Source organism: Bacteroides sp. MSK.20.82 (assembly GCF_019052485.1).
GTDB lineage: Bacteria > Bacteroidota > Bacteroidia > Bacteroidales > Bacteroidaceae > Bacteroides > Bacteroides thetaiotaomicron.
This window is the reverse complement of the sequence record NZ_JAHQUN010000008.1, coordinates 1-57,671: the sequence shown is the minus strand read 5'-3', so window position 1 is coordinate 57,671 and position 57,671 is coordinate 1. Positions and strand designations below refer to the sequence as shown.

Genomic DNA, 57,671 nt, shown 5'->3' with positions numbered 1-57,671 from the left:
ACAAAAGGTAAAAAAGTCGCTGTCCATCCGCTGGCCAAACCTGCCATTCAAAACGGAATTGCCACGGATGAAAAATCTGAGATAGATGGCAACTTCTTTACTGCACAAGATGAGAATACGATCTGGACAATGTTGCCGAAAGTCATAGAAGCATTGAAATAATGCCGGAAAGTATAGAAAGGAATAAATCCACACACAAAAAGAATTATTCATACAATTGAATAATAAACTCATTCGTTCCTTTAAAACCAACGGCCCGTTCCTCGGTGTGCAACGGGTCCTTCCTTTAAAACCAACGAGCCGTTGGTTTTAAAGGAAAAACAGTCACCCATACAACATTCATAATCAACAATTTACGCATTCTGCTTTTAACAAGCAAATATTGCAGCTTCATTCATCAATAAAAACAGACAACAATAGGCTAATTATTGATAAAAACAAGTGCATCCTTTTTCGTACACCTACATATTTTTGGTTTACACATCCGCATAAGGTCGGATTCGAAATTCCTTGAACAATACATCTACTTTATTATTTTTTAATTGGATGCCATCGTTTTTCAGATTGTTTTTAGTACTTTTGCCCGTATCAAATCAATAAATAATATATCGAACACAAACATCATACTCTCATGAATATGAAAAAATATGTGCTAGCATTTTTTCTATGTTTCATATCTATTACTCCTATTTTAGCACAAAGAGACCACATAGATATTTCAAACTATATTTTATGCATCAATTCCTATGCAGAATCTTCTCCTTGGAGTAACAGGATGATTTCAACCGTATCGGAGTACGTTCAAAAGAACCCAAAACTGGCATTATATGCGGAACATATGAATACTTTAATGATCGATAACGATACGATTTTAGGAGAATTCAAGAATATGATCTCTCAGAAATACGAGCATCATCGCCCACGGCTGCTAATATTATTGGGAAACCCTTCTCTATTACTACGTGATGAATATAGAGAGCTTTGGGGAGACATTCCTATTGTACTCTGTTCGGAAGAAAAGTTTATAGGTCCTAAAGACACCTACATCTACAAACAACCAGTTACACAAGCGGAGCGTGTTCCGATCTCCCAACTTGCCGATCCCTACAATCTGGTACTTTTATATTCAAACCTTTATTTACGGGAAAATATCCAACTGATTTCTCACATAATCCCTGATATGAAGAAATTCATATTTATCGGTGACGAGCGAGAAGTCAATCAGACCAATAATCAGGAAATACAGACAAAGTTAAAAACCATAAATCCTAATATTGAATACCAGTACATCACGCCACAAAAAATGACAACGAACCAATTATTGGATTCATTGTATCATGTTGATCCGAATACAACCGGAATTTTATTTGCTTCCTGGTTCTACAAAACGACATTTGCAGGTAATACTTCATTGGTTACCAATGCTCACAAACTTATCGTAACAACTACAGCTCCAATTTTCACCCTTAATATGGCTGATATAACAGAAGAAAACGGTGGCATGATAGGTGGTTATACTTATGACCAAAAACACTATAACCAGCAATTAATTCATACCATTTCAGAAATACTTACAGGAAAGCCGGCTAGAGAAATTCCCTTTTATATGCCATCAGATGGCGCACCTATTATCAACTATACGATATTACTCCGTAAAGGATTCTCTCCTTCCATGTGTCCTCCAAACACACATTTTCTGAATAAACCGCTTGGATTCTGGAAACAGAACAAATATTTCATTATGGGTACCTTGTCTTTTATGATATTACTGGCAATCGTATTCTTTTATCGTATCCATAGCCTGAATAGCATCAAAAAAGCACAGCAAAAAGAAATTGACGCAATGACAAATTATAAGAATCTGGTTAATAACATGCCCATTCTCTATATGCAGGAAGAAGTGCTTGCTGATAAAAATGGCATTCCCGTAGAACTGATTTACCGCAATGTGAATGCGCATTTTGAGAAAAACTTTTTCCGCAAAGAAGAAGTTGTCGGGAAAAAAGCGAGTGAAATATTTCCAGAATCAATGCCGGACTTCCTGCACTTCACTCAAATAGCCTTATCAGAAAATAAAGTAATAACATTCCCCTACTATTTCAAAAAAATAGATACCTTCTACGATATAGTACTTAAAGCAAACCGGCAAAATAATATGATTGATGTATTTTGCCTGAACAGCACAGAGCTCCATAAGGCACAACAAAAGCTAAGCACTATCAACAACAAACTCGCCATGTCACTTGACGTAGCTAATATCGTGCCATGGAAATGGGATTTGCGAAGTAAAACAATTTTATGCGACATCAACAAACCGATAGAACTTAGCACACAAGGAAAAGACGTTGCCGAAGAACAACTGGCAGTACCCGACTATCACTATTTTTCCAAGATATTTAAGGAAGACCGGAAACGGGTAGAACAAGCTTATCAGAACTTAATAGACGGTCATTCGGAAAAAGTAAAAGAAGAATATCGCGTAGTCAGCACACAAAAAGGATTTCATAGGATAGAATGGGTGGAAGCCCAAGCAGCCGTTGAAACGCGGGACGAAAATGGCAACCCATTGACTCTTGTTGGCTCCTCACTCGTTATCACTGAACGAAAAAAAATGGAGATGGAACTGATTAATGCCAAAAACCGTGCCGAAGAGTCCAATCGGCTGAAGTCTGCTTTCCTTGCCAACATGAGTCATGAAATTCGTACTCCTCTAAATGCTATCGTCGGTTTCTCCGGTATATTGGCATCCACCGAAGAAGAAGAGGAAAAACAAGAATATGTCAGTATCATTGAAAACAATAATACGTTATTATTGCAGCTCATCAGTGATATCCTTGATTTATCAAAAATAGAAGCAGGAACATTGGACCTGCACTATTCCAATGTTGAAATCAATGATTTAATGAAAGACCTGGAAAACATGTGTCAACTGAAACTTAAGTCGGATGCTGTCAAACTGGAATTCGTAGCTCCTGAAGAACCATGTTTCGCACATATAGAAAAGAACAGGTTATCTCAGTTAATTATTAACCTGGTGACGAATGCCATAAAATTCACCATTCAAGGTAGTATCCGATTTGGATACAAACGTCAGAACAATGAATTATATTTCTATGTGGCTGATACAGGTTGCGGCATTCCTCAAGATAAGCAAAAAAGTATTTTTGGACGTTTCGTCAAATTAAATTCATTTGCACAAGGTACGGGTTTAGGACTCTCAATCTGCCAGACACTTGTCGAACACATGGGAGGTAAAATCGGGGTAGAATCAGAAGAAGGAAACGGCTCTACATTCTGGTTCACTTTGCCTTACAAGCAAGCAGAGACTGTTAAGAAGAGCCTTCCAAAGGACATACAACCTATTGCCATAGAAAAGGATAAGCTGGTAATTTTGATTGCTGAAGATAATGAAAGCAATTATAAGTTGTTCGAATCTATTCTAAAATATGATTATCATCTGCTTCATGCCTGGGATGGTCAGGAAGCTGTAAACATGTTCAAGGAGCATAATCCACAAATTATATTAATGGATATCAATATGCCTGTCCTGGATGGATATGAAGCAACCAAAGAAATCCGCAAGTACTCTGCCAAAGTACCGATTATCGCCATTACGGCTTTTGCATATGCTTCAGACGAGCAACGGGTGATGGAAAGTGGTTTTGACGGGTATATGCCGAAACCTATCAATGCCCGTCAGTTGAAGGCGCAACTGACAGATATCATGCAAAAACGTATTGTATTGCTATAGGGGAAATCAATTCCCTTTTGGAAGATAACAAAACAGCTAATAATTCAGCCACATTCTGAATGAAGCCATCTTGTCTTTACTTATCATTATCTTATCTTTGAAAGGTGGTTGTACATGAACGATTGCCTTTCCTAAGAAATAGGATTCAATACGCTGAATGGCATCAATACAGACTAATGTCTGACGATTCGTCCGGAAAAAGTGATCCGGATCGAGTTGTTCACTCAATCGGTCTAGTGCCAGATCAATGAGATACTCACGATTCTTATGGGTTACGGCAAAGGTGAGCTTATTTTCCGAATAAAAGTAAGCGATATCACTCACCTGTAAGGTGAATAGTTTCTCGCCACTAGAAATAAGGAAACGAGTACGATACTTTTTCTGCACAGAGACAGAGGTCTCCTGCGCAGCAGAAAGTTGCTGCAATATTTCCAGCATCCGGCTTTCCTGATTGAAATCATGGATGTAGTTCTTTGTCAATCCTTCAAAACGTTGAATGGTCTGCATCAGGCGGTCTTCATGAATCGGCTTCAAAAGATAGTCAATGCTATTCACTGAGAAAGCACGCACAGCATATTCGTCATAAGCAGTAGTAAATACAATCATACTCTCCGGATGCGCCTGTTCTATAAAAAGAAAAGAATTGCCATCCGTTAGCTGAATATCCAGAAACAGGATATCCGGATGAGGATGCTGCCCGAACCACTCTACTGCCTCTTCAATATTACCGGGCAATAACTGTACCTCCCAATCGGGACGAAGAGACAATAACGTATCCCTCAGCAGACGGGCTGCCGGAATTTCATCTTCTATGATGGCTGCTTTTATCTTATTCATAGAGCAAAGGTATTTTTACGGTAAACTCTTTCCGGTCATTTTCTACCACAATGTCACGGTTGCACAACAACATATATCGGGCAGAAAGGTTCTTAAGTCCCATTCCGGAAGTTACCACTGTTTTTTTAGTTTGTATCCGGTTTCTGACGATCAGTTCCCGTTCCTTTTCCATATAAAGAAGTTCGATAGTCATCGGTTTTCCCGTATGAATGACATTATGTTTGATTACATTCTCCGCTAACAATTGAATAGTAAGCGGAGGCAACTGAGCCTCCATACAAGTCTTCGGAATACGGTTGTCAATATGAATGCAATCGCCCAAACGAACCCTATGCAGAAAAATATAAGAGTTCAGAAAATCCATTTCCTCTCGCAGTGTTGTCAGCCTTTGATTCTGACACTGAAGAATATAGCGATACACATCCGAAAGATGCTGGGTGAACAATTCCGCATTAGCCGGATTGTAGCGAATCTCAGAAATCAAGGTATTCAGACTGTTAAACAAGAAATGAGGATTCAACTGATTCTGTAGAGCTGTATAGCGTGCCGTATTATTCTCTTTTTGCAAGGCAGCCGCTTTCTGTTGTAATCTTAACGTATTACGCATGGAACGATTGGCCAGCAACAATCCAAGGATGACGAGCTCTACCAGCCATACAGTTATAAGAATCCGCCAGCCTCCGTTGGGAAACGTAAACGGATAAGAAGCTCCTGCCAACAACTTGGCAGTTACCATTAAACCGTAGTTCAGCAAAAGAAACATCCCCATTACGATAATATAGACTGAAACCAGCTTCCAACGCCGATGCAAATTCAACGCATACTGATTATCAATCCATGAACTCAGCCTGATGGTAGTATATCCCAGCACATTAAAAGCCAGTATGAAGAACCCCAGTGTACTGACTGAATGTAGCATATCGGCAACCCGATCAGAGAAGGTTGCATAATTTATCAGTAACAGGAAAGAGAATATACCCAATCCTGAAAACAGCGCTATATACAATAAGGTGTTCAACTTTACATTCATACAGTTGGCTCTTTTCATACAAAGTTAGTGCTTTTTATCGACAATCATATCCGTGGAGCGCTTTTATTAACTCCGAATAGTGTCCTTGTGCCGCAGCTTTGGCTTGTACATAATTCACCTGCGATGTCTGCCGATAGGTTTGCGCGTCAATCACTTCCACCACTGACACTTTTCCTTCATTATAACGTTCTATTGCTTTCGCTTCATTCTCTTCTGCCTTCGCCAGTGAATTTTCGCTCAAACGAACCCGTTCCATTGCTTGTGACAGCGCTTTACGTGCCACTCCTATTTCCAGTTCAACCTGATCCATCACTTTATTCAGATTATCCTCTGCCATACCTACCCGAAAGGAGGAAGCACGCTTCTCACTTTTACGCTTCCCCACTCAAAAATAGGTACTGAGACTTTTGCATAAACAGCATAATTGGGATCCAGATCTTTCTTGAAATTATATCCGGGAGAAGAGTAACTCCCGTCTATTCCCACATAAAACTGAGGTTTGAACTGCGAATCATTCAACTTTTTCGTACTCTCGGCCATACGAATCCGGTCATAAGCCATCTGAATTTCAGGACGTGCCATACCGGTAGACAACCATGTAGAATCATCGACAACCACCACCGGTATCTGTGAATCCAGTTCCGTATGATGTTCCAGCCGGACACCAATCATAGAATTCAATGCCATCCGCCCTGTTTCAAAATTACTTTGTGCCTGGAGCAACTGGTACTCCGCTTCGTTCAGTTTTACTTCCGCCATCAGTAAATCCTGCGGATCAACCAGCCCCACCTCTACCCTTTCTTTAATTGTTTTAACCAAAGCGGCTATTGAGTTACGAAAATCTTCGGCAACAGTCACAATCTCCTGCCGGGCTACGGCACTCCAGTATTGAATATCCGTTTGATAGCAAACAGCATCATTCAATGCCTTTGCCTGATTGGCAGCAAATGATTGCTGATGTTGTGCCATACGGATGGATTCCAGTACTCGTCCGCCTGTATAGACCGGTTGCAGAATGGAAAGAGAACCACCATAGTTCAGTTGTTTCCCTTCCACTGTTCTTGATAATCCTAAAGAAGGGACATCCAGAGTCAATTCCAACGGATTCTCCGTATACTGAAAGTTAGCTGTTCCGGAAAGTTTCGGTTTCAAATCTGCCCGTGCCGATTTTTCCACTTCCATACTGGCAGCTATATTCTTCTCAGCCGCTTTCAAGTCGTGATTGTAATCCAATGCCATAGTCCGGTACTTTTCAAGAAGAGGACTTTGCTGGGCTAAAGCAGACAAAGACCCTAAAGCAAAACCACATAACAACAAGCTATATATCCTTATTTTCATCTTTATTTTCCTTTTACTTTATAAAACATTGAATATAATGCAGGCGTGACAAACAAGGTCAATCCCGTGGCAAACGTCAGTCCGAAAATAATAGTCGCAGCCATTCCGCCGAAAGCGACATCAAACAATAGAGGGACCATACCGAAGATGGTAGTGGTTGCCGCCATCAATACCGGACGGGTTCGGGAAACCGTAGCCTCAACAATAGAGGTATACAGATCAATTCCACTACGATGCTGCACATTGATTTCATCAATCAGTACAATCACATTCTTGATTATCATTCCAAGCAACCCCAGCCAACCGGCTATCGGAAAGAAACCGAAGTCAAAACCGGTCAAGAGCATCCCCACCGCAATACCTATCAAAGACAAAGGCAAGACACAAAGAATAATAATCGGTTCACGGAAATTACCGAACAGCCCTACCAGGATAACCACTAATGCAAGGAATGCCAATGGGAAATATTTAGCAATGGCCTGCATCGCCTCACCCTGATCTTTATACTGGGCATCCCAAAAGAAAGTATATCCTTCAGGAAGCTGGATGTTCTCTATTTCTTTCCGGATTTCTCCATGTACTTCCGCCATCGTATGCCCCGGTTTCACGCCACACATTGCAGCCATTGACAGCTGACGGTTATAAGTTCTCACCTGGGGAAACTCCCAGGTTGTCTCTATCCGTTCTGTTACCTGCGAAAGCGGAGCCGACCTTTCTCCATTCCATATCGAAAAGTCTCCCAAAGAATGGGTGTCCGCTATATCCACATTACCCGATTTCAAAAGAACAGGAACTTTTTTCTCATTATCCCGATAGACACCGACAGGCAAACCATCATTAATTGATTTTACCGATTCCATCATCGAAGCTTTTGTAATTCCTAATGCTCCGGCCTTCACCGGATCATATACCGGACGGATAACCATCGACATATTCCCCCATTCGTTCCGGGCATCCGCAACTTTAGGATTTTGTCGCATAATCTCAATGGCCTGCCCTACCAAAGAATCAAGTACAGCAGGGTCCGGTCCGAGGAAACGAGCCTCGATCACCGCTTCCGTTAACGGACTTAGCTCGAATTTATTTACTTTAATCAACGGTTCGGGAAACTTCAACGAAACAGAGTCCTGCAAACGGGCATGCAGCTGACGGGAAAGTTTCGAAGTCTTGCATTTCACCAAAATTTGTGCATAGTTGGATTGAGGTCCAAAGGAAACGTTTGACAAGTAATAACGCGGCGGAGTCCGTCCTACATAAGTAGATACCATTTCCGTTTCTTCCTGTCCGCGGATATACTCTGCCATATCCATCACCATCTTATCTGTTTCTTCAATCCGTGTCCCTTCGGGCAGCCACATATCCAATGTAAAATACTGCTTATCCAATGCGGGGACAAAGACCTTCGGAATGAACTTGAAACTCCATGCCGACAATACCAGCATAATGACCATACACCCAATCGTTGCATACCGGTGACGAATCACCCATCTCAATGCAGAACGAAATTTATCATAATACTTGCCTGCAAAAAGAGCCGCCTTAAGTTCGTTGGGTCTTGGCCGACGGACAAACTCCTGAATAAAGAAAGGAGTCTGCGTCAGCGCAAAGACCCAACTGAACATCAGCGAAACGCCGATAACTACAACTAAGGATGACAATAACTCGCCGGTAATATGCGGCGAATAATATATAGGTAAAAAAGTTAGAATCGCAATGACTGTCGCCGCCAATAAGGGCAACGAAGTTGAAGAACAAGCCCGCAATATGGCTACCCGTTTCCGCATTCCCCGCTGCATATTGACCAATGCCGAATCGGAGACCACAATGGCATTATCTACCAACATTCCCATAGCTATGATAATGGCAGCAAGTGACATACGTTGCAAGGCAATTCCCTGTGAAAGCATCACAATCAAAGTCGCAAAGATGGAAAACACCAATCCGCTGCCAATCAGAATACCATTCTTGAATCCTATAAAAAACAACAGAATAGCTACTACCGTTACAACAGATATAATCAGGTTCAGAATAAATCCCTGATTGCCCACTGCCGATTCATAACCCTGATCATAAATCGTCTGCAGCTCAAAACCTTCGGGCATGGTCTCTGCAAAATGGTCAATCTCCTGTTTTACCGCCTCTGCCATATCGACAACATTTCCTGTGAGTATCGTAGAAATAGCAATACCTACCGCAGGTTTCCCGTCAATCCGCATTTTGTTACTTGGAGGCGTCTGATAACTCTCTTCAATCTCTGCAATATCAGCCAGCCGGAAATGCTCTCCTGTACGTGATACGATAGTCATATTCCGAATATCATCCAGAGAATAAAAATTACCGGTAGATTCAATCCGTATTCTGTTTACGCCGGCATCAATTCCTCCGGCATCCACTACCCTGTTCTGTGCATCGAAGGCACGTGAAATATCCGTAGTCGTGATTCCACTCCGTGCCATAACGGAAGGATTAAGAATGACGTCAATCGTTGGAGACTGTACACCATAAATCTCCACTTTTGCCACATCCTTCACCCTGAGCAGTACATTCTTGATAAGCTTCGCCTGATTTTCCAGTTCCCGATATGAATATCCTTCACCCGTCAGACCATAGAAAACACCCAGCACATCACCGAAATCATCATTCACCACTGAAGGACCGGCTCCTGCAGGAAGTTTCGACTGTACATCATTGACCTTCCGACGAAGTTTATCCCACAACTGCTGCATCTCATCCGCCCGGATTTCTTTCTTTACATACACCGTGATCTTGGATAAGCCTGCCCGATTTTCAGTTTTCAGATAATATAATTCGCCTAATGACTGTATCGATTCCTCCAATACATCCGTCACCTGAGATTGTACTTCGGAAGGGGAAGCACCCGGATATGGAGTCATCACCAATGCTTGCTTAATAGTAAACGGAGCATCTTCCAGTTTTCCCATCTTGACATAAGAAAACAATCCTCCTCCCAGCACTAATATCAACAGCAGAATAGTCACCGACTTCTTCTGCAAGAAATATTTTACCAACTTCATATTCTTCTACTTACTTTTGAGCGGTAACCGCCCTTTTTTCTTTCTGAGAAATGATATCTACAGGCATTCCGTCCGAAAGAAAACGTAATTTGCTCACCGCGACTTTATCTCCTGCCTGCAATCCGCCTTTCACTTCTACTTTTCCATTGGAAAGCAATTCGCCTAAAACGACTTTTCTCTTCACGACTTGTCCTGTCGTTTGATCCACCATCCATACATAGTCTCCTTCAGTGGGACGATGATTAAGGGCCGTTTGCGGAACAGTCACCATAGGAACAGATGATGTAGCAGGAAGGTCCAACAACATTTTTCCTGAGATACCGGCTGGCCATTCTCCTTGTTTGTTGGGCAGCAATGCCGTCATCAGGAAAGAAAGATTATTGCGCGTCGTACTCTTTGAAACCTCTATCACTTTAGCCGGATATACTGCTTCGGGACGAACATCAAAACGAATACCCACTTCCTTGATTTCCTTCGCTTGAAATGCGATCTCCTGAGTAACATACGCTTCTATCTTCAACTGAGTGATATCGATAAAAGAGACGACAGACTGAGTCGCTTTCACATCCTGATATTTTTCAATGTAGACTTCCCCTATATATCCGTCAAAAGGAGCAATAAGTTTCGTATCTTCAAGTTCATTTACAGCTGTTTCATAAGCAGTTTTGGCAGAAGTATAGTCTGCACGTGCTTTTTCATAGGCACTGGCGGACAGGTTGTTTTTCTCATACAACACTTTGATTCGCTCAAATTCTGCTTTTGCCTGATGATAAACAGCTTCCGCACGTTCCTTACGAATACGAAAATCACGGGAATCGATTTCAGCTATGATATCTCCCCGATGATAGTAATTACCCGCATACACTTCGAAACGGTCAATCGGTCCGCCCACCCGAAAAGAGAGTTCGGTCTCCTTGAATGGTTTGGCAATAAACGAAAATTCACGCTCGGCAGAAGGAACCAGTATTTCCACTTCCGCCACTTTTACCCGTACAAGCTCGTTTGTTTTCTTCTCACCCTTACTACACGATGTGAGCAGGCAAAGACAAAAAATACACAATGAAAAATTAGTCGTTGTCATTCTATTCTACATTAGTTACGTTGTCAACGGCACGAAAGTAGCGGAAAGAAGAAAAAAGAACGGGAATTTAATTTCCGAAGCGGAAAAAGAAAAGATGAAACGGAAAAAGAAAAGATGAAAATCTGAGCCTTTTATCGTACTTATGTGTTTCCTTACTATCTTTGCAGTTCGAATATATACCACAATATCAATTTATGACTGAAGAAAAAATACATAAAGAACGTCATGGCAGCTGGTGGGCACTGAGTCCGTTACTCGTCTTTCTCTGCCTTTATCTGGTAACTTCCATTCTTGTTAATGACTTTTATAAAGTACCCATCACTGTGGCTTTCCTCGTGTCTTCCTGTTACGCAATTGCCATTACGCGAGGATTGAAGCTCGACCAGCGTATCTACCAGTTCTCCGTAGGAGCCGCCAACAAGAATATCCTTCTGATGATATGGATATTCATCCTTGCCGGAGCTTTCGCACAAAGCGCCAGGCAGATGGGAGCTATTGATGCAACCGTCAATCTGACACTGCATATCCTCCCTGATAATCTGCTATTGGCCGGGATATTCATTGCCGCCTGTTTTATCTCATTATCCATCGGAACCAGCGTAGGGACAATTGTAGCCCTTACTCCCGTTGCTGTCAGCCTGGCCGAAAAGACAGAAATCGCCCTTCCGTTTATGGTAGCAGTCGTTGTCGGAGGTTCTTTCTTTGGAGATAACCTGTCGTTTATATCCGATACGACCATTGCCTCAACCAAAACTCAGGAATGCGTGATGCGTGATAAGTTTCGGGTAAATTCTATGATTGTGGTTCCGGCAGCGATTATCGTACTGGGAATCTACATTTTTCAAGGACTATCCATCACTGCGCCCGCACAAGTACAGACTATTGAATGGATAAAAGTCATACCTTATATAATAGTACTGGGAACAGCCATTGCCGGAATGAACGTGATGCTGGTATTAATAATTGGTATCCTGACCAGCGGTATCATCGGCATAGCTACCGGAAGTTTTGGCGTATTCGATTGGTTTGGGGCAATGGGTACGGGTATCACAGGCATGGGTGAATTGATCATTATCACATTACTGGCAGGCGGTATGCTCGAAACAATCCGTTATAACGGAGGTATCAATTTCATCATCAAAAAACTGACCCGTCATGTCAACAGCAAGCGTGGTGCGGAACTGAGCATCGCCGCTCTGGTAAGTATCGCCAACCTATGCACTGCCAACAATACGATTGCCATCATCACCACAGGACCTATTGCAAAGGATATTGCAAAGAGATTCCATCTCGACCGGAGAAAAACAGCCAGTATTCTGGATACATTCTCCTGTCTGATACAAGGTATCATACCCTATGGAGCACAAATGCTGATTGCTGCAGGGTTAGCCAACATCTCTCCTATCAGTATCATCGGCAATCTCTATTATCCGTTTACGATGGGGATCTGTGCCCTGCTCGCTATCCTGTTCCGATATCCGAGGAGGTATTCATAAGAAAAAGAAAGGAAATATTTGTCAATCAAAAGAAAAGCTGTATCTTTGCGCCCGCTATTACGAGTTAGTAGCATAATTCAAATCATTAATTAAAAACAATTATTAAAAATGGCAACTAGAATCAGATTGCAAAGACACGGACGTAAAAGTTACGCGTTTTATTCAATTGTAATTGCAGACAGCAGAGCACCACGTGATGGTAAATTTATTGAGAAGATTGGTACTTACAACCCGAACACCAATCCTGCTACAGTAGATTTGAATTTCGACGCTGCATTGGCATGGGTACTGAAAGGTGCACAACCAAGTGACACTGTACGTAATATCCTTTCTCGTGAAGGTGTTTACATGAAGAAACATCTTCTTGGCGGTGTTGCAAAAGGCGCATTCGGAGAAGCAGAAGCAGAAGCTAAATTCGAAGCTTGGAAGAACAACAAACAGTCAGGTCTGGCTGCTTTGAAAGCTAAACAAGACGAAGAAAAGAAAGCTGAAGCTAAAGCACGTCTGGAAGCAGAAAAGAAGATCAACGAAGTGAAAGCAAAAGCACTCGCTGAAAAGAAAGCTGCTGAAGCTGCTGAAAAAGCTGCTGCTGAAGCACCTGCAGAAGAAGCAACTGAAGCTCCGGCTGAAGAAGCTGCTGCAACAGAAGCTGCTGCTGAATAAATTTCGGCAGGTTCCTAACAAGACATTTGGAAAAAGCTATAAATCCTCTTCGGTTCGCCGAAGGGGATTTTTTTTATTTCCTGCTATAGAACATATTAAAACAGTTCTCTACTTCTGAATAAATTTCTTTTCTTTGCAACAGCATAGCTCAGCACAGTCATTTATCTTATAACAGTATGAGACGAACTGATAAAAAGAAAACATTCGGTCAACAGTCCAGCAAAGTTACGCAATTAGCGGATACATTAAGCCAGGCGATTTCCATGAAAAAATTTCGTGAAGGAGATTCTTTGCCTTCCATCAATCAGTTAAGTGCAGAATATGGAGTATCACGCGATACCGTTTTCAAGGCCTTTCTTGATTTGCGCGAACGGGGACTGATCGATTCCACTCCGGGAAAAGGATATTATGTAACCAGTCAGGTGACCAATGTCCTGCTCCTGCTCGACCAGTACACTCCTTTTAAAGAAGCCCTTTACAATAGTTTCGTCAAACATCTGCCTATTAATTACAAAGTAGACTTGCTGTTTCATCAATATAATGAACGGCTTTTCAATACCATTATCCGCGAATCTGTCGGAAAATATAATAAATACATAGTGATGAATTTCGATAATGAGAAATTCAGTATGGTTCTCAATAAGATTCATCCAACAAAATTATTGCTTCTTGACTTCGGTAAATTCGAGAAAGAAAAGTATTCTTATATCTGTCAGGATTTTGATGAAGCTTTCTATCAGGCATTACTCATGCTGAAGGAGAAACTACGGCACTACCCACAACTTGTTCTGTTATTCTCTAAAAATCTGAAGCATCCCCAAAGCAGTAAAGAGTATTTTACCCGTTTTTGTGAGGAACAAGGATTTTTATGCGAAATTCAGGAAGATATCGAGAATCTGACCGTACGCAAAGGAGTAGTCTACATAGCCATCAAGCAACAAGATGTAGTGAAGGTTGTGAAACAAGGAAGACTGGAAGGACTGAAATGCGGAAAAGATTTCGGTCTGTTGGCATACAATGATATTCCTTCCTACGAAGTGATCGACGAAGGAATTACTTCATTGAGTATTGATTGGGAGATGATGGGAAATGAAGCGGCAAACTTTGTCCTGAACAATGTCCCGATACAAAAGTACCTGCCTACCGAAGTAAGACTCCGAAAGTCCCTGTGATTTTTTTTGCTGTATTTACAGCACAGTTCAGCACAGATATTAACCACTAAATAACAAAAAAATTAAGAAACCATGAAAAAGTATCCGAAAATCGGGATTCGTCCCACTATCGACGGTCGCCAGGGCGGTGTTCGTGAAAGCCTTGAAGAAAAGACAATGAACCTTGCCAAAGCAGTAGCTGAGTTAATCAGCAATAATCTGAAGAACGGTGACGGAAGTCCTGTAGAATGTATTATTGCAGACAATACTATCGGACGTGTAGCCGAAAGCGCTGCTTGCGCAGAGAAATTCGAAAGAGAAGGCGTTGGGTCTACTATCACTGTTACCTCCTGCTGGTGCTATGGTGCGGAGACAATGGATATGAATCCTCATTACCCGAAAGCTGTCTGGGGCTTCAACGGAACCGAGCGTCCGGGAGCAGTATACCTTGCAGCCGTATTGGCAGGACACGCACAAAAAGGACTCCCTGCATTCGGTATTTACGGACGCGATGTGCAAGACCTCGACGATAATACAATTCCTGAAGACGTAGCGGAAAAAATTCTTCGTTTTGCACGTGCCGCACAGGCAGTAGCAACGATGAGAGGCAAATCTTATCTGTCAATGGGTAGTGTATCAATGGGTATCGCCGGCTCTATTGTCAACCCCGACTTCTTCCAGGAATATCTGGGAATGCGCAATGAGTCAATTGACCTGACGGAAATCATCCGCCGCATGGAAGAAGGTATCTATGACCACGAAGAATATGCCAAAGCAATGGCATGGACTGAAAAATACTGCAAAGTAAATGAAGGAGAAGACTTCAAGAACCGCCCGGAGAAACGCAAAAAGCGCGAACAAAAAGATGCTGACTGGGAATTTGTCGTGAAGATGATGATCATCATGCGTGACCTGATGACCGGAAACCCGAAACTGAAAGAAATGGGATTCAAGGAAGAAGCTTTGGGACACAATGCTATCGCTGCCGGCTTCCAGGGACAACGCCAATGGACAGACTTTTATCCTAACGGTGACTATCCGGAAGCATTGCTCAACACTTCTTTCGACTGGAACGGTATTCGTGAAGCATTCGTAGTGGCTACCGAAAACGATGCTTGTAACGGTGTAGCAATGCTGTTCGGACACTTGCTGACCAATCGTGCACAAATATTCTCTGATGTACGTACGTACTGGAGCCCTGAAGCCGTGAAACGTGTAACCGGTAAAGAACTGACCGGCTTGGCAGCCAACGGTATCATCCACCTGATCAACTCTGGTGCAACAACACTCGACGGTTCCGGCCAGTCATTAGACGCAGAAGGAAATCCTGTCATGAAAGAACCATGGAATCTGACTGATGCAGACGTGGAAAACTGCCTCAAAGCAACGACCTGGTATCCGGCAGACCGCGATTACTTCCGTGGCGGCGGCTTCTCGTCCAACTTTCTTTCAAAAGGTGGAATGCCTGTTACTATGATGCGTCTGAACCTGATCAAAGGCTTGGGCCCTGTCCTGCAAATCGCAGAAGGATGGACCGTTGAGATTGATCCGGAAATCCATCAGAAACTGAATATGCGTACCGACCCGACATGGCCGACTACGTGGTTCGTTCCTCGTCTGTGTGATAAATCCGCTTTCAAGGATGTATATTCTGTAATGAACAACTGGGGCGCTAACCACGGAGCCATCAGCTACGGTCACATCGGACAAGACCTGATTACGCTTGCCTCTATGCTTCGTATCCCTGTTTGCATGCACAATGTAGATGAAAACGAAATTTTCCGTCCGGCTGCATGGAACGCATTCGGTATGGACAAAGAAGGAGCAGATTACAGAGCTTGTACAACTTACGGTCCTATCTATAAATAAACAAGAATCTTTCGTCCTATTTGATTTAATAATTTAACTTTGCCGTATCATAGTGGAAGCAGTCTTCAAACACAAGCTTCCACTATATGACGGCTTAAATAAAAACACTATGATAACTGACGAACACATCGAACTGTTTCTGGCACAGGCACACCGCTACGGAGACGCAAAATTAATGCTTTGCAGCAGCGGTAATCTTTCCTGGAGAATCGGAGAAGAAGCACTGATTTCGGGTACAGGTTCATGGGTCCCTACCCTTGCCAAAGAAAAAGTTTCTATCTGTAATATAGCCAGCGGTACACCGACGAATGGCGTAAAACCATCTATGGAAAGCACATTCCATCTTGGCGTTCTCCGCGAACGGCCGGATGTAAATGTAGTACTCCATTTCCAGTCGGAATATGCCACTGCCATCTCTTGCATGAAAAACAAACCGACAAATTTCAACGTAACGGCAGAAATACCTTGTCATGTCGGGTCGGAAATTCCCGTGATTCCTTACTACCGGCCGGGATCTCCCGAATTAGCCAAAGCAGTAGTAGAAGCAATGCTGAAACATAATTCCGTCTTACTGACCAATCACGGACAAGTAGTATGCGGAAAAGACTTCGACCAAGTTTACGAACGGGCTACCTTCTTCGAAATGGCTTGCCGCATCATAGTTCAGTCCGGCGGTGATTACTCCGTACTGACATCGGAAGAAATAGAAGACCTGGAAATATACGTATTAGGAAAGAAAACCAAATAAGTATCCGGGAATACCATGAAAGATACCACAAGAAACACATATTTAGCAGTAGACTTTGGAGGAGGAAGCGGTCGGGTCATCGCCGGCTCCCTTCTCCAGGGAAAGCTGGAATTAGAAGAAATACACCGCTTTACCAACCGGCAGGTTAAACTCGGGAATCATGTTTACTGGGACTTTCCCGCCCTGTTCGAAGATATGAAAACCGGACTGAAACTTGCTGCACAAAAGGGATATCATGTCAAAGGAATCGGCATAGATACCTGGGGAGTAGACTTCGGCCTGATTGACAAAAAAGGAAATTTACTGGGCAACCCTGTCTGCTATCGGGATGCCCGAACAGACGGAATGCCGGACAAGGTATTTCAAATACTGGATGCACAAAAGCATTACGCCTGCACAGGCATACAAGTAATGCCTATCAATACGCTGTTTCAGCTTTACAGCATGCAACAGAATCAGGATGTACTGCTAGAAGTTGCACAGCGGCTTCTCTTTATGCCCGACCTCTTCAGCTATTACCTGACGGGAGTAGCCAATAATGAATATTGCATAGCTTCCACCTCCGAACTGCTCGATGCACACCAACGAAACTGGTCGATGGATACCATCCGTACTTTGGGACTCCCCGAACACTTATTCGGAGAAATTATTCTGCCGGGAACTGTCAGAGGAACACTTAAAGAAGAGATAGGCTGTGAAACAGGATTAGGCACCGTCGACATTATCGCTGTCGGCTCGCATGACACAGCCAGTGCCGTTGCTGCCGTTCCGGCAACTGAAGGTCAAGTAGCCTTTCTCAGTTCCGGCACCTGGTCATTGTTGGGAGTCGAAGTGGATGAACCCATATTGACGGAAGAAGCGAGACTGGCTCAATTTACCAATGAAGGAGGCGTAGGCGGTCACATCCGATTCTTGCAAAACATTACCGGACTGTGGATTCTGCAACGCTTGATGAGCGAATGGAAGCTACGTGGCGAAGAACAAAGTTATGATATGATTCTTCCGCAAGCTGCGGACGCAGAAATTGACACGATTATTCCCGTGGACGATGCAGAGTTCATGAACCCCGAAAATATGGAAACAGCCCTTCTGAACTACTGCCGGAATCATTCACTTAAAGTTCCCGGAAACAAGGCAGAAATGGTCAAATGCGTACTACAGTCACTGGCCTCCAAATATCGTGAGGCGGTAGCACAGCTCAATCGTTGTCTCCCCTCTCCGATTCACCGGCTAAACATTATCGGAGGAGGCTCACAAAATAAACTGCTCAACCAACTTACTGCCAACGCACTCGGCATCCCTGTTTATGCCGGACCGGTAGAAGCCACAGCAATGGGGAATATCCTGACTCAGGCAATGGCGAAAGGAGAAATATCCAGCCTCCGGGAAATCAGAGAAATAGTAAGCCGCAGTGTTACACCACAAGTATATTACCCTGAAAAATAAGAAAGATATGGAAACACCTCAAACTGGCTATCAAGTAAAAACCTACAACGTCCCTGTCAAGCGATATTGCCAGACTCTTGATCTACGGGATTCACCGGAGTTAATAGCTGAATATCGGAAAAGACACAGCCAGGCAGAAGTTTGGCCCGAAATCCTTGCAGGAATCCATGAAGTTGGTATCCTTGAGATGGAAATTTACATTCTCGGCACCCGTTTGTTCATGATCGTCGAAGCACCCGTCGACTTTGACTGGGACACAGCCATGGCACGTCTGAACACTCTCCCCCGGCAACAAGAATGGGAAGAATACATGTCCATCCTCCAGCAGGCCGCTCCGGGAATGAGTTCCGCTGAGAAATGGAGACCCATGGAGAGAATGTTCCATTTATATAATACCTAAAATAACAAGAAATTACCATGAAACACACTAAGCAGTCTATTATCTCAAAGGATGGCGTCAGCTATCTTATTCCATTCATACTTATTACCTCCTGCTTTGCACTGTGGGGATTTGCGAACGATATTACCAACCCGATGGTAAAGGCATTCTCCAAAATTTTCCGGATGAGCGCTACCGACGGGGCACTGGTTCAGGTAGCCTTTTACGGTGGATATTTTGCCATGGCTTTCCCTGCCGCCATGTTCATCCGCAAATTCTCTTATAAAGCCGGAGTATTGTTAGGACTCGGCCTGTATGCTTTCGGAGCCTTCTTATTCTTTCCCGCCAAGATGACAGGAGAGTATTACCCGTTTCTGATCGCTTACTTTATTCTGACCTGCGGACTCTCCTTTCTGGAAACCAGTTGCAACCCCTATATACTTTCTATGGGAACGGAAGAGACAGCTACAAGACGTCTGAACCTCGCCCAGTCTTTCAATCCAATGGGATCGCTGCTCGGAATGTACGTGGCGATGCAATTTATTCAGGCTAAACTGCACCCGATGGGCACTGATGAACGCGCTTTACTGAACGACAGTGAGTTTCAGGCCATCAAGGAAAGCGATCTTGCCGTATTGATAGCTCCTTATCTCACTATCGGACTCGTTATTCTGGCGATGCTGCTTCTGATACGATTTGTAAAAATGCCCAAGAATGGAGATCAGAATCACAAAATAGATTTCTTTCCTACGCTAAAACGTATTTTCACCCAGACACGCTATCGGGAAGGTGTAATAGCACAATTCTTCTATGTGGGTGTTCAGATTATGTGCTGGACCTTTATCATTCAGTATGGTACACGCCTGTTTATGTCACCAGAATATGGCATGGATGAAAAAAGTGCGGAAGTTCTGTCCCAGCAATACAATATCGTAGCGATGGTTATTTTCTGTATCAGCCGCTTTATCTGTACTTTCATTCTGCGCTATCTCAATGCAGGGAAGTTGCTCATGATCCTTGCCATCTTCGGAGGCATTTTCACATTAGGAACGATCTTCCTTCAGAATATCTTCGGACTGTATTGTCTGGTAGCAGTTTCCGCCTGTATGTCTTTGATGTTCCCTACCATTTACGGAATTGCATTGAAAGGTATGGGAGACGATGCCAAGTTCGGGGCAGCCGGTCTGATTATGGCCATTTTGGGAGGTTCCATACTTCCTCCCTTGCAAGCAAGCATTATTGACATGAAAGAGATAGCTTCCATGCCGGCTGTCAATGTATCATTCATTTTGCCATTCATTTGTTTCCTGGTAATCATCGGTTATGGCTACCGTACAGTGAAAAGGAACTGGTAAAAACTAACTTTAAGATAGTGACACTATCCTGTTGCGATAGTGTCAGCATCCCACTCATATAGTGACACTATCCGGACCGGATAGTGTCACTATCTTTTTTCTTTTTTATAAACTATTCCTTTTTTCTTCGTATCTTAATTTAATTTGTTTACATTTGTCTTTCGATTTCAATAATCTGTTAACCCGATGACCCCAGATCAAGACGAAAGACTTTTAGCGCAACAATTCGAAACAATATTCACGAAGTATTATTCAGTAGTGAAATATTTCGCCCTAATGCTGCTTAAATCCGAAGAAGACGCGAAGGATATTACCCAAGATGTTTTCACTAAACTATGGACTAAGCCTGAATTATGGGCAGAAGTTCCTAATCCGACTCCTTATATCTATACTCTTACTAAAAGTACAACTCTCAATTTTATCAAACACAAAAAAGTAGAATTGGCTTATCAGGAGAAAATTATAGAAAAAACTCTCATCGACGAACTTTTCCAATCAGAAGATACACTCAACCCCATCTATTATAAAGAGGCGCAACTAATCATCAAATTAGTTCTCGAACGTCTCCCGGAACAACGCAGAATGATTTTCGAAATGAGTCGTTTCAAGCATATGAGCAATCTTGAAATAGCCGAAAAACTAAATATTTCGAGACGAACAGTGGAACATCATATCTACTTAACTCTGCTTGAAATGAAAAAAATCATCTTTTTTGCATTTTTTCTGCTACTCCCTTAAGTAAGCTGCCTTAGTTAATTGAAGTATTAATATAACAGTTATAACATTAATACCTCAATATGAAGAATTACTTTCAGAAAATAATAACATTATTCACCGGAAATGACTATCCGGAATCTACCCAGCAAGATTTCTACAAGTGGCTGGTAGATGAAGAGCATACTTCCGAAAAAGACGAAGCATTACAAAAATTATGGGATGAGGCTCATAAACAGAGAACTGCAACCGACATGCAGGAGGCTTATGAACTTTTGAAAAAGAATGCCGGAATACCTCCCATACAACGAAAAAGAACAATCCGACCGATTCATATATGGCAGGCTGCCGCTGCGGTTTTCTTTTTAGTAGCGGCTTCTTCTGTTTACCTTTCTACCATCGGCAAAGAAATACAAGAAACTCTTATTCAGCAATACATTCCAACTGCTGAAATAAGGACTCTCACTTTACCCGATGGAACTCAGGTACAGCTGAACTCACAAAGTACACTTTTATATCCACAAAACTTTACCGGGAAAGATCGTAGTGTCTTTTTGATCGGTGAAGCTAACTTTAAAGTTAAACCGGATAAGAAACATCCGTTCATCGTCAAGTCCAATGATTTTCAGGTGACGGCGTTGGGTACGGAGTTCAACATTTCGGCTTATCCGGAAAATTCGGTGTTGGCAGCCACATTGATTTCAGGAAGCGTATTGGTAGAATACAATGATTTAAAATCGCAGGTGATTCTAAAACCGAATGAGCAGCTGGCTTATAACAAAAATACTCATTACCATAGCCTGGACCATCCGGATATGAAAGAAGTTACCGCCTGGCAACGTGGAGAACTTGTGTTCAGAGAAATGTCCGTCAAAGATATCATCACAATCCTTGAACGTAAATATCCTTATACATTCGAGTATCAGCTCAAAACTCTGAAAGACGACAGATATAGTTTCCGGTTTAAAGACCAGGCACCACTATCTGAGGTAATGGATGTGATAGTAAATGTAGTAGGTCAAATGGACTATAAGATACAAGGAGACCGCTGTTACTTAATCCCCAAGTAACGGGTATCATCCCAAAAGAAAAACAGTAAAAAAAACAACAATATAATAACCTTTTTAACCACTAAAGACTCATGCAAAAAAGTATCCGGAACGGAGCCCTAACTCTATCCCGGATATGAAATCAAGATTCTCAATATTAGAGTTTTACTCTATTCAATTACCGTGAAATAATTTAGTTAATAACCTAATACTAAGAAAATGCTACAAATTTATGAATTTATAGTAGATCAAACCGCAAAGGGAAGAAGTTTTTTACTTTTTTTCTGTTTGTTGATGATGCAAACACCCTCCTTTGCACAAAATAGTGCCAAAATCACGATTCAGAAGAAAAATATATCTGTTATCGAGGCACTTAAGGAAATAGAAAAACAATCCGATTATTCTGTCGGATACAATGATTCGCAACTGAAAAACAAGCCTGTTTTAAATCTTGACCTAAAAGCAGCGACACTTGAATATGCCCTTTCGCAAATCCTTCGGGGAAGTGGATTTACTTATCAGTTCAAAGATAAGTATATCATGATTATTCCCGACAAGAAACTTAAAGAAACTCCTACAAAAAAAGTAAGTGGAATAGTAATCGATGAAAATAATGAGCCACTGATCGGAGTGAATATTAAAGTAGAAGGAAGCTCTGAAGGTGCAATCACCGACATTGATGGTAATTTCAATATAATGGCTCCTCAAGGTAGCACATTAAGCTTCACTTACGTGGGATATACACCTCAAACTGTAAAAATAACAGATAAGAATATCTATGAAATAAGATTGGCAAGTGATACTAAACAGCTGAACGAAGTAGTAGTCACAGCTCTAGGTATCAAACGCGAACAAAAAGCGTTAAGTTACAATGTACAACAAGTCAAGAGCGATCAATTGACTACAATCAAAGACGCCAACTTCGTCAACAGCTTGAGTGGCAAGGTAGCGGGTGTCATTATCAATAGCAGTTCTTCCGGTGTCGGCGGTGCCAGCAAAGTAGTGATGCGCGGTACAAAATCCATCGAAAAGAGTAATAATGCACTTTATGTAATCGACGGTATACCTATGTATAACTTCGGAGGTGGTGGCAGCACAGAATTTGGTTCAAAAGGAGAGACGGAAAGTATTGCCGACCTCAATCCGGATGACATCGAAAGTCTGTCCGTTCTTACGGGAGCAGCCGCAGCCGCCCTTTATGGTAGCAATGCTGCAAATGGAGCTATTATTGTCACTACAAAAAAAGGGAAAATAGGGAAATTACAGGCCAGTGTTTCTACCGGCATCGACTGGTTGAAACCATTCGTAATGCCTAAGTTTCAAAACCGTTACGGGACAGGAAGTAACGGTAAATCTGACGGTTCCACCGTATGGAGCTGGGGACCGAAAATGGGAAACAGTCCTGGCTACGCCCCCAACGACTTTCTAAAAACAGGAGCTGTTTACAACAATTCAGTCACTTTATCCACCGGTACGGAAAAGAACCAGACTTTCTTCTCTGCCGCTGCGCTGAACTCCGACGGAATGATTCCCAACAATAGGTATAACAGATATAATTTTACTTTCCGCAACACTACAAGTTTCCTCAATGACAAGATGAAGCTAGACGTAGGAGCCAGCTACATCCTGCAAAACGACCGTAATATGACTAATCAGGGACAGTATTCCAATCCTTTAGTTCCTGCTTACCTTTACCCGCGTGGTGATAATTTCTCTACAGTCAAGGTCTTTGAACGCTACAACGAAGCTCGCAAAATCAACGAACAGTTCTGGCCATCGGGCGAAGGTGACCTCCGCATGCAGAATCCTTATTGGATAGCCTATCGTAATCTACGTGAAAACAGTAAAAAACGTTATATGCTCTCTGCAGGATTAACTTACGACGTACTCGACTGGCTAAGTTTATCAGGACGCATCCGCATAGATAATTCAAACAACACGTATGAGCAAAAATACTATGCAAGTACCATCACTACACTTACCGAAGGTAGCGAACAAGGATACTACGGCATAGAAAAGAGTGGAAACAGCCAGACGTACGCTGACTTTCTTGTAAATATTAACAAGAGAGTGGGCGACTTCACTATCGTAGCCAATATTGGTACATCATTAAGCGACAACAGCTATGATATGCTAGGCTACAACGGTCCGATACAGGAAAAAGGAATACCTAATGTATTCAACGTATTCGACCTTGATAACACAAAGAAACGCGCCACACAAGAAGGATGGGAAGAAATGACCCAATCCATATTTGCAAGTGCGGAAGTGGGATGGAAGAGTATGCTCTATCTTACTTTAACAGGACGTAACGACTGGGCTTCACAATTACTGGGTTCGTCACAAACCTCTTTCTTCTATCCCTCCGTCGGACTTTCCGGCGTGATCAGCGAAATGTTCAAGCTCCCCGAATGGATTGATTATTTGAAAGTACGCGGATCATTCAGTTCCGTAGGTATGCCCTACCCCCGATTCCTGACTATCCCAACTTATAAATATGATACCACGATATTAGGATGGCTACCCAAAACACATTATCCTATCGGTAAGCTTTATCCAGAACGTACGGATTCATGGGAAGTCGGCTTAGACGCAACTTTCTTCAAAGACCTTCGCCTAAGTGCTTCATTCTACTATGCCAATACTTATAACCAAACCTTCGACCCCAAAATATCCGCTTCCTTCGGATACTCCAAATTCTACGTACAGACAGGTTATGTACGTAATATGGGTATGGAAGGAATGTTAAGTTATGGACACCGCTGGAATGAATTTGGCTGGAATAGCAACTTTACTTTCTCATGGAATAAAAACAAGATCATAGAACTGGTAAAAGATTTTCACCATCCCGAAACTGGTAAAATCCTCAATATACCCGAACTTGAGATGAACGGTCTGGGCTATTCACGTTTCATCTTGAAAGAAGGCGGAACTTTGGGCGACCTCTACTCTAAAGCCGACCTTGTACGTAATGACAAAGGTTATATTGAGATGGACGCCAATGGTGCTTTGGCCAAAGATGCCAACGTAGAACCGATCAAATTGGGAAGCGTGTTACCTAAAGCCAACTTTGCTTTCAGTAATGAGTTCACATACAAAGGTGTTTCTGCCGGCTTCCTGCTTTCCTGCCGGTTGGGAGGTATCGTTTATTCTGCTACGCAAGCAGCTCTCGACCAATACGGAGTATCTGAAGCCAGTGCAAAAGCCCGCGACGCAGGCGGTGTAGTTATCAACGGACGCACTATGATCAATGCCCAGCAATGGTACGAAACAATTGGCAGTTCCAGCGGACTCCCGCAATACTATACTTACAGCGCAACTAATATTCGCCTGCAAGAAGCACATATCGGATATACTATTCCCCGCCGTTGGTTGAAAAACATATGTGATATCAACGTGTCTTTGGTAGGGCGTAATCTCTGGATGATTTATTGCAAAGCACCTTTCGATCCCGAATCAGTCGCTACTACCAGCAACTATTATCAAGGGATAGATTACTTCATGATGCCGAGCACCCGCAACATCGGGTTTAATGTTAAGTTTAACTTCTAAAACCATGAAATTTATGAAAAACCTGCGATATATGCTGATAGCAGTATATTCAGCCTTCCTGCTTCTGCCTTTGGGAAGTTGCATGGATACGGACATGAACCGTAATAAATACGAAGTGGACAGCGAAGAAATCGGCCGTGAAAACTACGACCTCGGCTCCACTATCAGAGGCCTGCAAGGCTTAGTAATACCTGCACAAGAGCATCTTTACCAATTCATGGAAGCCATGTGTGGTGGTTCTTATGCAGGATATTTCGGTGAAACACGTACCGGATGGCTGGAGAAATACTCTACCTATAATCCTAAAACCGACTGGTTGAAGGCACCATTTACAGATGTTATATCAGAAACATATCCTAAATATTATGCCGTTTTACAACATGAAGATGCCCCTGTAGCCCTTGCATTAGCCAAACTGCTACGAGTAACTATCATGCAACGCGTGACGGACATTTACGGCCCTATCCCCTATAGCAAAGTGTTAGTATCCGGAGAAGGTTCTGAAAGCGATGGACTGAATGCGGCTTACGATTCACAGAAAGATGTCTACATGCGTATGTTTCAAGAACTTGAAGAAGCCGATCAGGCACTTGAAGACAACATGACAGAAGGCAATAGCGGATTTGAAAAGCTGGATGATGTCTACTACGGAAAACTGCAGCAATGGCGACTTTTTCTCCATTCACTACAACTACGCATGGCTATGCGCCTATGCTACACCGATATGGCTACCGAAGCTCAAAGCATTGCCGAGAAAGCCGTAGCGGCAGGAGTGATCGAAAAGAACGACGACAATGCCTTATTCCATGTAGCAGAAAATCGCTCAGCACTCTGCTTCAACGATTGGAAAGACTATCGTATAGGAGCCGATATCATCTGTTACATGAATGGTTATGCAGACCCACGTCGGGATAAATATTTTACCAAGGTGAAGAATAACGATCAGGAAGGTTATTACGGCATGCGTATCGGCATTAATTCACCATTTTCTGATGACGACATGATAACATCGTACTCTAATCGTTTGATGACCGCCAGCGATCCATATGTATGGATGACTGCCTCCGAAGTAGCATTCCTGCGAGCTGAAGGAGCATTACGCAAATGGAATATGGGCGGTGAAGCCAAAGATTTCTACGAAACGGGTGTTAAGCTTTCTTTCGAAGAACATGGAGCCAGCGGAGCAGAAGACTACCTGAATTCAATAGCTTCTCCAAGTGGCTATACTGACCCGCTAGGTTCGTATAGCACAGGTAGCCCCGCCAACATTACAGTAAAATGGAATGAAATGGGAGAACAGGCATTCGAAGAGAATCTGGAACGTATCATTACCCAAAAGTGGATTGCACTTTTCCCCAACGGCATTGAATCATGGAGTGAACACAGGCGTACCGGATATCCCAAATTATTGCCTGTTGTCGTGAACAAAGGCCGCAATGTCAGTACCGAAGCCGGCATGCGCCGACTCATGTATCCCAACGAAGAATACACCCAGAATTCTTTCCACCTTAACAATGCCATTAATGTATTGATAAAGGAAAGTAGTAATAATCAAGGAGGAGATACCGGTGGCACTCATGTGTGGTGGGATCGTAAAGCAAACAAGTAAAAATCTTTAAAAACTAAGATAATATGAAAAATAAAAACCTTATATTCAGTTTCCTTACTGTCGTTACTCTCACGATTGGTGCAGGCTGTCTGTGGACATCGTGTGACGATTGGACCGAAACGGAACAGGTGGATTACGGAGTAACTACCCCCGATGGTCAGAACCCTGAACTATATGCCCGCTACACACAAGCTGTTCGCAACTATAAAAGTCGCAAACACTATGCCGTATGTGTACGCTTCGACAATGGACATAGCGGAGACGGAGAAAAAGACTTTCTTCGTTCGATGCCGGATAGCATTGATGCCGTCATTCTGGAAAATGCGGTAACACTTAATTCAGCCGATCTGGAAGACATTCCTGTATTGCAGACTAATTTTGCAACAAAGGTTCTTTTTAGTTTCAATCTGAGCAGTATCAAAGAGAACGCAGAAAGTTCGGGACAAGAAATCAAAACACTTCTGGCTCCCGCTTTAGAGCAAATGGTATCCGCCATTAACGACAATGGGCTTGACGGAGCCTCAATCTCCTACACCGGTGACATCGGACTTGGTAATAACGCAACAGTCAATGCAAGTATAGCCGAGATGCGTCAGTTACTGCTTGACAAGATTACACCGTTAGCAAAAAATGGAAAAATCTTTTTTCTGGAAAGTAATCCACTTTTTATTCCCGAAGCGAACCGGGATGTATTCACCCGCTACGTACTCAATACTACGTCCTCTAAAAATGCCAGCCAGTTACATCTTCTGATTAATGAAGCTATCTATTATGCAGGTATTCCCTCGGACAAGCTGCTCATTACCGGCGATCCGGAGCTAATGACTACGGACAATAATGACGGGCTTGTCTCACAAGTGCCTTTCTTCGCCATACAGGTAATAGATTGCGGGCCTATCGGCGGCTTAATGATACAGAATGTCGCTGCAGACTATTCGCACGCTAACATCACTTATAAGGAGACACGTGGTGCCATACAGACTTTAAACCCTTCACCTTTAAAATAAACACAGGAGGAATCTAAGATGAAAAAGCAAAAAATACGATTCGCAATTTTCATGTTGTTACTTGCTGTCACTGCTTGCGACAATGCCGATTATAGTAAAAGCGCCCCCTTCGACAACGGTGTCTATTTAAGTGTAGCCGAAAGCAAAACATCGGAGACTATGACATTCAACAAAACGATTATTCAGCGCGAAAAGAGCTTCACAGCCCGGCTGGCATATCCTGCCGGTACTGATGTTACAGTCAACGTAACAGTTGACCCTTCACAAGTAGAAGCCTACAACTCACGAAACAATACCAGCTATGATATATTGCCGACCAAACATTACCGATTGGAGAGCAACGAAATGACAATACGCGCAGGCAAAATCAATTCTGCTCCGTTACATATTTATTTCGAAAACCTGACAGAATTGGAGATTGATAAAGCATATCTCTGCCCAGTGTCTCTTAACTCCGCACAAGGTGTAGGCCTATTGGATGGCTCAACCACCTACTGGTATATAGTGAAACGCTCCAGCGCCATCACTACCGCTGTTGACTTACGCTATTGCTACGTCGAAGTTCCCGGATTCTATGTACCCAAATGGGGAACAGAGCCTGCCGGCAATGCTGCTCATCTGAACAATTTGAAGGCTGTCACCTTTGAAATAATCACCCGTATATCCAATTTCGACGAAGCCAATACAGACATTTCCAGTCTGATGGGCATCGAGCAATATTTCTGTTTCCGAGCAGGCGATGCAGGCTTCCCACGCCAACAGTTGCAGATACAGACTCCGGCAGGAAAGTTCCCCGAAGCCAACAAAGCCAAATTACTGAAAGAAAATGAATGGTACCATCTCGCACTAACGTACGACATTGCCACCAAAACAATTATTTTCTACGTCAATGGAAAAGAACAAAGTCGAAGCACTAACTATGGCAACAGCGAGTTCTCTGAAATAAAACTTGCCAACCGCAAACAGGAAAGTTTTCCCGGTGCAAGCGACGGTGACTGGCTTTTCTACATAGGACGTTCTTATAATGACCGCTGGCTTATCGACCGACAACTTAACGGTAATGTCTGTGAGGCACGTATCTGGGATGTAGCACGTACACAAGAGGAAATCTGGAAAAACATGTACGACATTGAAGATCCGGAAAATGAAGCACACCTCGCTGCTTACTGGAAATTCAATGAAGGAAGCGGCAATGATATCAAGGATTACTCCAAATATCATAACGATGCACACATTGTTCGTTATTGGAAAGATTTCAATAGTAAAGAAGAATATGACGTAAAAAATGAGGAACTATGGCCAAGCGGCATAGAAGTTCCGCAAGTGAATAGGGAAGATTAGAAATGAGAAACTTATAAAAATCAAAATATGAAACAAATATTGAAACATATACTGATTCTGGCATTTGCGGCAGGTTTTATTGGGACTGCCTGCGAAAATAACGATCTTACTATCGATGCCGGTACATTCCCCGAAACCGGAGGTATAGGTCTTTCTATGGGTATATTACAAAGCGATAATTATGCGATGGAAAACCCGCAGATAAACATGGACCATGCCAGTTTGAGCGATCAATTTCACATCAGCTTAACAGAACCGGCTTCACAGACAGGAAATTACACCGTAAAAGTAGACGAATCCAAAGTACTGGACTTCAATTCGAAGCACGGAACGAGTTACCCTCTGTATCCTACAGAATACGTAGATTTAGGTAACAGTGGAAAAATGACAATAGAGAAAGGAGAACAGCAGTCAAACTCTGTCTCTATTGCCTTCAAATATGATGAAGCCATAGAAGATTCTGTTATTTATGTACTCCCTCTGACAGTGGAAGAGAACAATAGTTCCCCGGCCATGTCTAGTGAACGCAAAACATTATATTATATAATTAATGTATGGGGAATGGCTCCTGCCGAATATAACGCTATAAAGAAAAACTTCATTCAGATAGCAGGGGTAGATCCCGAATTCACCAATCCTCTACTGCTCAACAAACTCTATTTTGAGTCTATGTCTCTTTCATCACCAGAAGTAGATTACTACAATCCATTCGATATAATCAACCTACAGTTCGCTACCGTCAAGGCAGACGATAATCTGTTGCCATCCTTATATCTAAAAGATGATCTGGCATACGTACTAAAGAAACGTGAAAAGTACATCGTTCCATTGCAACAGTTAGACCACAAAGTTTGCCTTGCCATTAAGGGAGCGGGAGAAGGAATTGGTTTTTCCAATCTGGGGGAAAAAGAAATGATGATATTTGTAGAAAGAATAAAACAAGTGATTGATATATATCATTTAGATGGAGTCAATCTATATGATGCTAATTTTTCCTATGAAGAAAGTAATGAAAACATTAATTACTCAAACAATCTATGCAAATTCGTAGCATCTTTACGAGATAAGCTAGGAAACAAGATCATAACCTATACACAAACTTCTGAATCTCCGGAAGGGATCACTAATGACGCTAATTTGAAATTAGGAGAACTTTTAGATTATGCTTGGTGTGATCAATTGAACACAATTATTGATCCTTGGAGTACTCCTGAAAAATGGACACGTCCTATTGCAGGATTAAACAAAGAAAAATGGGGAGCTTTAAATACTGATATACATATGTCAAGTGAGCAAGCAAATATTTTAGATCAAGTGATAGAAATGTTTACTCAACCCTCACTAATGATAACCGCTGGAATAAATCATGTATTTGTAGTAAATAGAGTAGACTATGTTAGTGCAGGAACGGAATCTTATGCACCGACTTATATGGCTTATGGTGCTATCTGTAACTTATGTGATATGGAAAAAGAATATTTTGTAACAGGTATTAACTCTCCAAATAATCAATACCTCAACATTCATGATCTTCTCATGCCTAAAGATTATTAAGATATAACATTCATATTTATAAAGCATCTGTGAATATGGACAAACTGAGAAAGGAGATGCAGAATATTTACGCATAAAAATCAGACTATGAAGGAGGAACTTCCACCAAACACGTATCCTATCAATGCCAAAGACATGTCTTCCGCATTGATTATAAGAAAAGAAAAATCATTAAATCAATTTTAAAATTTACATTATGAAAAACTTGTATAAAATTTTAGCGTCATCTATCGCTATATTTGCATTTTGCGCATGCTCACAAGAAGAAATGCCAGTAAACCAATCAGATAATAATCAATCTGAAGTAGTCACCCGTTCGGCCACAGGTATTAAAAACATCGTTTATATTGAAGTAAATGATATCAATCCTCTTAATGCAGGGTCATATATTATGGATGATGCTCCATTTTTCGATTATGTAATTCTGTTCGCTGCCAACATAAGAGGTGTAGGCTCAGACGCTACTTTATATAACAATCCAAATGTACAGTACATTTTGGACCACAAAGACACTCTGATTAAGCCTCTTCAAGACAAAGGTATCAAAGTTTTACTCGGTCTATTAGGTGACCATACAGGACTCGGATTCGCAAACATGAATTCAGCTCAGACTGAACAGTTTGCTACCGCCGTTGCCAATGCTGTTAGTCAATATGGATTAGATGGTGTAGACTTTGACGACGAATGGGCTGAATACGGTAGAAATGGTTATCCATCTGGAAGTACAGGTTCTTTCTCTAATTTGATTACTGCGCTCCATAACAAAATGCCAGGTAAGACGATTACTGTATTCAATTATGGCTACACAAGTGAGCTTACAGGAGTTAATAGCTATATTGATTATGGCATTTACGCATTCTTCAACTATCCATCATGGGGTACAGATTTTGGTATGCCGAACAGTAAATGGGCACCATTAACCATCAACCTTAACAGTACCCCATCTGCTAGTAGTGCCCAACTTTATGCAACACAAGTTGCAAATAAAGGTTTTGGTGCTATTGGTTACTATGACCTTAGAGCCAACAACATTGTAAGCGTATTGAATGGTGTTGCAAAAGGAGCTTTCAAGTCTACTTGTACTTATGACGGTAATTCTTATCCAAAGAATTATTAATCAAAGGCTTTAAAGCATCACACTTGATGAAGTATTAAAATACACTTCTCCCTCTTTTGTTGAAAGAGGGAGAAGTAGTTTAAAGTGAGAGAGTAATGTATTTCTTCACATGTTCCTTTTTAATGAAGGAAACATGTGAAGAATTACTCATACAACATTTATTAGATAATATATCCTTCGGGAGCTACTCACTCTTCTAACGCTCATATAATTAACTGGAGGGAAAGTTACGGGCAAGAAAAGAAGAGAAGTAGCAACCGAGGATAATCAGATGAATGCTGTGACATTTTTGTATCTAATCTAATTATTATAAGGGGAAAAGCAAAAATGTCACAGCATTACTAATCAACACTTTAAGCCCACAAAACAGTTCTTTTTTCTACAAGTTTACAAAAATCATCTATATACTTTTCACTTTTTCATAGGAGAAAACTGCACTTTTTTTCATTCCCCCTATCCAATCATAAAGAAACAATAAAGTTACAGTGGAGTAATCAGACAGGCAGACTTGTGCAACAAGTCTGCTACAGTTATGCATCCCTGTAGCTATACAAGTGCAACAGAATAAAACATAAGCAACAAACAGCTAATAGCTGGCGAGAATTTATTAATTCATATGGTAGAATGCTTCAAACCAACCTGATAAATATAGGAAAAGATATATAGCATTATACCAATTTATTAAGCATACTCCATAGAACCATACTATAAATCTACGTATCAATCTCCCAAATCAGGAATAAAAACAAAGAATTCCATGACTGTTTTGATCTAATTATGATTTTATTAAACATAAATTAATAATAAGCAGAACCTTAAATAAGCAAGCATTATTATTTTCTACGAACAATAAATATAACATTGTATTAAAAATATACAAGTTTTCAATACATTTTATCGCAAACATCATACAAAAAGTAACAAGTCTCTATTTTTAATCAGATATTATATCAATTTTTTATAACTATGGCGTATATTTACCTCATAAGAACAAGCAATATTATATTATAAAAAAATACGTATATATTATCCAAAAACCCAAAAATGAGAGAATCTGAATTGGTACTAAATGGAAGTTATTCCAAAAGTACCCAACCAAAAGCACGGGCACCTCCTGAGCAGCCCGCATTACTTACAATATATTTAACATTTATGTTTAATAAAAAATAATCAAATTAATTATTGTTACTTGGAGGAGATTTGCCCTATTCCTTTCAAAAGGGTTCAAACATTAGAATTAAAACTCTACATATATACTACGCATTCCCGATATCAGCCTTCAAAGAACAAATAATTTTGAGATCATGTTATTTGAACTTATTGATATACAATCATGAGACCATAATACTGTGCATTTTTCCTTGCTTCAAACCCGAACAAGAGGAATAGATCAATTTCACCAAGTGACGTTACTAAAAAAACAGATTAATATGAAATATTTAATTATAACGTCATTATACACTTCTATTATCGCAGTTACAACCACCCAAAGTGAATTATTTCCAATTTTATTTTCAACAGCAGGAATACTTTTATTGTATTGGTTCTTGTCTCATTCTTTTGCCATGCGGAAAGAAATTGCTTTCTTAAAAGAAGAAAATCAGTACTTCATGGATTCCTTCCGAAACATTCGCACCCCGATCACATTGCTTCATACGCCTTTGAAGTCAACCTATAGTAATAACTGTCCAGACAATATCAAAAAAGAGCTGTCACTGGCTATCCGCAACATAGATTGCCTTAATGATCATTTAACCAGATTAATGGACCTGAAGCAAATAGCCGCTCATTCCCAAAAAATGAATATTACGGAACATGAATTAGGAAATTTCCTTAAAAATAAAATATCTTCTCTGAAAGATCACGCAGCAAACAGACATATTAAATTAGAAATCCAAACAGAATTCAAATATGCAAGCGTGTGGATAGATCAAAGTAAAATATCTCCCGTAATAGAGAAATTCATAAAGAATATAATAGATCATACAGAATATTCAAAAAAAGTTATTATACACGCATCTTTATGCAACAAATATTGGATAATAAAAGTGAGTTATACTGGAAATGAAAACCTAATGAAATGCTATAAATGCTCCGGCAAACATCTTATTAAACAAAAAACAGAATCTAAATATTACTTTGCAAAAAGTGCTTTATGCAAAAAACTGACAGAAATATGCAATGGAGAAATATTAATCAATAATTCATGTCATACGATCACATTACGTTTTCCTGTAAAACCCTCTTATGAAAATGTATCCGAACGCAGTTTGGTTCATATAGAGAAGAATATAGAAGAAGAAAAGATCGATGCCTTATTCCATAAAAGTTCGCAGAAAAGAAATTCATCCAGACCTGTCGTGATTATGGTCGACAGTAACGAAGAATTCAGATCCTATCTGGAGACCTGTTTGTCAGAGGAATACATAGTCAGAGGTTTTGAAAACGGAGCGGACGCATTGGGATATATCAAAGATGAACATCCGGATCTGGTAATATGCGATACAGTGCTCAACGGAATGGGCGGTGATGAACTTTCTTCAAGGCTGAAGACGTCTAAAGAAACATCTATTATACCAGTCATCCTTTACGGATCGCATATAGATGCCGACCAACGCAGTAAAAGGGAAGCGTCATTAGCAGACACATTCATGCATACTCCTTTTCATGTGGAGGATTTAAAGATAGAGATTGCTGTTCTTATCAGGAACAGCCGCCTTCTTAGAAAAGCATTCCTGCACAAAGTATTCGGAGAACATTTTCTGCAAGTACAACCAACCGAAATGATCAAGGAAGCTACTGAAGGAAGCAAAAGCCTATTGATCAATGAAGTAAAAGAGTATATTCTTGAACGCATAGAGAAAGAGGATTTGACTATCGATGCGATTGCCTCACATTTGAAAATGAGCAGAACGAAATTCTACAATAAGTGGAAGTCAGTGACCGGCGAGGCCCCGACCGTCTTTATTGAAGCGGTTCGAATGGAAAAGGCACACGAGTTGTTAGAAAGCGGGAAATACCCTGTCGGAACCATACCGGAAATGATCGGATTGAAGGATGTAAAAAACTTCCGCAACAGGTATAAAGAATACTTCGGAATTACACCTAAAGAATCGATCAAGAAAAAATAGTCGGAATAAAACGGACAACTAAAAGCATGTCCGAATGTACTCCAGCACGGTCTTCACGGAGAAAGTGACTGGAGTACTTTTTTATTTCCATGATGCAGTATTTCGTTATTTCCGGTATTTACTCTATGTACGTACACCTTAATTTTGAGAATTAATAACCTAATTTGTTTAACAAGTATGAAAACTTTAACTAAAATGAAAAAAGTATGTTGCTTAAGTCGTTTTGTTTTATTGGCAATGGCATTGGGTATGACCAGTATCTTTACCTCTTGTAGTAGTGATGATGATGAAAATATTCCGGTATATTCTCTCAAAGATGTAGAAGGCACCTATTCCGGCAAAATGCAGACAACCTCTATCGCTCCTTTGGAAAATGCAGAGAATGAAGCTGAAGACGGAGTCACCGTAAATGCCGAATTAAAAGATAATCATATATTAATCAGCAAATTCCCGGTAGAGGATCTGATCAAAAGCATTATCGAAGATCCGGACGCAGCCGAAGCCATCATCAAAGCGGTAGGAGATGTAGAATACAAAATCCCTTATCAAGCAGCTTTCAACGACAATAAAGACAATATCTTACTTCAAATGTCACCTGAACCCTTGGTATTGGAAATTGCAATGGAACTACAACCCATAAGAAAAACTGAAGGGGAAGAAGAAACTCCTAAACTCACCGTAAAAGTGACAATCAAGGCTGACGAAAAAGGCAGTTATGCTTATGAAGGTCAGAAACTGAAGTTTGCTATTCAGGCAACAGAAGTTACAGTAAATGAAGAACGGTTTGATAAATTTCCGGCAACTACCTTTACTTTTGATATGACCAAGAAATAAGGTGACTGTTTAATTATTTACAGAATAAAATGTAAAAGAGAGTGTGTCTGCGAAAGAAGACGCACTCTTTTTTTTATAGACGAAAGGCATCATCCGTTCTATGAAAAGAGTAGGATAAAAAACGGTGGATGACAAACGATGCCCGGTTTTAACCGTATCATTCGTTTATCATCCACCGCTTATTACCGGGTGTTTTTAACTTACCGCTTCACATTCTTTTTTCTCTTTCTTCTGCTTCTGCGATTTTGTTGTTTCCGACGGCTGTAGCGTTGCCATCTCTTATAAATCATCCATCCGCTCATCAAAGCTACGACAACAAAAATCAGAATAGTAATACCTACCCCCAGATTGTCACCTTTGATGCGTGACCAGATATCCAGTACCTCTTTGGTTTTATCTCCGAAGTCACGAATCATAGCGCAGCGTTCCACTACCTTACGGTCGGGATATTGAATCTTGTCAATCTGTATGCTGTCGGCATCCGGACCGAAGAAATAACTTAAATCCGCATAATAATCCAGAGTCGTATCCACTTTCTCTTCCAGAATCTCCGGTGTAGCGATAGAACTCACATATCCACAGAAATCCATATTACGCAACGCAATGTCCGGACGGCACATAAAGTTGATAAAGTAGCTGGCAGCCACCGGATTCTTCGCATATTTAGGAATCACCCAGCCATCATACCAGATATTACTTCCTTCTTTCGGAACCACGTAGTCAAGGTCCACTCCTACCGCATTCGCCTCTTCAATCGCCCATATCGCATCGCCACTCCAGGTCATATTCAGCCATGCTTTATTCTTCGTCATCATCTCCTTACCGAAGTCCGCTTCCCAACCGGCAATATTCGGTTTCATGGCTTTCAGATACTTTTCAGCTATCTCCATAGCACGTGGTGAGTAATCATTCCTTTTCATTTTATTTACGTAGCAGTACATGTTCATGATTCTTTCTTCTTCGTTTTTCCGGCACGGTAATTAATTACTATCAGTAAAGCCAGTACCACCACAAAAATAATGGCGGACAACGGGCGGAGCTCGGGAGTCAGACCTCCCTTGCGGGCATCGGCATAGATATAGGTGGAAAGCGTTTCCAGCCCTTGATTACCGATGGTAAATACAGTTACGGCAAAATCATCGATTGAAAGTGTCAGTGCAAGCATAAAGCCACTGATCATTCCCGGACGAATCTCCGGAATGATTACTTTCCGCAAAGCCTGCATAGGTGTAGCTCCCAAATCGAGGGCAGCTTCATAAATGTTCGGATTCATTTGTTTCAGGCGCGGCAGAACGCTTAATACGACGTAAGGAGTACAAAAAGTGATGTGCGCCAGTACCACTGTGGTATATCCCTGCGTGATTCCGAGAGATACGAATAAAAGGAAAAGCGATATACCGGTTATGATATCACCGTTCAGAATAGGAATACTATTCACAAAACCAATCGCCTTGCGCGAGCGTGCTTTTAAGTTGAAGATGCCGATGGCAGCAATGCTGCCCAACAAGGTAGATGCCGTGGCAGCCAGCAGCGCAATGGTAATGGTATTAACTAGGGCATTCATCAGAGAATGATGGGCACCTGTATTAAACAGTGATGAATAAAGTTTGGTCGAAAACCCGGTCCAGTTACCTAATACCTTCGCCTCGGTAAAAGAATAAATCACAATGATCACAATAGGGGAATATAGCAACAGCAGCAATACCCACAGGTAAGTCTGAGCGAATATCTTCTTTACCATAGCCCACCTCCTTCGTTCGTATTATCCTTATCATCGGTACTGAACAGTGAAGTCGCGGCTATCAGCAGCAGCATGATCAGCGAAAGTGCTGCCCCATAGTTCCACATACTGTTATTGATATTCTCCTGAATGGTAGTACCAAAGAGTTTGATATTGTTCATCGTCAGCAGTTCGGCAATGGCGAATGTCGAAATGGTCGGCATAAACACCATCATGATACCGCTCATGACTCCCGGCATGGAAAGTGGGAGAACTGCCTTGAAAAAGACCTGTACAGGATTAGCCCCCAAGTCCTGCGCTGCCTCAATGTAGCTATGGTCCATCTTCTGCAATGTGTTATAGATGGGATAGATCATGAAGGGGATAAAGTTGTAAACCATACCGAAGATCAGTGCTCCCTCTCCCAGCGGAACGCTGAAAAAGTCGAATAAAGCGACAGTGGCAAGAGTACGCACCAGAATATTCACCCACATGGGCAGGATAAACAGCACCACCATCGTTTTGGAACGGTTCAGCTTGCTGTTGCTTAATATCCAGGCTGCGGGATATCCCAGCAGGATACAGATAAGAGTCGTAATAATGGCAATACCTATGGAATAGACGAAGGTATTGATAGCTTCGGGATGTTCGAAGAATTTCTGAAAATTGGCGAGTGTCAGATGCCCGTTATCATCGGTAAACGCATACACGACAATTAGAACCAACGGTATGACCACAAAGATCGCCGAGAAAATAATGTAAGGAAGAGTCCAGCTCTTACGTGATGACAAAAATACTATAAACTTCTTATTCACTTCCTTTCCTGTTAATCGGTTATTTTAATTACACGAATCGCATCCGGAGGGATAGTAATACCCACACGGTCTCCGTCATCCCAGACATCGTTCGTATCCACAAACACATTCTCGTCCCAGTCAGACCATACAGTCAGGTGGTAATGATCACCTTTATAAAGGATGAACTTCACTTCTCCCGTCAGTGTACCGTCTTCTTCGTTATCCTGCAGGATCACTTTATCAAAGTCTACTTCGACCTTGACATCCGTACCGGATTCCATTCCTTCCACAGAGGCACATTCGAACGTACAGCCAAGGAATTCTACATGAGTAGCATCCTGCAACTTTCCTTCAAACGTATTGCATACACGTTCTTTCTTCATAATATGAATATCGAACGGCTTCACCAGCAGACCAACCTCCGCACCGACTTCAAAATGATGATAATCCTGAACAAGGAACTCATATCCGCCACAAAGCACAGTCATTTCATAGTGTACCCCTTTGAAGATCGAAGTCTGTACCACGCCAGTCAGTTGCGCCATCTCCGAAACCGGGAAAATATAAAGGTCTTCCGGACGGATGACTACGTCCACCGGAGTATTTTCACCGAAACCTTCGTCCACGCATTCAAACTCCGTACCACAAAAGCGTACCAGTTTATCATGAATCATCGTTCCGTTGAGAATATTACTTTCTCCGATAAAATCCGCCACAAATGAATTGATCGGCTCATTGTAGATATCAATCGGCGTACCGATCTGCTGGATTTTTCCTTCGCTCATCACGACAATCGTATCACTCAATGTCAAGGCTTCCTCCTGATCATGAGTTACGTATACAAATGTAATGCCCAGAGATTTATGCATTTCTTTCAGTTCCATCTGCATATCCTTGCGCATTTTAAGGTCGAGTGCAGCCAACGGTTCGTCGAGCAGCAACACTTCCGGCTCATTGACAATGGCACGGGCAATAGCTACACGCTGTTGCTGGCCACCGGAAAGAGAATCTACATCCCGATACTCGTAATCTGTCATACCAACCATCTTCAATGCGGCTTTCACCTTCTTGCCGATTGTCTGTTTCGGCGTCTTTTTCAGCTTCAGGCCGAAAGCAATATTGTCGTATACATTCAAATGCGGGAACAGGGCATATTTCTGAAATACCGTGTTCACCGGACGTTTATGGGGTGGAGTCTGTGTGATTTCCTTACCCGATATTCGGATTTCGCCTTCCGAAGCTGTCTGGAAACCGGCAATGAGACGCAACAATGTCGTTTTTCCGCAGCCGGAAGGTCCGAGAATCGTAACAAACTCGCCCTTTTTCACGTTCAGAGTTACATCATCCAAAGCTGTTTTGTCGCCAAAAAACTTCGATACATGGCTAACCTCAATGATGGATTTGTCTTCTTGCATATTCATACTAAAAGTTTGGGCTGCAAAGGTACACATTTCTACGATTTCCACCTACGTGTTAATCTAATATAACAGTGTTTTTCGATGCCAGACAGAAAAAAAATCTATCTTTGCATAAATATTTATTCACTAATTTTACAAAAGCATGAAAAAGTTAACTTATTTAGTTATTGCGACGGCAGCGTTGGGTATGGTAGCTTGTACCGGAAACAAAGCCGGATACGTTATCACAGGTACAGTAGAAGGCGCTGCTGACGGCGACACTGTTTACCTTCAGGAAGCAACAGGCAGAAATCTTACAAAACTAGATACCGCAGTCATCTCTAAAGGTACTTTTACCTTCGAAGGCACGCAGGATTCTGTAGTAAACCGTTATGTCACTTGCGAAGTGAACGGAGAACCTCTGATGATTGATTTCTTCCTCGAAAACGGCAAAATAAACATTGCACTGACAAAGGACAATGATTCTGCAACCGGTACTTCAAACAATGACGCTTACCAGGCAATCAGAACTCAAATCAATGATATCAGCCAAAAGATGAACGCTATCTACGAAGCGATGGGAGATTCTTCTTTGAGTGACGAACAGAAAGAAGCCAAACAAAAAGAAGGTGCCCGGCTGGAAGAAGAATATGATAAAGTAATCAAAGAAGGTGTACAGAAAAACATCACCAACCCGGTAGGTGTATTCTTGTTCAAACAGACTTTCTACAATAACTCTACTGAAGAGAATGCAGCTTTGCTGGAACAAATCCCGGCTAATTTCCAAAATGACGAAACAATCGTAAAAGTTAAGGAACAGACTGAAAAACAAAAGAAGACTGCCGTAGGTACTAAGTTCATTGACTTCGAAATGCAGACTCCGGAAGGAAAAACTGTGAAACTGTCTGATTACGCAGGTAAAGGTAAAGTGGTACTGGTAGACTTCTGGGCTAGCTGGTGTGGTCCTTGCCGTCGTGAAATGCCTAACCTGGTAGAAGCTTACGCTCAGTACAAAGGCAAAAACTTCGAAATCGTCGGTGTATCTCTGGATCAGGATGCTGCTGCATGGAAAGAGTCTATTAAAAAACTGAATATGACCTGGCCGCAAATGTCTGACCTGAAGTTCTGGCAGAGTGAAGGCGCACAGCTTTATGCAGTGAACAGCATTCCTCACACTGTTCTGATCGATGGCGACGGTACTATCATTGCCCGTGGTCTTCATGGAGAAGGTCTTCAGGCTAAATTGACAGAAGTAGTCAAATAAAACACTTTAAAAAGACAGCCCCTGCAATCTCGATCATTCGAATTGCAGGGGCTTCTTTTATATAGGGACGTCAAGCAGGGAAGCGTCACTTCCCTACTTCGTCAAGCTATCAGATAAACCAACGCACGTAGCAGAAGTCCTGACGGTGCGGAAGTTCCGGATTCTTCGGGAACATACGGTAAGACACCTTGAAGCTACCGGCATTTGACAGGCTATGTTTAACCTGGAATGTGTAAAGGTCGCCTTCTTTCTTGATAACGCTGAACGGTTCTACAGAGTAAACATGTTGTTTACCATCCGCAGTTGTATAAGTAGTTACCAGTTCAAGCCCTATAGCATCATTCAAGCCTTTTTCATCGATTACGTAAGTAATAGTATATTCTTTTCCGCTTTCGATATCACCGGCTTTCAAATCTTCCAGCTTGTCGCAAGATACGATTTCGATAGAATCCCACTTGGCAACGACTTCTTCTTTCCATGCAGCAATTTCTTTTGCTTTTGCATTGTCATTAGCAGACAGCATATGGAAACGTTTTGCCAACTTATTGTAGAACTTATTGTAGTAGTCGTCCAACTGGCGTTTCATCGTATAGTGAGGAGCGATCTGAGCGATAGAATTCTTCACTACCTTGATCCAGCCTTCCGAGTAGCCTTTCTTGTTACGAGCATAGTACAACGGCAGGATTTCGGTTTCAAGAATGCTGTAGATTGTAGCAGCATCCAACTGATCCTGATGTTCCTGATTCTGATATGTACGTTTTTCAGTCAACGCCCAACCTGCACCTTCACGGTAACCTTCCAGCCACCATCCGTCTAATACAGAGAAGTTGACAACACCGTTCATCAAAGCCTTTTCACCAGATGTACCGGATGCTTCCAACGGACGAGTCGGAGTATTCAACCAAATATCAACACCGGAAACCAAACGACGCGCCAACTGCATATCGTAGTTTTCGAGGAAGATGATCTTACCTAGGAATTCCGGACGACGGGAGATTTCGATAATACGTTTGATCAGCCCCTGTCCTGCTCCATCGTGCGGGTGAGCCTTACCTGTAAACAGGAACTGTACCGGATAGTCAGGATTGTTCACAATCTTAGAAAGACGTTCCAGATCAGTAAACAGCAGGTGCGCACGTTTGTAAGTAGCAAAACGACGGCCGAAACCGATCAGCAATGCATTCGGATTGATCTTATCCATCAATGAAACGATACGTGAAGGATCTCCCTGATTCTTCAGCCATGTATCACGGAATGACTTGCGGATATAATCTACCAGCTTGTTCTTCATCGTCATACGAGTCTTCCAGATCTCTTCATCGGGCACATTATAGATTGCTTCCCAAATCTTAGGATTCGACTGGTCGAACCAGAAGTTTTCATTGAAATATTTAAAGTACAGTTCTTTCCACTCCGTAGCACTCCATGTAGGGAAGTGAACACCGTTAGTCACATAACCTACGTGCATTTCTTCGGGGAAGTAACCTTTCCAGATAGTAGAGAACATCTCCTGAGATACTTTTCCATGCAGCCAGCTTACACCGTTTACTTCCTGAGCAGTGTTGCAAGCAAATACTGACATGCAGAAACGTTCGCCCTTATCCCCCGGATTATTACGTCCAAGGTCCATCAGGTCATCCCAGCTGATACCCATTCTTGCAGGGTAACCGCCCATGTATTTACCGAACAAACCTTCGTCGAAGTAGTCGTGACCGGCAGGAACCGGAGTATGAACTGTATAAAGAGAAGAAGCGCGAACCAGCTCGATAGCCTGATCAAATGTCAGTCCGGTAGCTACATAGTCGCAGATACGCTGAACATTGATCAATGCAGCGTGTCCTTCGTTACAATGATAAACATCTTTTTTGATGCCCAATGCTTTCAGTGTCAGGATACCACCGATACCCAACAGGATTTCCTGTTTCAGACGGTTTTCCCAGTCGCCACCATAAAGCTGGTGAGTAATAGGACGGTCGAATTCGCTGTTCATTTCATTATCCGTATCCAACAGATACAAAGAAATACGTCCTACGTTTACGCGCCATACGTTAGCATGTACATAATAGTCCAGATAAGGAACATCCACTACCAACGGCTGACCATTCGCATCCATCACTCGGTCGATAGGAAGCTGACCGAAGTTTTGTGCTTCATAGTTAGCAATCTGCTGACCGTCCATAGACAACGTTTGAGTAAAGTAGCCGTAACGGTACAAGAAACCTACTGCACAAAGATCTACATTGCTGTCAGAAGCTTCTTTCAGGTAGTCGCCAGCCAATACACCCAAACCACCGGAATATATTTTCAGGACGCTGCTTAAACCATATTCCATGCTGAAATAGGCTACAGACGGACGATTCTCATCCGGCTTCACATCCAGATAATCTCTGAATTTTGTATAAACATCATTCATTCTTCTCAGAATTACCTTGTCTTTTGCCAAAGCTTCCAGCTTCTCATAGCTCATACGTTCCAGCAACAACACAGGATTCTGTCCACATTCTTTCCAAAGTTCCGGATCTAGATCTCTAAATAGTTCTGTCGCTTCAAAATTCCATGCCCACCAGATGTTGCGTGAAATTTCGGACAATTTCTCCAACTCAGCAGGGATACGTGATTTCACTGTAACCTCTTTCCAGTTCGGAGTATTCACATTACTAACTTTAATTTTCATAATGTTTTTGTTTACTTATTGATGAATAAAATGTTTTTTTAGCTTAACTGACGCTTCAGAGCATTGCGCAGAGCAATGTCATAAGCCTCATAATAATATTGAATGAAGTGCTTCCACAGTGCCTGCTCTGCAACATCTGCCGCACGTTTGCGGATTTCCTTCACTTCTTTTTCCGATTTATCCGCAAAGAGCGTAATCGTATCCTTGATACCATCCGCCACTTCCGAATCATTATAGTCCGAACGATGCAGCACTTCTACTCCATCATTGATGCCATGCTGATTCTTCAGACTGTTCACCCAAAGGCCAAAGCCTGCCAGATCAGTAGTAATTGTAGGTACACGGAACGCTACACTTTCCAAAGGAGTATATCCCCAAGGTTCGTAATAGGAAGCATAAACGCTCAAATCCTGTCCCAGCAATATATCATAATACTCTTTGTTCATAATACCATCACGACCGTCCAGATAGCAAGGTACGAAAATCACCTTTACTTTATCTTCGGGACGATTGCCCATTCCTAAATACTTCAGCATATCCAATACCTGGTCATGCGTCATATTGTGCAGCCAGTGAGTGATGAAAGGAACTTCAAGCGGTGTGTCGAACTTTTCTTTGCTTTTCAATCGCGCCTGCAAATCCTCACGGGGATCTCCCACCCAACCGGGTACATTGATGAATGCCAATACATTCTTATGCAGGTTTTTATCTCTGTTCAGACGGTTCAATGACTCCAGAAAGACATCGATCCCCTTGTTCTTGAATTCATAACGACCACTGGTACCGATGATTAACGTATCATCATCCAGATTTGTTCCCAACAATTTATTGGCTACGTTCAACATTAATGAGCGCGCACGCTTACGTTTTCCGGTAAATGTATTGCCTTTGGGTACGAAATCGTCTTCGAAACCGTTCATCAGTACTACATCTGCCGGTTTGTCGAGCAATTCCTTGCACTCGTTATTGGTGATTTCACTTACTGTCGTAAAACAGTCTACATGATGCGCCGTCTGCTTCTCAATGGAATGCTTCGACTGCATATTCAGTTCCTGCGCCATCTGATCGCCATTATACGCAAACAGATAGTCATACAGCGGCTTATGATTGCCGGCTATCGAACGTCCGATGGAAGTAGCGTGGGTTGTAAAAATAGTAGCAACTTCGGGGACAGCTTCCTGTACATAAAGTGCTCCCATTCCGGTCATCCATTCATGTGCCTGATATACCACCTTATCCGTTTCTGTCAGGTTGCAGCGGTAGAAACTTTCTACTACTCTTCCAGCAGCGTACGAAAACATAGAAGCCTCGTCATAATCGCCATAAGCGTGCAACGAGTCTACTTGAAAACGATTCCACATTTCTGTGTATATATCGTTCTTCTTTTCAAAAAAAGGTTGGAAATCAACAAGAATGACAATAGGTTCACCGGGTATATTCCATCGTCCTATACGGACGGAAAGATGATCGTTTTCAAGTGCATGCGTTTTCCAGACAGCGCACAGATTATCCGACTCGATGAATAGAGGGTTCTCTTTTCCTTGCCACACATCAGGACCTATGAAAAAAATTCTGTCGCGGAATTTTTCCTGCAATGTATTCGCCCGTGTCGACAATACGGTGTATATCCCTCCCACTTTATTACATACTTCCCAGCTGGACTCGAAGATATAATCGGGGGTTAATAAATCTTTTACCATATAATATATTAAAACTCTTTTTAGTATGCGAGTGCAAAAGTACGCATTATTCTTTGAAAAATAATACTTTATGCGAAAAATATGAGTTAATAAGAGGAAAGAAAGGTTAGCCCGCCATGAAAAAAGAATATCCCCTTGCGAACGCAAAGCTGCATTCACAAGGGGATTGAAAGATCTTTATTAAAAAATTTTTTCCTTGAAAAATTTACGCAAGTGCACTACCGATCAAGAAAGTGGCAGCCAAAGCAACGATAGCGTAAAGTTCCGGGAATACGGCAAGAATCAATGTATTACTAAACACGTTGTGTCCCTGGCCGATAGCAGCGATACCGTTTGCACAAACCTGTCCCTGACGGATAGCCGAGAACAAGGCTACCAATCCCAAAGCGATACCTGCACCGAGAACTGCCGATGCCTGGATAGCAGTGATTTCAGGAGTCAAGATACCGAAGATAGTCTGGAACATAAAGTAACCGGCAAAACCGTATAGCCCCTGTGTACCCGGAAGCGCAGTCAATACCAGGAAGTTACCGAATGCACTATCATTCTTTTTCAATGCGCCGATAGCAGCGTTACCTGCAATAGTTACTCCGTAAGCACTACCAATGCCTGACAAACCAACCATAACTGCGATGCCAATGTAGGCAATAAACAAATTCATTTCCATAATCTTATTCTATTTTTATTGTTTAATTCTTAGTTTATTATTTCTCAATGTTTTATTCTAAATTTCTAAAAGGCTTGTACTCCTTGCCGCCTCCTTCATAACCGGAGTTCTTGAAGAACTCTACAAATGTCAGACGCATCGGGTGAACCATTGCACCAAGCACATTCATAAAGATGTTGATTGCATGACCGATCACAAAGATCAGCACCATTACGATAGGACCGGCAATCACGTTATCCGGACTCATACCTACTGCCAGACTGTTGAACACTCCCGCCAGAATACCTCCGGAAAGTCCGAGGGCAAACAAACGAACGTAGGACAAAACATCTCCCAGCAGACCGGTAGCCATGTTATATGAATCCCACAAACCAAGTCCGATATTCATGAATATATTCTTTCCCGGACTGTTATAGAGGAATATCATCGCACCGGAGATACCCAGAATAACCAGATGCACTGTACCTCCCATCGGCAGTACGTTCGGCAATAAAGCCGAAACAGCCATTGAAACCAACAGGATAATCCATCCGATCGTTGCCACTGCATATTTGAAACCAAACTGAATCGTCTGATTGACTGCTTTTAGCACCATACCGAACAAAATCTGAATAGCACCCAAAATCAATGATAACTGGAACATATCGTTGTTATCCATCAGCACCGCGTGTTTCAGACGTTGCACGATAGGCCAGTCCAGATCATAGATATTCGCTCCGAAAAATGTACCTGTCAGCAAACCGCAGAAGAAAGTTGAAACAGCCAATACTTGTATCAGCGAAAGGATCGACTTCATCGACGGAGTCACCTTCTTTGCCAGTAATCGATATGCCGTAGCTCCAAGGAACAGGAAAAGTCCATATCCGGAATCTCCCAAACAGAGTCCGAAGAAGATCATAAAGAACGGGGCGAAGAACGGTGTCAGGTCCAGTTCATTATACTTCGGAAGCATATACAGTTTACAGATCGGTTCAAACCAGGCAAAGAATCCCTTATTATTCAGTCGGATAGGAACATTATCACCCGGCATCGGATCGGTTATCTCATAATATACATGTGCGTCATTCAGATAGGCTTCTATCTCCACCTTACTATAGGCAGGAGCCCATCCTTCAATCAACATCAGTTTATCACCGGCAGCCTGTTCAGAACTCAATACTACTTTCGAGAATTCAATCTGTCCCTGCAACTCCTTCAAAGCGACCTTCAAGGAAGGTACATCTGTTTCAGAAAGTGCTACCAGTTTCTTTTCGTTCTCTTCGATAGCCTGCTCCGTTGTATTATACAACGTTTCGAGATGTGCCAGCGAATAGGCGGGAAGTTTTGCCTGTTCTACGTCCAGATCCACTTCCTGACCGGCTTTGGTGACGGTCACAAAGAAGACTTTGGAAGAAATACGATTAATGATCATCGCATTGTATTCCGTCTCCCATTCTTCCTGATAGTTTCCTTCCGAACAGCTATAGAAACCAATCACATAGCCGGCATCTTTCAACTTCCGGACACTTGCCGGATCGAAATTGCCCCATGCCTGCAATGCTTCCCTTTCTTTGGCATAGCCCTGCAATTGCTGAGACAATTTGCCGTGTTCAGTCTGCAAGGTATCTACTTCGTCCAATACCTGCAAACCACGAGCAGCTGTCCCTCCTTCCGTTGCGATCACAGCATCTTTCTCATGCTTCTGATTCTGAAGCAGTTTCAGAGTAGCTGTCAGGCGGTTGGAAAGACGGATATTCTCTTGCAGTTCCGTATTGTCGGCAGCACCTTGCTGTTTCTCCACGATGTGGACTACACCAAGTTCGCGCAGGCTGTTCAGGAATTCTTCGTATTCCTTATGATAAACCAGGAATGTGAGTTTCTTCATTTTTGTAATCATGCCTCTTCCTCCTTCCTTTTTTCCTGATGGGACTTCATGATCTTTTGCGATGATTTCGACAGATTCTCTTCATCTTCCATAAATCGCTTGATCTTTCGCAATGCATCTTGATAGCCCGGTATCTGTACCTTCTCAAAAAGATTCACTTTCTGAGTGGTCTTTTTCCTCGCATGTTCTAGCAGATTCAGCTTGGCGAGCATAAACTCACGTTCAATTGCCGTATGCGCAAGTTCCTCCAGCAGATGGATACCGTCGGCATACCATTTGGGAGCGTTAAACATACTGTACGGACGTATCTCGAAATCGATATTTTCGAGAAGCGGTACACGTACACCCGCAATCTTTTTCACGCCAAGATGAACATCATTCACCTTTATCAATGAAGCGTCAAACTCATTCCAAAGGGCGAACATGGCTTCATAGGCTTGAATTTGTTGTTCGAGCCTATCCTCCAGATCGGCAGCTTCCGTTTTACAGCGCTTCACTTCCATGCGGAGGGCGCTTTCCTTATTCTTGATGATAGGAAGCGTACGCACCCGCACTTTCAGTTGCTTTTCGAGCTGCTGAAGAGAGGTTTTGTTATATTGAAACTTTATAGCCACGTTGTTTTTGCTAATTATTGGTTATAAATTTAGTTGCTGATTATTCTCCTTTCGGCCAGTACTGGTCAACAAGTTCCTTCTTGATATTTACTTCTTCCGGACGGAAGTATTCGCCGAACAAGCCCCAGGCCACATCCAGCATTTCAGTAGTATCAAGGTTGACATCAATAGCCAGCAACTGGTTAGAATAGTCCTTCGCAAAAGCCAACGTACGTTCGTCGTAATTTGTCAGGTCGAAACCGTTTTCCATCTTAGTCTTCGCATTTGCAGCATCGGCATACAGACGTACAGCGGCATTCATCACCTGCGGATGGTCTTTACGTGTCTTCTTACCGGTTACCAACTGTTTCAGACGGGACAATGAACGGAACGGGTCAACAATAACCTTACCGATATCGCTATCACGACGCAAGAATAACTGTCCTTCCGTAATATAACCCGTATTATCAGGCACAGCGTGCGTGATATCTCCACCGGACAACGTTGTCACCGCAATAATCGTGATAGAGCCACCGGAAGGGAATTGCACCGCCTTTTCGTAAATCTTCGCCAAATCCGAATAGAGCGACCCTGGCATAGAATCTTTGGACGGAATCTGGTCCATACGGTTGGATACGATAGCCAACGCATCGGCGTAGCTGGTCATATCGGTCAGCAGTACCAATACTTTCTCGTTATTGTTTACAGCGAAGTATTCGGCAGCAGTCAGTGCCATATCCGGAATCAGCAGACGTTCTACCGGAGGATTTTCCGTTGTATTCATGAAGCTCACAATACGGTCGAGAGCACCGGCGTTGGAGAATACATTCTTAAAGTAGAGGTAGTCATCGTTCGTCATACCCATACCGCCCAGAATGATCTTATCTGTTTCAGCACGCAATGCCACGTTTGCCATCACCTGATTGAAAGGCTGGTCGGGGTCGGCGAAGAACGGAATCTTCTGACCAGATACCAGTGTGTTATTCAAGTCGATACCGGCAATACCCGTTGCAATCAGTTCCGACGGCTGTTTACGGCGCACCGGATTCACTGACGGACCACCGATTTCCACTTCCTGTCCTTCAATTTCCGGACCTCCGTCAATCGGATCACCGAAAGCATTGAAGAAACGTCCTGCCAACTGCTCACTCACTTTCAACGTAGGCGATTTGCCGAGGAACACTACTTCGGCGTTGGTAGGAATACCCTCCGTACCTTCAAATACCTGCAAAGTGACATCGTCACCGGCAATCTTAACCACCTGTGCCAGTTTACCGTTCACAGTGGCAAGCTCGTCATACCCTACTCCTGTCGCTTTCAGCGAACAAGTAGCCTTGGTAATCTGAGTAATCTTGGTATATATCTTTTGAAAAGCTTTTGTTGCCATCTATATATTTACAATTTAGCTATTTACAATTTACTATTTAACGCTTCTTTCGGCAATCAATTCTTTTAATTGCTGCTGGAATCCTTCGTACTGCTCAGATTTGAACTTCGAGTAGTTCATCTGCTTGCATACATTGATCATCCTCTTGAAGTAATCCATTACTTCATTGAAATTGTCAAATTCAAATTCTGTATGGCAGATGTCGATTATCATATTCAGAATAGCTTCCTGACGTTCCATCGGAGTCACCGAGTCAACCTCATCAAAGGCATCCTGTTGCAGGATTACGAAGTCGATCAATTCGGATTTCCAGAAAATCACGTGGTATTCCACAGGTACACCGTCATCACCCAGAATGTTAATCTGCTCGGCGATTTCCTTACCACGCTGCAAGCGGGTTTTAAGTTCATTCACCTTGCCGATCCATTCGTCATTGATATGCTCCTTGATATATTCTTCAAATTCCGGATATTCGATATATTTGGAATAAGAGTCAATCGGGTTCACGGCCGGATAGCGTTTCTTGTCGGCACGATCCTGTTCCAATGCGTAGAAACAGCGGGCTACCTTCTTCGTATTTTCCGTTACAGGCTCTTTCAAGTTACCACCGGCAGGAGATACCGTACCGATGAAAGTAATTGAGCCGGTTTCGTCGTTACCCAGTTTCACATAACCTGCACGACCGTAGAAGTTAGAAATAATAGCAGAAATATCCATCGGGAACGCATCCGGTCCGGGCAATTCTTCCATACGATTGGACATTTCGCGCAACGCCTGCGCCCAACGGGAAGTAGAGTCAGCCATCAGCAATACCTTCAATCCCATCGAACGGTAATACTCAGCCAGAGACATTGCTGTATATACAGACGCTTCACGGGCGGCTACCGGCATATTGGAAGTATTTGCAATAATGATGGTACGTTCCATCAATTTGCGTTCTGTATGCGGGTCCACCAGTTCCGGGAATTCTGTAAAGATTTCCACTACCTCGTTGGCACGTTCACCACAAGCCGCAATAATTACGATATCCGCTTCCGCCTGTTTGGAGATAGCGTGCTGAAGCACTGTCTTACCTGTACCGAACGGGCCGGGGATAAATCCTGTACCGCCTTCCACAATCGGGTTCAGCGTATCGATTACACGTACACCGGTTTCCAGCAATTTGAAAGGACGCGGCTTTTCTTTGTAATTCGTCATAGCCCGTTTTACCGGCCATTTCTGAATCATCGTTACCGGAATGTCATTTCCTTCCTCATCTGTCAGGATCGCAATGGTATCTTCTATTTTATAATCTCCTTCGGGCATAATGGTCTTTACGGTAGCCGTTCCGTTCATAGTAAACGGAGCCATAATTTTCAGCGGCTGGAAGTTTTCGTCCACCTGTCCCAGCCATGCGGAAGCTACGACTTTATCGCCGGCTTTCACCATCGGAACAAAATGCCATATACGTTCTTTATCCAATGGATATGTATATTGTCCTCTTTTCAGGAAAACACCGTCCATCTTGTCAAGGTCGTTTTGCAGACCATCGTAGTTCTTCGATAACATACCCGGACCTAAGGTCACTTCAAGCATGTGTCCTGTAAATTCGGCTTCGGCACCTACCTTCAGTCCACGGGTGCTTTCGAACACCTGGACATATACGTTTGCACCTACCACCTTAATCACCTCCGCCATCAACTTATCGCCACCGGTAGAGATATAACAAATCTCATTCTGAGCTACCGGTCCGTCAACGACGAGGGTCACCATGTTGGCAATAACGCCACTAACAGTTCCTTTTGTTGCCATATATTTTTTAAAATTTATTATCTGAATTCTGCGGGAATCTGTACTTCATTCTTCAGCGATTCAATGATGCTTCGGAACAATTGATTTCCTCTTTCCTTATCCAATGAAATCCAACGCTCAATCATTTCCAGTTTCAGCAAGAAAGCGAAAATACGTTCAACGGTGAAATAGTCGAAGAAAATAGCATCTTCCATCCAGTTCCACCGCAGAGCATCCAATTTCTTCTCACGTTCCACCAGTTCCGTGATCTCACTGATCTTCACCAACGATTCAAAAACATCCACCTCACCGGACAATCCGAAATCGCGGGCGCTGGATGTACGCAAGGCTTCGCATACTTCCGTGTTTCCTACGATATGGGCAGCAATATCCCATTTGAATTTACGAGCGGTAAATGCAACAAGAATATTATTAATGTTCAGATTGAATTCAAACCAGGAAGAGACGAACTTATTTCCACATTTCATGGCGTACTCATAATATAAAGCAGCCAAATGATCTTCCTGCAACACCATGCTTTCGGCAGGTGTATTCAGATAATCGGAAATAAAAACAGACAGATAAGAAGGAAATTCTTTAGGGCTGATTTCCCCGCCTTCTCTCAGAATAGAAATATATTCGGTGAGTTCCGCGGCAGAGTAGTTTCCACGTTTGTCTATTTCCGCCTCTTTGTCTTTGAGGAGTTTCAGCACGTTGGCATTATCAAACTTCAGATAGAACAAGTCGATCAACTTTTGGTCTGAAGCAGACAATCCGCTATAGATCTCTGTTTTAAAATCGGCTACTGTATAGCTCAGTTTACTGTCCTCCAAAGTGAGTTCCGGCAAACCGGCTACCAAGTAATAGTATTTACTACCCATAGTCGCTCCTTTTAAAATAGCATTTCTACTAACTGAGGACGCAAGAACGCTTTGAAGTAATTCATGAATTCTTCTTCTCCGAAGTTCACCTTATACGAACCGTCCGCCGGAGAAACCGTAAATAAAGTCTTGATACCGTTCACTTGTTCGATCTTCACACCTTTATCCAACAAAGCTTTCGCATGGGCTGCAAAATACTTTTTCAGTGATTCAGCGTCGGCCGTAGAGATGACGATAGGTTCATCTACACTCCATTTGGATGCCAGCGCAACGATAAACGCATTCAGATAATCCTTATCCTGAGCGAAATCCTTCACAGAAGCGGTTATCAACTTGTCAGTGACCATCGTGGCAATCTCAGATTTGAGTGCGTTGACAGCCTGACCGGAAAATAGTTTTAACTCTGATTTTGTATTATCTGCCAGTTCATCAGCAGATTTACGAGAGGCAGCGACAATTGATTCCGCTTCTTTACGAGCATCCTCAATGATCTTCTTTGCTTCATCCTGAGCATTCGCGATAAGTCTCTGCGCTTCTTCGTTTCCTTTTTCCACGCCTTCACGATAAATCTTATCGGTCAACTCTTGAATTTTGTTTTCCATATTAACAGGAGTATTTAGTATTATTACTGTATTAATTATGTTCCTTCAATAGATTCTCGCCAAATTTACAAAAATCAATTTGATAAAAAAGAGAAAGATGCAAAGAAATCGACTCTCTTCTTATAAAATCACACTTTTACACCAATTTTATTCCGCTTTTCTCACGGTAATATTACTAAATGACACCTGTCTTAAAATATTATAACGAATAAAGCACCAACAATGAATTATTTCTGCCTTGATTTGATATATTCTTCTTCTTTTCCTGTAATCATACCAAGCCCGATACCTTTAATTACAGTTTTTCTCCGTTGATAGATACCCAGGTATCTGGATTCAACTTCATACGTAATTTGTGGATAAAAGACAAAGTCCCACAGCCTCTCCCTATAGATCGGTTTTATCGTGTCGGGCATATTCAAAGACTCTTTCCATTCCTTCAGTTGAGCCGGACTACTTTCCGACGAACTACCGGCTGTACCCAATACCAGACAACCCAATAAATAAGTTTTTTCGATCGTTTCTTTATAATTATTCAATCTGTTTTCCGGTATAGTATCCAGCATATTATTACTTATCTCTACTTCCCGGAATCCGTCTAAGTCCGGTTTTGAGTTACAGCCGGACAAACCAACCAACAGACTTAAAACAGCAAAATACTTTATAGTTTTCATTTCCTTTCCGTTTATATTCAACGATTCAATATAATCTCACCCTTCTGTCTCAAAGTAAGCTCAAGTTCCGCATCTTTAGCTAAGGGATTCCAAAAGATACGCTTGCAGTTGATACCTGTCCGATATCTATGCGAATCTTTTCCTGACAGATACAAATTATCAACACTGAATCCGGAAATCTCACTACTCCTGATAGTCCCTAATTCTTCATAATAATTTATTGCCTTCACTTGATTAGCCTTCAAGCTCAGTTTCTTCCCTCTTATATCCAACGAACGAAAACTACAAGATTCTAGTGAGATGTCCTGCCATTCGTCATTAAAGAGATATAAAGAGTCCAAATTCATCTTCTTTACATTAATATTCACCCTACTCACACGATTTTCAATAGAAAGTAATGTCGAATCCGTTTTTAATTCCATATTCAAACCACCTAAAACTAATCTAGCTCCTTTTTCTATCTCTCCAGTTATTTGAGAAAGACCTTTATCGTCCAGATTTATTTCAACCAACAGGCAATCCCCTTCTTGGCTCACATTCAGATATTTGCTCTTCGGATACACCAATATACTCTTATCCGAAAAGGATGAAGCCTGTACATCCAACTTACCCAATACTCCTATATCATCTTTATCAATTTCCCCTAGCTTTTCAACTATCTTCACATGACGAATCCCTGCCATTTCTATTTCAGTACGTTCCCCTTCCATTGATAAACGATGAGCTGTTTTCTCGGCCGCAGGTGTCCTCAGAAGGATAGGTATCAGTAATAAACCCAGTACAAAAAGTCCTATGATTATATATGTTGTGCGTTTCATATCTTATTTATTTTTATTGATTTTGTCTTTGTATAAATTCATAATACATCTTCTCTATTTCTTTGATAGAGATGCCGAGTGTATAAAGTTGTCGGAAAAAGCCATCAACCTCTTCTTTCAGGAACTGTTCTTTTCGCAACGAATGAATCAGTGCCTTTGCTCCGGAAGCTACAAAAAAGCCAATGCCTCGTTTATTGTAAATCACTTCCTGAGACTGAAGATACTCGTACGAGCGCATCACTGTATTTGCATTCACTTCTACAATAGATGCATATTCCCTGACTGAAGAAATACGCCCCTCTTCTTCATATTGTCCCAACAAGATGTCATCACAAATGCGATCGGCTATCTGTAAATATATTGCTCTGCTTTCTTTAAAATTCATACATACCCTCCTTTTTTACATCCGATGAATTACTTCTGACTCTTTTAAGCGGAAATAAGTCAAGACCCAATTTATAATAGTTAATACAGGGAATAGTATATGTCCCCACTTAAAGATAAATGAATTCAAATTTATAATATCACAATCTTTAAATAGATGAACAGCAACTACTCCACTCCAATAATACACAAAGCCAATGACAACCAGGATTATAAGTGTTTTAATAAAAGCATTCCTAGACCAGAAAATACTGCCCAACAAAAATAAAGATTGAATATACAGATTAAGCAAAATCAATAAAGTTCCCTCCGACCAGTTGTGACATAACGAATATTTACCATCTCCCTGATCAACGAAATACTTAAATTGCGTCGCTTCTATAGAAGGGACTTCCGAATATATCATTGCACAAACAAATACACGGGTATAGTCCGCCAATATTATAAAGAAATAGATAAGCAATGGAAGAATAAGTACATAGATCAGCCAATGAAGAAAGTACTTTTCAAAAGTAGTAGCAGGCACCATTAAATTTGTAATACGTCTTGTTTTAGACTTCATTGATTCAAATGCAAACGAAGCACCAAGACATGTAAATCCCCACCAAACCCACATCCAGGTGATCAGAGTAGTTACATGTACATTCGCGTCGTCAAACGAAAAAAGCGGATTATAGCTTTTGTATTCGAAATAGCCGGCCCATATCAATGCGATTGTCAAAACTCCATATATCATTAATGTACGAAGCATATACAACTTCCAATTTTCCGAAACCTCTTTATGGAGTAATTTTCCGAAACGGGAAAAACTAAAAAATGTATCCTTTATCATAATCTATTCATATTGAGCGTGAAACAATTTAGTGATCTTTTGTGGTTGTGCCAGTGTTGCATTAAATAGCAGTTCCAGGTTGATATCCGAATCTTCGCCATACTCATTCAGTAAAAGCAAACTATTCCCCTGCAGAGAAGGGACAGCAAAAAGCGCTTTATCCATCAGGCTACGGTCATCACTTTCCTTGAAGCACAATTTCTCGCAAATACGCACTATTGATTCGTTCAGCAACACCCGGCTTTCATCCATGATCATGACTGAATCCAGCATTTTGTCTATATCACGTATCTGATGAGTTGAAATTACAATAGTTTTATTCTCTGTCATCCCCGATGCCATAAATTTACGGAACTGGCTCTTTCCCGGAATATCCAGTCCATTGGTCGGTTCGTCCATCAGCAGAAGAGAAGTATTGGTAGCCAAAGCAAAACTCATAAACACTTTCTTTTTTTGTCCCATAGAGAGTGCTCCTAAATTCACATCCATATCCATTTCAAAACAATGAAGATACTTGTGCATATCCTCTTTGCTAAAGTTCGGATAAAAAGGAGCATTCAATTCAATATACTTTTTCAATGGAATAGAAGGCAATTCAAATTCCTCCGGAACCAAGAACATATCCTGCAACGTCATTGGCAGACGAGAACGGACATTTATATCATGGAACACTATTTTCCCTTTTTTCGGAGTCAATAACCCGGCTATCAAATAAAGGAGAGTAGATTTCCCCGCCCCATTGCGTCCTAACAGTCCATAAACCCGACCAGCCTCTAAAGAGAAAGAAAAGTCGTGTAATACCATGCGCTTTGATTTGGGATAGATAAAAGACAAATTTTCAGCTTTAATCATAATATTAATTTTTAAGTTCTTATAGTTAATACACGACGTCTAGTGTATTAGTTTAATAGTACACTACAAAAATATATATTCATTCCGAAATAACAAAAGAAAAAGAATATAAATTTGGCTGAATCATAGAAAATAAGCAGGAGAACCCAAAAATCTGACAAGAAAGTGTATAAACAAGAAATCCCCGCCAATCAAAGATGACTGGCGGGGACTTTCTAAAAATGGCGGCTACCTACTCTCCCACTGTTACGCAGTACCATCGGCGTGACGAGGCTTAACTTCTCTGTTCGGAATGGGAAGAGGTGGAACCCTCGTGCTATAACCACCTGAATAAATTCAATAAGGTTATGACATGATGAAAAGTAAAACTTAAGTAAGATATCAGAGTCAAATGAATGAACTTACTGATACGCTCGCTAAACGTATATATCGCGATCCGCACCGTCCGAAAGAAAGTGAACGGGCAATTAGTAATGCTCGGCTTTGATGTTACCACCTTTACACCTGCATCCTATCAACGTCATCGTCTTTAACGACCCTAAGAAATCTAATCTTGTGGCTGGCTTCGTACTTAGATGCTTTCAGCACTTATCCAATCCCGACTTAGATACCCAGCAATGCACCTGGCGGCACAACTGGTAAACCAGCGGTCAGTCCAACACGGTCCTCTCGTACTAGTGTCAGAGCCACGCAAATTTCATACGCCCA

At 41.9% G+C, this 57,671-nt stretch carries 42 protein-coding genes, 2 rRNA genes and 2 pseudogenes (1 of these 46 running past the window's edge); 21 read left to right on the top strand and 25 right to left on the bottom strand.

What is annotated here, in order from left to right; all coding sequences use genetic code 11:
* Positions 1 to 162, top strand: partial view of a DJ-1/PfpI family protein gene (locus tag KTR07_RS09980; RefSeq protein WP_008765001.1) — the 3' end only. Its footprint begins 366 nt before the window's first position; the window shows 162 of its 528 coding nt (coding positions 367-528); its start codon lies beyond the left edge, outside the window; its stop codon occupies positions 160 to 162.
* A gap of 469 nt (positions 163 to 631) precedes the next feature.
* Positions 632 to 3,751, top strand: a complete 3,120-nt coding sequence (locus KTR07_RS09975) for an ATP-binding protein (RefSeq protein WP_117981597.1) — start codon at positions 632 to 634, stop codon at positions 3,749 to 3,751.
* Between the two features lie 36 nt (positions 3,752 to 3,787).
* On the opposite strand, the gene KTR07_RS09970 is transcribed toward KTR07_RS09975, so the two are convergent.
* The 5 genes and pseudogenes from KTR07_RS09970 to KTR07_RS09950 form a co-directional block, all read right to left on the bottom strand.
* The gene (locus tag KTR07_RS09970) at positions 3,788 to 4,588 is read right to left on the bottom strand and encodes a LytTR family DNA-binding domain-containing protein (RefSeq protein WP_072066284.1); all 801 of its coding nucleotides are present in this window, start codon (positions 4,586 to 4,588) and stop codon (positions 3,788 to 3,790) included.
* Entirely contained in the window at positions 4,581 to 5,636 is a 1,056-nt protein-coding gene (locus tag KTR07_RS09965) for a sensor histidine kinase (RefSeq protein WP_011107683.1), read from the bottom strand. Before KTR07_RS09965 ends, KTR07_RS09970 begins: the two co-directional genes overlap by 8 nt.
* Before the next feature lie 16 nt (positions 5,637 to 5,652).
* Positions 5,653 to 6,956, bottom strand: a pseudogene (locus KTR07_RS09960) (TolC family protein).
* A gap of 2 nt (positions 6,957 to 6,958) precedes the next feature.
* Entirely contained in the window at positions 6,959 to 9,991 is a 3,033-nt protein-coding gene (locus KTR07_RS09955; RefSeq protein ID WP_113748396.1) for an efflux RND transporter permease subunit, read from the bottom strand.
* 10 nt (positions 9,992 to 10,001) lie between these two features.
* The gene (locus KTR07_RS09950; protein WP_113748395.1) at positions 10,002 to 11,072 is read right to left on the bottom strand and encodes an efflux RND transporter periplasmic adaptor subunit; all 1,071 of its coding nucleotides are present in this window, start codon (positions 11,070 to 11,072) and stop codon (positions 10,002 to 10,004) included.
* Between the two features lie 194 nt (positions 11,073 to 11,266).
* Here KTR07_RS09950 and KTR07_RS09945 point away from each other — a divergent pair, with 194 nt between their 5' ends.
* The 18 genes from KTR07_RS09945 (at position 11,267) to KTR07_RS09860 (ending at position 36,087) form a co-directional block, all read left to right on the top strand.
* Entirely contained in the window at positions 11,267 to 12,568 is a 1,302-nt protein-coding gene (locus KTR07_RS09945) for a Na+/H+ antiporter NhaC family protein (RefSeq protein ID WP_074858733.1), read from the top strand.
* Between the two features lie 108 nt (positions 12,569 to 12,676).
* Positions 12,677 to 13,231, top strand: coding sequence for a 30S ribosomal protein S16 (locus tag KTR07_RS09940; RefSeq protein WP_008763025.1), 555 nt, complete (start codon positions 12,677 to 12,679; stop codon positions 13,229 to 13,231).
* Positions 13,232 to 13,407: 176 nt separating this feature from the next.
* A complete protein-coding gene (locus tag KTR07_RS09935; protein ID WP_011107685.1) occupies positions 13,408 to 14,403 on the top strand; it encodes a GntR family transcriptional regulator in 996 nt (331 codons plus the stop codon).
* Positions 14,404 to 14,475: 72 nt separating this feature from the next.
* Positions 14,476 to 16,251 carry an L-fucose isomerase gene (gene fucI / locus KTR07_RS09930; RefSeq protein ID WP_113748394.1) on the top strand — a complete coding sequence of 592 codons (1,776 nt, stop codon included), beginning with the start codon at positions 14,476 to 14,478 and terminating at the stop codon, positions 16,249 to 16,251.
* 109 nt (positions 16,252 to 16,360) lie between these two features.
* Positions 16,361 to 16,999, top strand: a complete 639-nt coding sequence (locus tag KTR07_RS09925; protein WP_113748393.1) for a class II aldolase/adducin family protein — start codon at positions 16,361 to 16,363, stop codon at positions 16,997 to 16,999.
* A gap of 15 nt (positions 17,000 to 17,014) precedes the next feature.
* Positions 17,015 to 18,445, top strand: a complete 1,431-nt coding sequence (locus tag KTR07_RS09920) for a rhamnulokinase family protein (protein ID WP_113748392.1) — start codon at positions 17,015 to 17,017, stop codon at positions 18,443 to 18,445.
* Between the two features lie 7 nt (positions 18,446 to 18,452).
* Entirely contained in the window at positions 18,453 to 18,845 is a 393-nt protein-coding gene (locus KTR07_RS09915; protein ID WP_008763020.1) for an L-rhamnose mutarotase, read from the top strand.
* 17 nt (positions 18,846 to 18,862) lie between these two features.
* Positions 18,863 to 20,179, top strand: a complete 1,317-nt coding sequence (fucP, locus tag KTR07_RS09910; protein ID WP_008763019.1) for an L-fucose:H+ symporter permease — start codon at positions 18,863 to 18,865, stop codon at positions 20,177 to 20,179.
* Between the two features lie 186 nt (positions 20,180 to 20,365).
* Entirely contained in the window at positions 20,366 to 20,917 is a 552-nt protein-coding gene (locus tag KTR07_RS09905; RefSeq protein WP_008763018.1) for an RNA polymerase sigma-70 factor, read from the top strand.
* 59 nt (positions 20,918 to 20,976) lie between these two features.
* Entirely contained in the window at positions 20,977 to 21,963 is a 987-nt protein-coding gene (locus KTR07_RS09900) for a FecR family protein (RefSeq protein ID WP_072066278.1), read from the top strand.
* A 198-nt stretch (positions 21,964 to 22,161) separates the two neighbouring features.
* Positions 22,162 to 25,494, top strand: coding sequence for a TonB-dependent receptor (locus tag KTR07_RS09895; RefSeq protein ID WP_113748391.1), 3,333 nt, complete (start codon positions 22,162 to 22,164; stop codon positions 25,492 to 25,494).
* Positions 25,495 to 25,507: 13 nt separating this feature from the next.
* The gene (locus KTR07_RS09890; RefSeq protein WP_074858860.1) at positions 25,508 to 27,103 is read left to right on the top strand and encodes a RagB/SusD family nutrient uptake outer membrane protein; all 1,596 of its coding nucleotides are present in this window, start codon (positions 25,508 to 25,510) and stop codon (positions 27,101 to 27,103) included.
* A 23-nt stretch (positions 27,104 to 27,126) separates the two neighbouring features.
* Positions 27,127 to 28,110 carry a glycoside hydrolase family 18 gene (locus KTR07_RS09885; RefSeq protein ID WP_061473162.1) on the top strand — a complete coding sequence of 328 codons (984 nt, stop codon included), beginning with the start codon at positions 27,127 to 27,129 and terminating at the stop codon, positions 28,108 to 28,110.
* 18 nt (positions 28,111 to 28,128) lie between these two features.
* Complete coding sequence (locus tag KTR07_RS09880) at positions 28,129 to 29,451, top strand: DUF1735 and LamG domain-containing protein (RefSeq protein ID WP_072066276.1); 1,323 nt, start codon at positions 28,129 to 28,131, stop codon at positions 29,449 to 29,451.
* A gap of 27 nt (positions 29,452 to 29,478) precedes the next feature.
* The gene (locus KTR07_RS09875) at positions 29,479 to 31,005 is read left to right on the top strand and encodes a BT_3987 domain-containing protein (RefSeq protein ID WP_061473164.1); all 1,527 of its coding nucleotides are present in this window, start codon (positions 29,479 to 29,481) and stop codon (positions 31,003 to 31,005) included.
* Positions 31,006 to 31,201: 196 nt separating this feature from the next.
* The gene (locus KTR07_RS09870; protein WP_055300176.1) at positions 31,202 to 32,122 is read left to right on the top strand and encodes a glycosyl hydrolase family 18 protein; all 921 of its coding nucleotides are present in this window, start codon (positions 31,202 to 31,204) and stop codon (positions 32,120 to 32,122) included.
* A gap of 1,430 nt (positions 32,123 to 33,552) precedes the next feature.
* The gene (locus KTR07_RS09865; protein ID WP_055229499.1) at positions 33,553 to 35,253 is read left to right on the top strand and encodes a response regulator; all 1,701 of its coding nucleotides are present in this window, start codon (positions 33,553 to 33,555) and stop codon (positions 35,251 to 35,253) included.
* A 177-nt stretch (positions 35,254 to 35,430) separates the two neighbouring features.
* A complete protein-coding gene (locus KTR07_RS09860) occupies positions 35,431 to 36,087 on the top strand; it encodes a DUF4840 domain-containing protein (protein WP_181981966.1) in 657 nt (218 codons plus the stop codon).
* Between the two features lie 200 nt (positions 36,088 to 36,287).
* Here the strand turns inward: KTR07_RS09860 and KTR07_RS09855 are convergent.
* The 4 genes and pseudogenes from KTR07_RS09855 to potA form a co-directional block, all read right to left on the bottom strand.
* Positions 36,288 to 36,998: pseudogene (locus KTR07_RS09855) on the bottom strand (extracellular solute-binding protein); the annotation flags it as partial.
* A gap of 32 nt (positions 36,999 to 37,030) precedes the next feature.
* Positions 37,031 to 37,828, bottom strand: a complete 798-nt coding sequence (locus KTR07_RS09850; protein ID WP_055218498.1) for an ABC transporter permease — start codon at positions 37,826 to 37,828, stop codon at positions 37,031 to 37,033.
* Positions 37,822 to 38,622, bottom strand: a complete 801-nt coding sequence (locus KTR07_RS09845; protein ID WP_008762998.1) for an ABC transporter permease — start codon at positions 38,620 to 38,622, stop codon at positions 37,822 to 37,824. The genes KTR07_RS09850 and KTR07_RS09845 overlap by 7 nt, the downstream gene beginning before the upstream one ends.
* Positions 38,623 to 38,633: 11 nt before the next feature.
* The gene (gene potA / locus KTR07_RS09840) at positions 38,634 to 40,025 is read right to left on the bottom strand and encodes a polyamine ABC transporter ATP-binding protein (RefSeq protein ID WP_080973842.1); all 1,392 of its coding nucleotides are present in this window, start codon (positions 40,023 to 40,025) and stop codon (positions 38,634 to 38,636) included.
* A 139-nt stretch (positions 40,026 to 40,164) separates the two neighbouring features.
* Here potA and KTR07_RS09835 point away from each other — a divergent pair, with 139 nt between their 5' ends.
* On the top strand, positions 40,165 to 41,265 hold the full coding sequence (locus tag KTR07_RS09835) for a TlpA disulfide reductase family protein (protein ID WP_113748390.1): 1,101 nt from the start codon (positions 40,165 to 40,167) through the stop codon (positions 41,263 to 41,265).
* A gap of 109 nt (positions 41,266 to 41,374) precedes the next feature.
* Here the strand turns inward: KTR07_RS09835 and KTR07_RS09830 are convergent, their stop codons facing one another.
* The 16 genes from KTR07_RS09830 to KTR07_RS09755 form a co-directional block, all read right to left on the bottom strand.
* Positions 41,375 to 43,939 (bottom strand): glycosyltransferase family 1 protein, encoded by a 2,565-nt coding sequence (locus KTR07_RS09830; protein WP_008762995.1) that lies wholly within the window; start codon positions 43,937 to 43,939, stop codon positions 41,375 to 41,377.
* A 38-nt stretch (positions 43,940 to 43,977) separates the two neighbouring features.
* The gene (locus tag KTR07_RS09825; protein WP_117981599.1) at positions 43,978 to 45,639 is read right to left on the bottom strand and encodes a glycogen/starch synthase; all 1,662 of its coding nucleotides are present in this window, start codon (positions 45,637 to 45,639) and stop codon (positions 43,978 to 43,980) included.
* A 205-nt stretch (positions 45,640 to 45,844) separates the two neighbouring features.
* On the bottom strand, positions 45,845 to 46,306 hold the full coding sequence (locus tag KTR07_RS09820; RefSeq protein ID WP_005675599.1) for a V-type ATP synthase subunit K: 462 nt from the start codon (positions 46,304 to 46,306) through the stop codon (positions 45,845 to 45,847).
* A 52-nt stretch (positions 46,307 to 46,358) separates the two neighbouring features.
* Complete coding sequence (locus KTR07_RS09815) at positions 46,359 to 48,182, bottom strand: V-type ATP synthase subunit I (protein ID WP_008764972.1); 1,824 nt, start codon at positions 48,180 to 48,182, stop codon at positions 46,359 to 46,361.
* Positions 48,179 to 48,784, bottom strand: coding sequence for a V-type ATP synthase subunit D (locus tag KTR07_RS09810; RefSeq protein ID WP_008762992.1), 606 nt, complete (start codon positions 48,782 to 48,784; stop codon positions 48,179 to 48,181). Before KTR07_RS09810 ends, KTR07_RS09815 begins: the two co-directional genes overlap by 4 nt.
* Positions 48,785 to 48,824: 40 nt before the next feature.
* The gene (locus KTR07_RS09805) at positions 48,825 to 50,150 is read right to left on the bottom strand and encodes a V-type ATP synthase subunit B (RefSeq protein ID WP_008762991.1); all 1,326 of its coding nucleotides are present in this window, start codon (positions 50,148 to 50,150) and stop codon (positions 48,825 to 48,827) included.
* A gap of 33 nt (positions 50,151 to 50,183) precedes the next feature.
* Positions 50,184 to 51,941, bottom strand: coding sequence for a V-type ATP synthase subunit A (locus KTR07_RS09800; protein ID WP_217315366.1), 1,758 nt, complete (start codon positions 51,939 to 51,941; stop codon positions 50,184 to 50,186).
* Between the two features lie 17 nt (positions 51,942 to 51,958).
* Positions 51,959 to 52,801: a DUF2764 domain-containing protein gene (locus KTR07_RS09795; RefSeq protein ID WP_008764970.1), complete on the bottom strand. Its 843-nt coding sequence runs from the start codon at positions 52,799 to 52,801 to the stop codon at positions 51,959 to 51,961.
* Between the two features lie 11 nt (positions 52,802 to 52,812).
* Entirely contained in the window at positions 52,813 to 53,403 is a 591-nt protein-coding gene (locus KTR07_RS09790) for a hypothetical protein (protein WP_008762988.1), read from the bottom strand.
* A gap of 227 nt (positions 53,404 to 53,630) precedes the next feature.
* On the bottom strand, positions 53,631 to 54,077 hold the full coding sequence (locus KTR07_RS09785; RefSeq protein ID WP_008764969.1) for a hypothetical protein: 447 nt from the start codon (positions 54,075 to 54,077) through the stop codon (positions 53,631 to 53,633).
* A 17-nt stretch (positions 54,078 to 54,094) separates the two neighbouring features.
* Entirely contained in the window at positions 54,095 to 54,895 is an 801-nt protein-coding gene (locus KTR07_RS09780) for a hypothetical protein (protein ID WP_008764968.1), read from the bottom strand.
* A gap of 13 nt (positions 54,896 to 54,908) precedes the next feature.
* A complete protein-coding gene (locus tag KTR07_RS09775; protein WP_008764967.1) occupies positions 54,909 to 55,280 on the bottom strand; it encodes a GntR family transcriptional regulator in 372 nt (123 codons plus the stop codon).
* A 15-nt stretch (positions 55,281 to 55,295) separates the two neighbouring features.
* Positions 55,296 to 56,111 (bottom strand): hypothetical protein, encoded by an 816-nt coding sequence (locus KTR07_RS09770; protein WP_008764966.1) that lies wholly within the window; start codon positions 56,109 to 56,111, stop codon positions 55,296 to 55,298.
* 3 nt (positions 56,112 to 56,114) lie between these two features.
* Entirely contained in the window at positions 56,115 to 56,963 is an 849-nt protein-coding gene (locus tag KTR07_RS09765) for an ATP-binding cassette domain-containing protein (protein ID WP_008764965.1), read from the bottom strand.
* A gap of 219 nt (positions 56,964 to 57,182) precedes the next feature.
* Positions 57,183 to 57,293, bottom strand: a 5S ribosomal RNA gene (rrf, locus tag KTR07_RS09760).
* Positions 57,294 to 57,410: 117 nt separating this feature from the next.
* A 23S ribosomal RNA gene (locus KTR07_RS09755) occupies positions 57,411 to 57,671 on the bottom strand; the annotation flags it as partial.

Bases quoted from the DNA above. Each gene is read 5' to 3' on its own strand.
- KTR07_RS09975 (WP_117981597.1), top strand. From the start codon at position 632: ATGAATATGAAAAAATATGTGCTAGCATTTTTTCTATGTTTCATATCT.
- KTR07_RS09970 (WP_072066284.1), bottom strand. From the start codon at position 4,588: ATGAATAAGATAAAAGCAGCCATCATAGAAGATGAAATTCCGGCAGCC.
- KTR07_RS09965 (WP_011107683.1), bottom strand. From the start codon at position 5,636: ATGAAAAGAGCCAACTGTATGAATGTAAAGTTGAACACCTTATTGTAT.
- KTR07_RS09955 (WP_113748396.1), bottom strand. From the start codon at position 9,991: ATGAAGTTGGTAAAATATTTCTTGCAGAAGAAGTCGGTGACTATTCTG.
- KTR07_RS09950 (WP_113748395.1), bottom strand. From the start codon at position 11,072: ATGACAACGACTAATTTTTCATTGTGTATTTTTTGTCTTTGCCTGCTC.
- KTR07_RS09945 (WP_074858733.1), top strand. From the start codon at position 11,267: ATGACTGAAGAAAAAATACATAAAGAACGTCATGGCAGCTGGTGGGCA.
- KTR07_RS09940 (WP_008763025.1), top strand. From the start codon at position 12,677: ATGGCAACTAGAATCAGATTGCAAAGACACGGACGTAAAAGTTACGCG.
- KTR07_RS09935 (WP_011107685.1), top strand. From the start codon at position 13,408: ATGAGACGAACTGATAAAAAGAAAACATTCGGTCAACAGTCCAGCAAA.
- fucI (WP_113748394.1), top strand. From the start codon at position 14,476: ATGAAAAAGTATCCGAAAATCGGGATTCGTCCCACTATCGACGGTCGC.
- KTR07_RS09925 (WP_113748393.1), top strand. From the start codon at position 16,361: ATGATAACTGACGAACACATCGAACTGTTTCTGGCACAGGCACACCGC.
- KTR07_RS09920 (WP_113748392.1), top strand. From the start codon at position 17,015: ATGAAAGATACCACAAGAAACACATATTTAGCAGTAGACTTTGGAGGA.
- KTR07_RS09915 (WP_008763020.1), top strand. From the start codon at position 18,453: ATGGAAACACCTCAAACTGGCTATCAAGTAAAAACCTACAACGTCCCT.
- fucP (WP_008763019.1), top strand. From the start codon at position 18,863: ATGAAACACACTAAGCAGTCTATTATCTCAAAGGATGGCGTCAGCTAT.
- KTR07_RS09905 (WP_008763018.1), top strand. From the start codon at position 20,366: ATGACCCCAGATCAAGACGAAAGACTTTTAGCGCAACAATTCGAAACA.
- KTR07_RS09900 (WP_072066278.1), top strand. From the start codon at position 20,977: ATGAAGAATTACTTTCAGAAAATAATAACATTATTCACCGGAAATGAC.
- KTR07_RS09895 (WP_113748391.1), top strand. From the start codon at position 22,162: ATGCTACAAATTTATGAATTTATAGTAGATCAAACCGCAAAGGGAAGA.
- KTR07_RS09890 (WP_074858860.1), top strand. From the start codon at position 25,508: ATGAAAAACCTGCGATATATGCTGATAGCAGTATATTCAGCCTTCCTG.
- KTR07_RS09885 (WP_061473162.1), top strand. From the start codon at position 27,127: ATGAAAAATAAAAACCTTATATTCAGTTTCCTTACTGTCGTTACTCTC.
- KTR07_RS09880 (WP_072066276.1), top strand. From the start codon at position 28,129: ATGAAAAAGCAAAAAATACGATTCGCAATTTTCATGTTGTTACTTGCT.
- KTR07_RS09875 (WP_061473164.1), top strand. From the start codon at position 29,479: ATGAAACAAATATTGAAACATATACTGATTCTGGCATTTGCGGCAGGT.
- KTR07_RS09870 (WP_055300176.1), top strand. From the start codon at position 31,202: ATGAAAAACTTGTATAAAATTTTAGCGTCATCTATCGCTATATTTGCA.
- KTR07_RS09865 (WP_055229499.1), top strand. From the start codon at position 33,553: ATGAAATATTTAATTATAACGTCATTATACACTTCTATTATCGCAGTT.
- KTR07_RS09860 (WP_181981966.1), top strand. From the start codon at position 35,431: ATGAAAACTTTAACTAAAATGAAAAAAGTATGTTGCTTAAGTCGTTTT.
- KTR07_RS09850 (WP_055218498.1), bottom strand. From the start codon at position 37,828: ATGGTAAAGAAGATATTCGCTCAGACTTACCTGTGGGTATTGCTGCTG.
- potA (WP_080973842.1), bottom strand. From the start codon at position 40,025: ATGAATATGCAAGAAGACAAATCCATCATTGAGGTTAGCCATGTATCG.
- KTR07_RS09835 (WP_113748390.1), top strand. From the start codon at position 40,165: ATGAAAAAGTTAACTTATTTAGTTATTGCGACGGCAGCGTTGGGTATG.
- KTR07_RS09830 (WP_008762995.1), bottom strand. From the start codon at position 43,939: ATGAAAATTAAAGTTAGTAATGTGAATACTCCGAACTGGAAAGAGGTT.
- KTR07_RS09825 (WP_117981599.1), bottom strand. From the start codon at position 45,639: ATGGTAAAAGATTTATTAACCCCCGATTATATCTTCGAGTCCAGCTGG.
- KTR07_RS09820 (WP_005675599.1), bottom strand. From the start codon at position 46,306: ATGGAAATGAATTTGTTTATTGCCTACATTGGCATCGCAGTTATGGTT.
- KTR07_RS09815 (WP_008764972.1), bottom strand. From the start codon at position 48,182: ATGATTACAAAAATGAAGAAACTCACATTCCTGGTTTATCATAAGGAA.
- KTR07_RS09805 (WP_008762991.1), bottom strand. From the start codon at position 50,150: ATGGCAACAAAAGCTTTTCAAAAGATATATACCAAGATTACTCAGATT.
- KTR07_RS09800 (WP_217315366.1), bottom strand. From the start codon at position 51,941: ATGGCAACAAAAGGAACTGTTAGTGGCGTTATTGCCAACATGGTGACC.
- KTR07_RS09795 (WP_008764970.1), bottom strand. From the start codon at position 52,801: ATGGGTAGTAAATACTATTACTTGGTAGCCGGTTTGCCGGAACTCACT.
- KTR07_RS09790 (WP_008762988.1), bottom strand. From the start codon at position 53,403: ATGGAAAACAAAATTCAAGAGTTGACCGATAAGATTTATCGTGAAGGC.
- KTR07_RS09785 (WP_008764969.1), bottom strand. From the start codon at position 54,077: ATGAAAACTATAAAGTATTTTGCTGTTTTAAGTCTGTTGGTTGGTTTG.
- KTR07_RS09780 (WP_008764968.1), bottom strand. From the start codon at position 54,895: ATGAAACGCACAACATATATAATCATAGGACTTTTTGTACTGGGTTTA.
- KTR07_RS09775 (WP_008764967.1), bottom strand. From the start codon at position 55,280: ATGAATTTTAAAGAAAGCAGAGCAATATATTTACAGATAGCCGATCGC.
- KTR07_RS09770 (WP_008764966.1), bottom strand. From the start codon at position 56,111: ATGATAAAGGATACATTTTTTAGTTTTTCCCGTTTCGGAAAATTACTC.
- KTR07_RS09765 (WP_008764965.1), bottom strand. From the start codon at position 56,963: ATGATTAAAGCTGAAAATTTGTCTTTTATCTATCCCAAATCAAAGCGC.